Source organism: Acidimicrobiales bacterium, assembly GCA_035533095.1.
GTDB lineage: Bacteria > Actinomycetota > Acidimicrobiia > Acidimicrobiales > Palsa-688 > DATLUM01.
Genome location: DATLUM010000012.1, coordinates 1 through 56,315 on the forward strand (window position 1 = coordinate 1; position 56,315 = coordinate 56,315).

Here is a 56,315-nt window from a genome sequence, read left to right on the forward strand (position 1 = left end):
ACCCGAGTGGTGGCTCGGCATCGGGGATCAAATCGAGGAGTTGGTCACCGACTGCTCCGGTCTCGTCAACCTCGTAGCGGCACGCGGTGCAACTCGAGACGTGGGCGGACACTTGGCGGGCCACTGCAGGTTCGAGGATTCCAAGGGTGTATTCGGTGACGAGGATCCGAACTTGCGTGCAGTTCATCTCAGTCATGGGCCACCTCCGGCGAGGAGAGGCGTTCCCGAAGCCGGGTCATTGCAGTCCTGATCCTCGTCTTCGCGGTTCCGAGCGGGATCCCTTCTGCATCGGCGACTTCCTGTGCGGTCATCCGGTACATCCCGGCCATCACCAGTGCTCGGGCTTGTTCGGGCGGCAGCTGCCGGATGCACGAGCGGAGGTGAGCGTGCGCCTCGTTGCGAATGGCCACCTCTCCCGGCCCATCCTGGACCGGTCCGAGCAGGCGAATGAGGTCCGTAGGATCGACAGGGTCGGGCTTGCGCACTCGAAGCATGTCGACCGCCGCGTTCCTGGTGACAGTGGTGAGCCAGCCCCTGACGGTGCCGCGTCTCGAGTCGAACGTAGAGGACCGCTTCCAGGCTCGGATGAAGGCCTGCTGGGCCACATCCTCCGCGAGGACGGCATCGCCGACAACTGCAAGGGCCACCGCGTAGACGTGGGCTTGAAACCTCCGGACGAACGCGAGCTGAACGTCAGGTCCTCCCGCCGAGAAACCGGCGAGCAGGGCGTCATCCGTCATCCACTCCACAGGTAGCCCCACCCTCGTCACGCTCTGTATACGACTGATTGCGTACTGCGGATTGGGATGTACCTCGCCATACTTCCGGCTTGTCGTGTCCGCGCAGATTCAGTCGAGTTGCTGGCCGTCAGTAGGAGGGCAAGCCGGGGACGGTCGTGGGCGAGGTTGTTGGAGGGCTCGTCGCCGGCGGAGATGTGGCTGGGGGCTGGGTTGCCGGTGGCTGAGTCGCCGGAGTCTCCGCAGCGGGCGCTTTGGTCGTCGGGGGGCTGGTCGCGGGCGGACGGGTGCTGGAAGGCGACCCAGCCGGGCTGGCAGGGGCGGTGGTCCCCGGCGCTTCCGTCGAAGCCGCAACCGTCGCTAGTATCCACTTGCCTGCGCGGTCGACGACGTTCTGACCCGTCACCTGACCGGGCTGCTTGTCCGTCACGAACAAATAAAGGGGCAGGCCATTCCAGGTGACCTGCAACTGGTTGCCCCGTTGGAGCGTCCCGAGACCGGTGACTCCCGGGCCCGGCACCGGCGCTGTGTCCCCGGCAGGCAACAGCAGCGGCGGCCAGATCTTCAGGCACGCGGCGTCGCAGCCCGCGCCACCCGGTTCGTCGGCCGTATAGGTGTACAGGGCGAAGCCGGCTGCCGTTGTGAGAATCTGCCCATACCGCGGGTTGCTCATGATGACCACGATCGGCTTCGAGGCGCCGGTCTGGGTACCCCCACCGCTCGCAGACGCTGCGACCTTGTTGCCGCTGCTGCAAGCAGCAACAACCAGTCCTATCGACATCGCGAACGCGGCAACCGTCAGCATCCTCAGTCTTGACTGTCGAACCGCAGAATCGGCGCGACGGATCGTCGCCTGCAAAGCCATAGACCCTCCCTTACGTTGTTGCGTTCAATACGTGCGAGGGCCCGCGAGAGATTCCGCAATCGAACGAAACGCGGGTCTCATGTGTTGCTGCGATACGTGAGGAGTGCACCATCGACATGTACGAGCACCTTCCCGTCCAGTCCTCGGATTGCTGACGGGTCGGTGTCCGGATACAAGCCCAACTGGAGGCGGGATACTCTCGCTTTGACGAACTGGTCACCGAAGTACAACACCCAGGTCCGGGAGGCAACCCGGCTCTTGATTCCGCTCTCATCCAGCGTCAGGACCAGTCCCGCCGCGTACGGCCACAGTCCGCCTGATGCGATGTTCAACTCGACCGTTCGATCACTTCGCCTCACCACGCCGAGCACGGCCTCGTCGATTTTGGCGGTATCGGCGACAGTGCGGTGGCGGCCCCGAGCCGAACCGGCGTCGGCGGGCGGCCAGGGCCCTGATCCGATCGTGCGGTTCGCAGAAGGAAGCGCCAGGTCCGAAACCGTTGCTCCTGCCGACACGAACAGTGCCGCCACCAAGAGCCCCGAGGTCATCACGGAGCCGTGCGACCACCGGGCTGCTGCACCTCGGGCTGCCCGGAAAGGCCCCTCTCCGGGCAGCGCCGTACCGAAGCCGATCAATGCCACCAGGGGGACGACGGACAGCCACAGCGCGAAGTACAAGTAGACGGGCCCGTCACTGGCACTCAACGAGAGTGTCCCGAGCCCGCCGGTTACAACCGCACCGATCAGCAAGAAGATCGGTAGGTCGAGTCCACGGCGCGTGGCCAGCCGGACGGTGGCCCACGAAGCTATCGCCAACATGGCTGCCGCCGCGAGAAGCTCGACCGACCCGCGGTGGAGCGCGAGGACGTAGTCGTGGTTGCCGAAGGGCAGCACCGTCAGGGAATCTCCCGCGATGCCGACCAACTGGCGCGGGTTCACAGTCTGGTGGTTGCTCGTGAAGAAGTCCCACATCGAGGCGAGGTTGTTGGGATGATCCCGAAAGAGCTCGATCACCGGCGGGACCCACATTGCGGCAAAGGTGCTTGCGCCGATCCACGCCGCCGGCCCGAATCGTGCCGTCGGGCGGGCATGCGAGCGGCTCGACCGGATGACCCGTACGACCAAGGTCGCAGACAGCGCGACTACGACGACGGTTGTAGCGATGTGGGTCTGTATCTCGTAGGAACCGACGACTACGGCCCAGGCGGCCGACCCTATCGATCCCGACATAGCGACCGCCCACAGCAATAGGAACAGCAGCATCGGCATCACGACGAGGTAAGGATTCCACGGCTCACGCAGAGTTCCCACGCCGAGGGCCAAGGCGAACAGGTCGATCGCAACGGCACCCCAGAGCGCGGTTCGGGGTCCCGCGCGCCGCCACAACAGCCCGACCGATGCGAGCATCGCGGCCAGATTGATGGCCAACGCACCGACGTACAAGCCGGCGCCCGACGAGCCGAGCAGGTTGACGAACGGTGCGAGCAGGTAGAACATCGCCGGCCCGGGATGATGGAAACCGGTCCTGCTGTAAGGCCCGAGCAACTGGCTGAAAGCGGCCGCCCGTCGAGCTCCGAGAGCCACGAGCGCCTGGTCCCCGTAGAGCGTCACTTCCGGTCGATTGACCGCTACCCGGAGGATTTCGACGAGGGGAAATACAGCGACCGTCCCAAGCGCGGCGACACCGGTCCACCACCCGGTCGTCAATTGCTGAGCCGGGGTCGTGACGGCGGAGTCGGCGTCCTGCCGGTTACGAGGTAGCGAGTCGATCAGGGCGATTGTCGTACCCTTCGTCGCTGCCGATGGCTGACCGCTCTGATGCGACCAGGCGCCGGGAGGCGAGGCGCCTTTCCCAGGTCGCCCGCACGGCGGTGTCCAGGGAGAATTTGCCTGTGCCGAGCATCGCGACGACGAAAGCCAACGTTGCGAGCGCGAGGTTCAGCTCGTAGCCGCCGCCGGGGAGATTGGAGGCGATCCCGTTGGAGAAGGTGACGGTCAGCATCGCCATGGCCATGTCACCTGTGAGGCTCGCAGCAGCCAACCGTGCGAAGGTGCCGAGCCCGACAGCGGCGCCCCCGAAGCACTCGATGATCCCGCCGAGGACTGTGAAGAAAGTCGCCGGGTGGAGATGTGCAACTGTGCCGTAGAAGATCGATGCTCGATGGAGTCCGGGTCCTCCGAACGCACCGAAGAGGGTCGCGGTCCCGTGGTAGATGAAGATCCACGCGAGCGCTACACGGGCACCGAGCAGAGCTAGGTCTCTGGTGACGGGAGCCCCCTTAGCCTTGTCCGACCAGCCGTAGATCCTGCCGGCCCACCTGATCCATGCATCTACCACCGTCATCCCTCCAGTCCGCTTCGTAGCCGGAAAGGCTGCGACAACTGTTCGGCGACCAACGGCAGGAGCCTCCGACCCGGCGCCGCCTGCTCCACCGCTACCGGCCTGCCTTCGATCCCCGTCGGGACGGGAGTCGTGCTTCCCGGGAATGCAGCGGTTCGCGCCATGCGGTCCCAGACGGTGAGCACGAACCCGAAGTTGACTACCTGCTTACCGTCGACCGCGGAACTGGCGTGGTGGAGTCGATGGAACCCGGGACTGATCAGCACCCGACCGAGTGGCCCGTATTGCCAGGGCAGGTTGGCGTGCGAAACCGCCACCAGGCTGCCGTACACGACCAATGTGGCGGTAGGCACCGCCCCGTTCGCCTCGAGCACCACCGCGGGGATCAGCGCGGGTAGGTAGGAAGCGTGGGTCAGCGGGTGCGTCCTGAATGTCGTGAGGACGCTCATCTCCTCCTGCGAGTGATGGAGCGCATGAAACCGCCACAACGGTGACGACCGGTGGTTGCCCCAGTGCGCCACCCAGTTCATGGCGTCGATGCCGACGAGGATTATTGCGACCCCCATCGCCTTCGGCAGGAACGGCAGCCTCTCCAATACCAGAACGTGGGCGTAGCGGCCGACAGCCACCGCGAAGCCCGTGTTGAGCAAGGTCACCAGGGGTACGGCAGCCGCGTAGACGAAGAAGTATGCAGCGTCGACCATGTGGGCGCGAGCTCTCGCAGGGCGCGGGACCGCCGGCCACACCCGCTCGGCCATGAACGTCGTCACTACGACAGCTGTCAAGACGGGACCGACCATCTGGCTCTGGGCCGAGCTGAACGCCCGGAGTATCAGATGCGCCCGGGCGAGCTCTGCCAAACCCAGGAATAGGAGCCAGCCGGCAGCGGAGGTCAACAGGAGCGCCGCCAGCCATACCCCCCGGGCGCGGGTCGGTGGATCAGTCACCACCGGTGTCAGATCCGGCAGCTCGCGTTGGGGCGGCGCTGTCGCGGCTAGCACGGCTGATCGAAGATCAGTACGAGACCCCGCCGCCGCTGGGGGCGAGCGTGGGAGGCGTCGTGTTCGGAGCGTTCGCACCCGTCGAGTTGTTTGCAGCCCCCGGTGACTGGGCGGGCGCGGCCGGCGGGCTTGTCTTCGAGGACGAGCCGCAGGCGGCCAGGCCGGCCGAGACCGCCAAGCTCAAGCCTGCCGTCAACACCAGTTTGCGAACCTGCAAGCGCCGATCTGCCATGTCGTGTCCTTTCCCGTCCACCCGCGTGGGCAACGCCTGGCTCTACATACGTATGGCCGGAGCTGTGGAGATGGCGTGGAAGGCCGGCCGCGCTGCCGGCGCTGTCCGGTGGGTAGGCGGTTGCGCGCCGGCAGCTCGCGTGCCTAGAAAGCTGGATGTGCCCCCCGCTTCCGGCAAAGCAGCACCTCAGCCGACGCCCGAGACGGCCCCCTACTGGGAGGCAGCCAACAACCGCGAGCTGAAGATCCAGTACTGCAACTCCTGCTCGCGCCATTTCTTCTACCCGCGCATCGCCTGTCCGCGATGCGGCTCTGCTGACGTGACCTGGGTCAAAGCCTCGGGTCGCGCCAGGCTGCACACCTACCTGATCAACCACCGCCCGGCGTCCGGATTCGAAGAAGACGCGCCCTACGCCATCGCGGTCGTCGAGCTCGAAGAAGGACCCCGGATGATGACCAACATCGTCGGCGTCCCCAACACCCCCGAAGAGCTTCAACTCGACATGGCTCTCGAGGTGCGCTTCGAACCACGCGGCAAGGATGGCGAGCAACTCGTCCCCGTCTTCACACCGTCGACACAAGCATGACCGTCCGGGGGAAGTCGGCCATCGTCGGCGCCGCCGAATCCACCCGTATCGGCGTCGTCCCCGACATGTCCGCGCTCGAGCTGCACGCCGAATCGGCGCGGCTCGCGCTCGCCGACGCGGGCCTCTCCATCGCGGACGTCGACGGCGTCGCGTCAGCGGGGATATCTCCGATCGTCGTGGCCCATCACCTGGGGATCGAGCCGACGTGGCTGGACTTCACTTCGATCGGCGGCTGCAGCTTTCTCGTGCACGTCCGCCACGCTGCTGCCGCGATAGCGACGGGGCTCGCTGAAGTCGTGCTGATCACCCATGGAGAGTCCGGTCGCTCGCGCGTGGGCCAAGCGCGGCGCCAATCCGATCCCGCCTCACCGCAGGGCCAGTTCGAGGTCCCCTACGGGCCGGTGGGGCCACCGACCCTGTTCCCGATGGGCGTGCTTCGCTACATGAAGCAGTACGGGCTGACCCACGAGCAGCTCGCGAGCGTCGCCGTCGCCCAGCGGCGTTGGGCGGCCGACGTCCCGAGGGCGATGCACCGCGACCTCATCACCGTCGACGACGTCCTCGCGTCGCGGGTGATCGCGTACCCCATGCACCTGCTCGAGTGCTGCCTGGTCACCGACGGCGGCGGCGCGCTCGTCGTCACCTCCGCTGATCGCGCCCGCGCGACGCCCGGACCGAAACCTGCCGTCTACGTCCTGGGCACCGGCGAAGCCTCAGAGACGCCGATGGTCTCGATGATGGAGGACTTCACCTCCTCGGCCGCCTTCCGTAATTCCTCCGCGAAGGCATTCGCCGAGGCGGGGATCCGGCCCGCGGACGTAGACCACCTGATGGTCTACGACGCCTTCGCCCACCTTCCCATCTACGGGCTCGAGGACCTGGGATTCGTCGACCGGGGCGAAGCGGGCGCCTTCATCGAGGAAGGCAACACATCACCGGGTGGCAGCCTGCCGCTCAACACCAACGGCGGCGGCCTGTCCTACACCCACACCGGTATGTACGGAATGTTCCTCGTGCAGGAGTCGGTGCGCCAGCTGCGCAAGGAGGCTGCCAACCAGGTTCCCGGCGTCGAGGTCAGCGTGGCGCAAGGCGTCGGCGGGATGTTCATGTCGGCCGGAACTCTCGTGCTCGGGACCAGCATCTGATCTAGTAGTTGGGGAAGACTCAGGGGGAAAGACAATGGACGTCGATCTGGGACCGGAAATCGCAGAGTTCCGTTTGGAGATGCGCGATTGGATCGGCTCCAACTCGCCTGAAGGCCTCAACGAGCTCACCAACTGGGGTGGCCAGCAGGTCGCCGGCGGAAGGCGCGGTGTCGAGCGTCTCAAGCTTCTCGACCATCCGTTGCACAAAGAGTGGGAGTCGCGTCTTCAACTCGCCAAGTTGATCTGCCCACAGTGGCCGGAAGCCGTTGGAGGGCGAGGGTGGGACGGTGTCCGCGTCGCCGTGTGGTTCGAGGAGCTTCGCCGCCAGAACGTCCCACCGGTCAGGCGCGGGATGGGGGAGACGCTCGTCGGACCCGCGATCATCGTGCACGGCACGCCTGAGCAAAAGGCGCACTTCCTGCCGAGAATCGTCGAGGGGATCGACGTCTACTGCCAGGGCTATTCCGAACCGGACCATGGCTCGGACCTCGGCGCTGTCGAGACGCGCGGTGTCGTAGACGGCGACGAGCTCGTCATCACCGGGCAGAAGGTGTGGACCTCCGGCGCGCAGAGGGCGAACATGATCTTCGTCATCTGCCGCACTAACCCCGACGCCCCCAAGCACAAAGGGCTTTCGTACGTCCTCGTGCCGTTCTCACCGGAGAACGGGGTCACCGTCCGGCCGCTCCGGCAGATGTCGGGCGCGTCGGGGTTCTGCGAGGACTTCCTGGAAGGCGCGAGGGCACCTCTGTTCAACGTCATCGGCGGCCTCAACAACGGCTGGGCGCCGGCCATGACCACCCTCGGGTTCGAGCGCGGCGGCAATGCCACCACCGCTCACCTCGGCTTCGAGCAGGAGGTGTGGGACCTCATCGACCTGGCCCGCAAGAACGGCAGGATCTCCGATCCGCTCGTGCGCCAGCAGCTCGCCTGGTCGTATACCCAGGTGCAGATAATGCGCTACGCCGGCCTCCGGCTTCTCGCCGGCCTGGCGAAGGGCAAGGAGCCCGGCCCCGAGGCGTCGGTCAACAAGCTGTTCTGGAGCGAGTTCCACAAGCGCTTCGGCGAGATCGCCGTCGACGTAGTGGGCGCCGGCGCGATGATCCGCCCGGACGCCTCCGACGTTTCCGACCGGTCCGGGTACGTGACCGACGACTGGCAGGACATCTTCCTGTCCAGCCGCGCCGGCACCATCTACTCGGGCACCAGCCAGATCCAGAAGAACATCATCGGCGAGAGAGCGCTCGGCTTGCCCAAGGAGCCGAGCGCCGAGAGGAGGTAGACGCCATGACCGGTATCTGCGAGGGCCGCACCGTCATCGTGACCGGAGCGGGCCGGGGCCTCGGTCGCGAGCACGCGCTGGAACTGGCCCGCCAGGGTGCACGTGTCGTCGTCAACGACCTCGGCTCGGGCGTAGACGGCTCCGGCAGTTCGCACGGGCCCGCCGACGAGGTCGTGCAGGAGATCAAGGACATGGGCGGCGAAGCGTTCGTCAACTGGGACGACGTCTCCGACTGGGACGGAGCGCAACGTCTCATCCAATCAGCAATCGACACCTTCGGCGGCCTCGACGTCCTCGTCAACAACGCCGGCATCCTGCGGGACCGCATGCTCGTGAACATGACGCCCCAGGAGTGGGACGACGTCATACGAGTGCACCTGCGTGGCACCTTCGCTCCGACGCACTGGGCGGCGCAGTACTGGAGGGATCGCGCCAAGGAAGGTGAAAACAACGACGCCCGCGTCATCTGCACCAGTTCCTCCTCCGGAATCTACGGCAACGTCGGCCAGACCAACTACGGGGCCGCCAAGGCGGGGATCGCGTCGTTCACGATCATCGCCTCGATGGAGCTGGCCCGCTACGGCGTGACCGTCAACGCGATAGCTCCCGGAGCCCGCACCCGCATGACCGAGGAACTGGCTCGAGCGCGCGGAGTCCCGGAGCCCACGCCGGGGGACTGGGACCCGCGCGACCCGAGCAACGTAGCCCCGCTGATCGCTTGGCTGGCGAGCAGCGAGTCAGCGCACGTGACAGGCCGGGTGTTCAACCTCGCCGGCGGGCGCATAAGCGTCGCCGAGGGCTGGCACGCAGGCCCGGGCGCGGACAAAGGCGGTCGCTGGGACCCAGCGGAGCTGGGGCCGGTGGTCACGTCCATGGTCGACCAGGCAGCCCCGAATGCTCGCACCAACGGTCAGATCCCGGACCGTTCCGCGCCCGGTGCGAACTGCATGCCCGGCGTCGCGTAGTACCGCCCCGCATCCGTTACGAGGAACGCCTCGTAGCCCTCGGTCCGGTCGATGACGCCCAGCAGCGCCTCGCCGGCCACCGCGAGTGCGGTGGCGAGGGCGTCGGTCATCCCGAGGTCGGGGCCGGTGACGGTCGCTGAGGCTGCAACACGGGCGGTGCGGCCGGTGGACGGGTCGACGAGCTGTCCCGGTCGTTCGTAGTCGCCCGAGGTCGCGATGGCCCCGGTCACCTCCGCGACAGCCGCGTAGCGGTCGGGCTGGGCGGGATGCCTCACCGCGATCCTCCAAGGGTGACCCTCGGGTGAACCGGCCACAGCGATGTCGCCGCCGGCGTTGACCATCACGGTCCTGCATCCGGCACCCGTGAGCTCGCGCAGCGCCCGATCCGCCGCCCAGCCCTTGACCAATCCGCTCGGGTCGGGCCCGCCGGGCATCGCCCACGGATCGAATGCGCCTCCGGTGAGCTCCCGCGCGAGCCTGCACTGCTCGAGGACCTCGACGATCAGGCGGGCGTCCGCCGGTTCGAAGTCTTCGAGTTCAGCCGTACCCGCCCGCAACAACGACATCGGGCTCTCCGGGTTCCACGTCGAGAAGATCCGGTCGGCCTCATGGAGCGCGCACACGGCGGCGGCGACACCCTCCGGGGGCAGGGGATCCGGGCTCGTGATGCCGACCACCGTCCCCATCACGGGCTCGAGGTGCGTGTTCATCAGGCGATCCCGAGCTTCGTCAGGGCGTTGGCTACCGCGTCCACGAACGCCTGAGAGGTGAACGTCGCGCCGGAGACGCCGTTGATGTTCGTCGAGCCGGCACTGATGACCTGCCGTTCGAGCTGCGGGATGGCGTAATGGTCGATGCTCACCGAGCGGCCATCGGTCTCGTTGAGCGTCGCCATGGTGATGCTGTCGATCTTGTTTCCCTTGACCGTCACGGTGACGGCCATGTCGCCGTATGGGAAGGTCTGGTCGGCGCTGGTGGCCGTCCGGCTGGCCGACGCCGTGGTCGGGGTGTTTGACGAGGACGACCCGCTGGTCGCGGTGCTCGACGTACTGCTCGGGCTGGTGGTGCTCGTACCCCCGGACGCCGAAGCCGACGGTATGGTCAGATGGGTGCTCTGCGTGTGGAAGGCCAGAACCCCGGCAACGCCCGCGGCGGTTCCTCCTAGAACGAGCTGGTAACGGCGCATCGGCAGGTCTTTCTCCTCAACTAGAACTCAAACGACTCGGCGTGGATGGCCTCCGGTCCCACCCCGAGGGCGCCCGCCGCCCTCGCCACCCCTGACGAGAACCCGGCCGGACCGCACAGGAACACCTCGCGGGTGGCGATGTCCGGCACCACGTGATGCAGGTAGGCGGGGTCGTCGAGGCGGTGCTCGAAGCGCCGGCCGACGAGCTCGACCATGCGGCCCCGTCGGCCGGCCACCATCGACGCCAGCTCGCCGTTGTGCACCAAATCCTCACGTGTTGACGCCCTCTGCACCACGACCACGTCGACACCCGACGGCATGTCTTCGAGCAGCGCCCGAAGCGGCGTGACCCCGACCCCGGCGCCGATCAGTGCCACCTTGAGGCGGGTTCGGGCTTCGTCGGTGAACACGCCGTAGGGTCCCTCCACCGCGACCTTCGTTCCGGGCCTCAAACGGGTGATCGCCGCTGTCGTGTCGCCGGCCGCCTTGATGGTCACCCGCATGTACGGCGGCTGTGGCATGGCCGAAAGGCTGAACGGGTGGGCGTGCCACCACATGCCTCGCACAAGGAACCGCCATCCGAAGTACTGGCCGCCTGCGACTGCCAGCCGGTCGAGGTGCCGGCCGCGCACCACTAGCGAGTACACGCCCGGGCCTTCGACGTTGACGTGCACGATCTCGAGCCGGTGGTAGAGGCTGCGGGCGATCGGCAACATCAACCGGTAAACGACGACGACGCCCGCTGTCGCCAGCCACAACAGTGTCCACAGGCTCTGCGCAAGCGGGTGCCCGACCAGCGACTTACCGTCGATGATCTGGTGCGGTACCGAGAACGCGAGCGCGAGGTATGTGTAGAGGTGGATGACCCACCACGTGTCGTAACTGAGTCGCCGGCGCACCGCGCGGATCGACACACCGGCAATCGCCATCATCATCACGTACGACACGACGGCGGCAAAGATCCATGTCATGGTCATGATGAGCGAGCCGGCGCCGGACCAGAAACCGATATGCCCGGCCTGCGCGTAACCCAGCGTCGTCAGCACGGCGTGCGCGCTGAGGAGGAGCAGCGGAGCGCTCGAAAGCCGCCGGTGCAATCGGATCAGTCGGTCCTGCCCCATCACCCGCTCGAGAGCGGGAATCCTCGCCGCCAGGAGGACCATGATCAGAAGTAGGTAGGTTCCGGCCATCGCGGTCACGTCGCCGGCAAGAGTCGCCAGTCCGCCGGCGGCCGTAACCGCCTTGATCGATGCCTGGCTGATCGGCAGCGCCATCGAGGCGCCCAGCCCCACCGCTCCCGCCACCAACACCGCGTCAGCGACACCCCTGCGAGGCCGCCTGCGTTCCACCGCCCGACTTGGGGGCCCGACCGCGCGCGTCGGTACCACCGGTGCCTCCTCGACAACAGTCATGTAGCCAAGGTTCGGGCATCCACCTGACCGGAGGCTGTGATTCGCCTCTGAATTTCCTCAGAATGCGCCGCTCTGACCAGCCGGCAGTCGGGCCTGAAGTCGGAGGGAACTCCCAGCGTTGCCGGACCGAACTCTGCGCCTGTCCTTTCAGACTTGTCCTCGACCGGTGACAGATCCGGCCCCCCAAAGAAAGGACCATGAAATGTCCGCACTCGACAAGATCCGCAGCAAGCCGAGGCTCTGGGCGTCCGCAGCCCTGGTTACCGTCGGACTCACCTCCGGGGCGATCCTCGGGTCGACGTTCACCGCCGGCGCCTCGACCACATCGGGTACCACGAATAACAGCGCATCGAGCGGCAGCTCATCGGCCAGCGGGTCGGGCCCGGCCGGCACGTCGGGGAGCGGGGTGCCGCGGCCGCGCTCGTGCTGGTGCCTCGGGTCGAGGGCGCTGCCGTCGCCGCGCTCGTCACCGTGGCGGCCCTCGGCGGGCCGGCCGCGTACGCGCTGTCGACCGCGGCAACTCCCCACACTGGCGCCATCCCGTCGGCGGGCCCGAACGTCGCCGGTGGACGCGGTCCGGGCGGTGCCGGCGGTCAGTTCGCGCCGCCCCGCAACGCCGCCGGCCCAGGCAACAACGCGGGCGGCGTCGGCGGCCTCCTCAACGGTTCCACCTCCAACCCCGCGCTCACCGCAGCCTTGCGCGCCGACGCGTCGAAGTACACCTGGGTGGCCGCGACGGTCGGCGCGAACCAGGCCGCCGGCTACCAACTCGCCTCAGGCGACCCCGTCATGTCGATCGGCGGATTCAACGGCACGGACCCGTGGCCCACCCTCTCGCTGTTCGAGAAGTACGTCTCTGAAGGGAAGATCCACTACTTCATCGCCGGCGGTGGCAGCGGGACCCGTGGCGGGCCTCGCGGCGCGGGAGGCCCGCAGGTGAGCAGTGACTCATCGGCAATCACCGCCTGGGTGGAGTCCCATTCCAGCGCCGTGACGATCGGTGGAGTGACCGTCTACGACCTCACGCAACCGGCGACGGCCGGCTGAGTCAGCGCCGGCGGGCGGCCTGCCTTCTCGCGATCTTGCTGCCACGCACGGTCTTGTGCTGGGTGCGCGCCCGTTCGGCCGCCTGCAGCCTCCGTTCCTTGGCACGCCGGCGCAGTACCGGTCCCGAAACGGCGACCAACAACACCAGCGCGACGATCACCCAGTAGACGACCGATTCGGTGACCGGCCGCGTCGTCGTCACCAGGCTGAACCCGGGGAGCACGGCGCGCAAGTGCTCGTACTCGCTATGCGCAAACGACACAGCCTCGTTTTCGATCGCCTGCTTCGATCCGGGGACCCCGATGAACTCCGTCGCCTGCGCGTGGTCGACCTGGAACGCCACGACGACCACAGGGGGGTTCGTGAGAGTCGACGGCGTGAAGAACGCTGCCGAAGCACCCGGTATCGATGGCACGGCGACGGAGCCGGCGTAGGTGTACGACGCCGATTTCAAGCTCCCTGTGCTGAGGTAGGTGCTCTTGGCCTCGGACTGCACCTTGGCCGCGTCAGCAGCGGTTGGCAGCACCGAGACGACCAGACTGACGGCGTTGCTGCCTCCGCCGGTCGAGTCGGACCATTCGATCGAGTAGGTGCCGGTCGAGTGCGGCGAGCGCTTCCCGGCGGCCTTCACGGCAGCGAACTGGCTGGACGACGCAGGCACCGTGTTCGCTGCGGCGGGCTTGGGGTTGAACCCGGCCGGCGGTTTGGTCACCACGAGGCGCGAAAGGCGGCCTGTCTCGACCTTGTCGACGCTCACGAAAGCCAAGTACACGGCGGCGGCCGCTGCCAGGAACACGGCGATTCCCGTGCCAATCCTCACCCGAGACGATCCCACGTCGGGTCATTCCAGCATGCCGTCAGTCGCCCGTCTCGTCGCCTCTGTCGAGCGGGCTGGGACCCGCACGTCGCGACCTGTTGGTTCTCCACCTCCGTCGCTGGGGAGCCGGCGGGGCAGGGCTCCAGTGCCTATCCGCCCCGTCGTGTGTGGCCCAAGGTGTGAAACGAATCCCTTCTGTCAGGGTTTGGTGCCGAGGACCCAGCGGTGGCGGAGGTGCCTCATGATCGAGACCTCCACGCCGAGGGGCTCGAGCGTTCTGCGAATCGCGCTGTCGGGCAGGCGAGCTCCGCGCCAGGATGAACTCAGGGTGTGACGCCTGGCGACAGCGTGAGCCAGATGCCCCGACCAGTCCAGCGCGCGCCCTCGCAACGAGCAGTCGCGTACCTGGATCGCCATCCGCCCGCCCGGCTTGAGCACCCGGACGGACTCGCGCAGGTAGGTGAGTTGAGCCCGCCGGCTCGGCACGTGCTGCAAGGTTATGTAGGAGAACACCAGGTCCACCGACTCGTCGGGGATCGCCGACATGCTCCCGTCGCCGGGAACCAGTTGGTGCTCGACGTTGGATGTGCCATCGAGATTTGCCTCGCAACGACGGAGCATCTCGGCGCTCACGTCCACTGCGATGACACGCTCGGCGAGTTGCGAAAGCCTTCGCGTCATCCGCCCCACACCGCAGCCGATCTCCAGGGTCGTCTCGTGGCGCTGCAATCCGATGCCGCATAGGGCGAGTAGAGCGTCGGTCTCCTCCGCTCCTTGCCGGAAGAAGTCGTCGGTCTCGGACGTGTGCCCGGTCGCGATGTACCACGCCGGGTTCGACAGGGCCGCCCTGTCCCAAAACCTGCGGGACGCGTCCCGAGTAGTTCTCATGCGGCTCCCTCAGGCGCCTATCTCGAGCTCAACCTTACGTCCGTCCCGCCGGCCCTTCTACGTTGATCGTGGGGGTGCCCTGCCCCGCACGAACCACGATGAGGTGGCTCTCCTGATCCCCCGGGTTTCCTTCGCGGTGGATCGCATGCTTGGGGACGTGCAGGAAGTCGCCGGCGACCGCCTCGACGACTTCGGAACCGCCGGGACCGGACTCCATGCGCAGAGTTCCCTGTGCGATATATATGGAGGTCTCGTACTCGCCGTGGTGATGCCACCCCGACGTCATGCCAGGGGCGGTCCGCACCAGGCCGGCCCACAGGCCATCGACCTCGATCGCCTTTTCGCGGATCATGCCGGGGGAGGGATCTGCCTCGGTACGTTCTTCCGGTTTCACACGCCGAACTGGATCCGATGTCGCCATGGGCCCCAGTCTGCCCCTCGAACGGCGACCGCTCTTCTACTTTGACCACCACCCCCTAGAACCGGAGGGAGGCTCCACCCATCCGCTACCCAGACACTCGCAAGAGCGACACCGTCGACGACTACCAGGGCGAGGCAGTCCCGGACCCGTATCGTTGGCTCGAGAACCCCGACGATCCCGAGACCGTGGCCTGGCTCGATCAGCAGCGCCGGTTCACCGACTCGTTCCTCGCCCGGGCTTCCGGACGGCAGGCCCTGAGAGCCAGGATCACCGAGCTCACCGACTACCCGCGCGCGAGTGCGCCGTTCGAGCGGGGCGGGAGGTGGTTCCAGACCCGCAACACCGGCCTTCAGGATCAGTCGGTCCTCTACGTGAGCGACCTGCCCGCCGGCGAGGGCCGCGTGCTCATCGATCCCAACCGGCTCTCCGAGGACGGGACCGTAGCCCTCACCCACCTGTCGGTCAGCCCCGACGGGTCGCTCGCTGCCTACGCCGTGAGCGAGGCAGGATCCGACTGGCTGAATTGGCGCGTCCGGGACACCGCTACCGGCGAAGACCTGCCCGGCGTGGTCCGCTGGTCGAAGTTCTGCGTCGCGGCGTGGCGCCACGACCTGTCCGGCTTCTACTACTCAGGCCTGCAACCGCCGTCCGGCCATTCATGGCCACGCGCACGGGGCTCACCGAGAGGGGTCACTCCCGGGGGCACACAGGTGCGGAACGTGGCGCTGCCCGTGATCCGCCGCTCGTATCAGGCGTTCTGCCTGGACCACCGACCCGGTCGACGGTACGCCGGCGAGGACCGCGAACGGCTCGCTCTTTTTCCGACTGATCGAGTTGCTGCCCGGCATCAGGCGAAACGGCGGCCCGGCGGCTCAGGTCCAGCACGACCAGATGGTCGTCGTCGCTAAGGCGGACCCGGGGAATCTCCCGCTTGTCGTAGAGCTCCACTTCCACCTGGGATCCCAGCTCCGCCCACCGACCCAGGGTCAGGGCAGCGGCGAAGCCCCAGGTGGACACGGGCACGTGCGCGTCCAGCGACAGCGCCTCTCCGTTGGAGGTAAGGGCGTCGACGACGAGCCCGCCCGGCTTGCTCTCCATGAAGACGATTCGGCAGTGCATGCTCGACAGCATGAGCCTCGGCTGGCGGCAGGTCATCGCCCTGCAGGAGGTTTGTCCCCTTGGTCCGGGGGTGGACCCGGAAGACAGGCCCTCGTCCTCGAGATGTAGAGGGACCTACAACCGCAGCACCGTCCCCACCGGCGCGACACGGCCGATTCGGGGCAGGGAATCCTGCACCACGCCGGCGAGCACGCGCGGCGCCTCGGCAATGCGGGCTGTCAGGGCCTCCACCGGCTCGGGTTCTGGGATGACGCCGTTGGCGTAATCCGTCAGGTAGCCGACGGCGGCGAGGGGAAGTTGGGCCTCGCCGGCCAGCACCGCCTCAGCGTGCGAGACCGGTGCCGGCCGACCCGATCATGTCGAGGAAGTTGTCACAGTAAAAACGCCGGCGGACGTCTTCGGACGCGTCGCCGAGCGATGCCTCGAACCGCTCGATCGGCCTGCGCCCCCCTTCCACATGGGGGTAGTCCGAGGAGAACATGCAGACCTCCGGTCCCGATTCGCTGATTATCCAGCCGACATCCTCGGTCGGGTAGGGCGTCACCCGGACCTGCCGGCGCACGTACTCCGACGGTCTGAGCGACAACGTCCTCAGCCGCTGCTCGTGCTTGGCGAACGCCTCCACTGCGGATTCCATCTGGTGCATCCAGGACGGCAGCCATATCGCGCCTTGCTCGATTACGCCCAGGCGCAGATCGGGAAAGCGCTCCAGCACCCCATCGAAGATCATCGTCGCGAGCGTCTGCATCGGCGGGTGGGGGATCGCCATGTAGTCGACGGAGCGGAAGTTCTCCTCGCCACCGTGGAAGTCGGGGGGCACCGGTAGGCCGTTGCGAAAGTAGTTGGCGTCGACGAGGTTGCCGGTGCCGCCCACGTGGAAGACGATGGGGATTCCTGCGTCCTGCGCGATCGCCCACAGCGGGTCGAGATCGATGTGGCTCGGCGAGTGGCCTGCCGGGCATCCGGAAGCGATGAGAAGGGCGGCCGCCCCGTCATGGACAGCACCATGCGCGATCTCGACTGCCTCCCCGAAATCCGCCAATGGAACGTAAGCCGTCGCCAGCAACCTCGGGTCCGCGGCGCAGAACTCGAGCATGGCCCGGTTGTGGGCTCGGGCCGTCCCGTAGGCGAGCCCGGTGTCGCCCGAGTGCTCCCAGTCGTAGAGGCGCCTGTTGTGGAAAGTGTTGAACACCAGCTGGCTCGAGAACCCGAGAAGGTCGAGTGCCCTGCCGCGGTCCTCGGCGAGAAACGACCCTGTCGCCGCGAAATTCTTCCTCAACATGATCTGCTCGGCTTCGTCCGCCCGGTACTCAGACGAACGGTGGCTGGCCGCGAGACGCTCGAACGCGGCGACGAGATCCCGCTGCTGCTCGGTGGGGTCACCGGTCTGGCGGAGCTCATTGCCGCCGGGGTAGCGCAACGGGGGGATCCGATCCCGTATGGCTGGGTCGGCGTGGTCGCGCAGCCAGTTAGGCGTCTCCATCACGTGAGCATCGGCATCGTGGACTATCCGGCCTTCCACCGCGTTGTAGGCCGGGGTTCCCGGGTGGGGTCGAACTGCTGTCACGGGCGCGATTCTCGCGCGCTCCGCGACCGCCGTTCTCAGCCGATCGGCTGCCGCCACTGCACAACCGTAATGCCTGGGACCCGGTCTAGGTTTGGGGTATGAGGATCGAGACCCGGTCGCTTGCTGCATCGAACCCGGCTGTGTACTCGGAGCTCTGGTGGGGCAATCTGCTCAGCGGTCTGCGCATCGACCTCCGCCATGCCGATCGTGACGAGGTGCGCGAGCTCCTGGAGCAGGCATGGCGGCGCAAGGCCCCCAAGAAGCTGCTGGTGTGAGCAACCGCTCTACCTGGGAGTACTACGACCTTCGCTCCCTCCAACGACCACCCGGCATCGACAACGCGGTCGCCTACTGGCAGGGCCTAGGCGTTCCCTGCACCAGTGGCGACGTCGCAGCCGAGGCTGCGGAAGTCGAGAAGTTGCTCCGGTCCCTGCCGCCAGCGACCTTCCTGGACGTCGGGTGCGGGCCGGGGACCTTCACCGGGATGCTGGCCGGGAGGGGAGTCGCCCTGGACCAGAGCGCCAACGCGGTCGCGCGCGTCGCCAGGGATCATGAGCACGCTGTCCCGATTCGGGGGGACGCGATGGCGCTGCCGTTCGCGGCCGGGTCGTTTGACCGCGCCCTGGTTTCGCACCTGTACGGCCTCCTGCTTCCCGATGAGGCCGGCGTCCTGATGGACGAGACGCTCAGGATTGCACCCGAGGTGCTGATCCTCGACGCCGGCCGCCCCGACGGGGTTGCATCCGAGGAGTGGCAGGACCGCACGCTTCCCGACGGGAGCGCGCACCGGGTCTTCCGCCGCCATTTCAAAGCGAGCGAGCTCACTTCGGAGGTGGGCGGGCAGGCCGTCTTCGCCGGGTCGTTCTACGTGATGGTCCTTGCCGGGGTCGAGGTGGCCGGGGCAGTCAGCCGGTGCTCGGGGCGGTGGCGCTCTCCACGGTGACCTCGTAGGGGGTCGCCGTCGGCGGCAGCGGGATTGCCGTCCCGTCGACCACGACGTTCAACCCCGCGGGGTTGCCGATCCGCAGCCAGAGTCCCGGGAGGGCGCCGAACGACTTCCTGTCGCCGGGCGCAAGGAGCCCCTCGAACACGATCGGGCCCGTGGTCGATCCTGTGCGCAGCTCGACCCAGCATCGCTGGACCGCGACGAGGCCCAGGTCGACCGGGCCCGAGCCGACCTCGTACGCGGCCGAGTAGGCGGTCGATCCCGATGCGAGCGGCACGGGTTGGGCCGGCACTTGCACTGGATGCCGCGCGGTTGCCGCCTTCGGCGCGTGCACGGCGGCGGGGATCTTCGGAGAAGCCGCCTGATGCACCGGCGCGCCGCCCCCGGATCGGAACGCCATCGTGGCGATCACCGCGACGAGGGCGGAGGCGGCGGCCACCGCTACCATGCGAAGCGCGGGCGACCTGAGTGAAGGGACCGCGGGCAGACGCCGCCGTCGTGCACCAGGCAGAGCGCCGACCGCCGGCGCGGGAGCCGTCTCGGGGGCCGCAGCCGGCCCCAGATTCTTCCTCGCAGCTGCCGACCGGGTCTCAGCCGCCCCGGGCACCGCCGCCCCGGCCACAGACTCGTCGACGAACATCAGCTTCCGCCCCCCCGCCGGCGGTGACACCATGGGCAGCGTCGCCCCCGGCTTTCGCTTCCCGCCCCCCGCCGGCGACAACTGCTGGAAGCGAAGCTGAGCCCCGGGGAGAACCTTCACATGGGTCTCGGCCGCGGCCGCCGAACCGCCGGCCATGTGCTGGAGGTGCTCGAGAGTCGTGTGATAGGTCTGGACCGAGCGTGCATCCCGGTAGGCGGACTTCCAGTGGGCGGCGACGACCAATGCAGCAGCAGCTGCGAGGAGAAGGACGATCAGTGCCGGCACGGCGGAGCCGCCTCCTGGGCAGCCACCTGTTGTACAACGCGCGCTGGTTTGATCAGCAGTGCGGCTGGTTCCGCTCTCGATGCAACCCCTCGGCTCATCCACTATTGGCAATACCTCGCCGGCGGATTTTTTAACCACAGCCCAGCCGGACCAGCGCTATGTCCACTTCCTCCCCCCCCACGGTGTAGACATTCCGGGTGTGACAACGGTGCCGGAGGGTGCCGAGGCGGAGACCGGTCCGGCCGCTACGACCGGTCCGGCAGCTGGTGAGCGAAGCCGAGGCGCTGCGCTTCCTGCCGCAGAAGGCGATGCTGCGGTTCTCCAACTTGATGCTCTGCGAGGAGGAGAACCGCTCGATCGAGCGGTTCTGCACGGCGGTGGTTGCGGTGGTCCGTCGGGGCGGCATGGCGCAGGTCGCCTTCGCCTCGGCGGGGCACCCCCCCCGGCGATGGTGCGCCGCGCCAGCGGTATCGTCGAGGAGTTGCCGGCGACGGGTATCACGCTCGGTGTCGTCGACGACCTAGGCGGAAAGGCGCAGAGGTTGACGCTGGAGAAAGGCGACTTGATGGTGATGCACACCGATGGTCTGACGGAGGTGCGCGACTCAGCCGGGACGTTCTACGGCGAGGAACGGCCGGCAGGCGTCATCGAGCGGGACAAATGACGGACGCGACGCCTGCCACCCGCTCCGTCCCGGCGGCTACCGCCGGTTGCCCGGAGTGCGCGCGACGCGCGGCGGTTCCTCGAGGAGTCTCTGCCGGGCGTCGACGGGGACACGGTCTACATCGCCCAGCTGCTGACGAGTGAGTTGGTGACCAACGCGGTCCTCCACGCCGGAACGGAGATCGAGCTCAGAGTGTGGGCGATGGGTGGCCGGGTGCACGTCCGTGTCCTCGACGAGGTTGCCACCCGTTTGCCGATCCCTCACGAGCAGGCCGCTGAGGCTGGCACCGGGCGCGGGCTGCACATGGTCGAGCATCTCTCAGCAGCTTGCGGTGTCGAGGTCTCTCCTGGGGGAAAGACGGTGTGGTTCGAGTTGTGGCCCAGCGAGACCGACTTGAAGCCTGGCGCGACCTGGACGGTTCCCGGCCCCGCTGCGGGCCAGGGAGTAACCGTGACTCTGGTAGATGTGCCGGTCGGTCTTTCTCTCGCGGCGCAGCGTCATCGTGCGGCTCTGCTGCGCGAGGCACGCCTGATTGTCATGTCGGGACGCAGCACCGTAGGTGTGCGAACCTCCGATATTCGCGACGTCGCCGGGCTCAACGACATGCTCGATTCCGCCCTGAGCCGGGCGATGTCACGGGATCCGACCGCGTCGACGCTGTCGCTCAAGGTCGACATGCCTCGTGGCTGCGGCCCCGTGGCACTCCGTCTTTCGGAAGTGATCGACGTGTTGAACGGCGCAGCCCGGTCCGGCCAGCTGTTGACTCGTCCGTCCCTGCCCGAGGTGCGCAGTTTCCGCATGTGGATGTTGAGCGAGGTCGCCAACCAGCTGGACGGGCGACCCCCGTCGCGGTGGGTCGGCCAGCACAGCCTCACGCACCGTGCTGCCCCGGAGGATCGCACGGAATACGACCCCGCCGACGTCCACGCCCGCGCAGTCCCGGCGGTGGCAGCCGATGACGACAACTCCATACTGGCGGTCAACGAAGCAGCCGTGGCGTTGCTGGGATGGAAACCCGAGGATCTCATCGGCGAGAGGGTCACGGTCATCATCCCGCCGGAGTGGAGGGAACGCCACGTCGCCGGGTTCACGAACTTCCTGCTGACGGGAGAGGCCACCATCATCGGAAAGTCGACCCTCGTGCCCGCCTTGCACCGGGATGGCACGACGGTCGACGTGTTCCTCAAGATCGACGTCGAGCAGTCCCGCAACGGGCGAACGGTGCTCGTGGCGGAGTTGGAACCCGCGGCGTCGGATACCGGCCTGGCCGAGCTGGCGGAGCGGGCGTCTTAAAGGGGTACCTCTTTAGGAGCCGGCAGGCCTCGCGAACCGGAACAGGACCTTCTCCTGGTGGTAGTAGTCGAGCCACTGCAGGAGGTCCTTCTTATGCTCGTGGCCGCCGCGGTGCGCAGACACGGGAACGAACCGCAGTCTCAGTCTCGCGACCGAGACATCGAACCCTGCGCCTTCGAACGTCGAGGCGACGGCGTCGAGGTCGTACATCGGAGGAAGGTCGAGTGCCGACGAGTTCTCGTCGTGCCAAGCCCGCATGAGCGCGCTTCCGGCGTGCATGCCCATCACTGCGTAATAGGGAGCCCCCGGCTTCAACGCTTGGAACACGGTCGCGGCGTGCTCGTGCATGTCTCTTATGAGGTAGAGCACCTCGTGGCTGAACGCCGTGTCGAAACCGTTCCAACCTTTGGGGATGCTTGACGCGGCCTCGAAGTTGAGCGGCCTGGCGCCGGTGAGCCGGCGAGCGTCTTCGACGGCGGTCTGCGCCGGGTCGTAACCGAACCCCTCGGCGATGCCGGCCCGGTCGACCAGCATCCTCAGGAACCCTCCCCGATTGCACCCGGCGTCGAGCACTCGTGCTCCGGTGAGGTCGATGTCGATCGTGTCGAGCATCGCCTGCCATATGAAGCCGTGCTCGTCTTGCATCGCCTCGTCCTCGGACGCCGATCTCCAGTAGCCCATGGCTGCAAGCTAGAGGCCCCGGCGGTCAGGTGGCCGGCACCGGTAGCGCGTCACGCCGGCGGAGGAGGTACCTCCTCAGCTCGTCAGCACCCCAGACGACAAGAGAAATCATCCTGACGGGGCGACGGCAGCTTTTAGGGGCCTTGTTCATTTTCGGGCAAGGGAATCTGGCTACCGTGGCCGGATGCCAACAGGTGACGCTCCGAGCGAGGGCCGCCCGGAAGACGTTCTTCGTCACGTCGTACCAGGCGCCGACATCGTCGTCCCACTCGCCAACGGTGAGCCCCCGACACTGCTCGACGCCCTAGAGGCGCAGCAGGCGTCTCTTGAAGGCGTTCGGATACACCAAATGCACGCCTTGGTCGAACGGGCCTACATCAGGGGCGAGTTCGGTGACCGCCTGCGTCACGTCAGCTACTTCCTCTCTCCAGCGACGAGGAAGGCCTACTGGGAGGGCGGGTGCGACCTCGTGCCGAGCCACTTCTCGGAAGTCCCCGCCCTCCTCAGGGCCGCCACGCGCCTCTCGCTGGTGATCGCACGGGCGTCACTCCCGGACCGGCACGGTTTCTTCAGCCTGGGGACCAACGCCGACTACACCGCGAGCTTTATCGGTCAGGCCCCGTTCTTCCTGGAAGTCGACCCGGCCATGCCGCGCACCTACGGTGACAACCAGCTGCACGGCAGCCAGGTCGTCGGGTGGTGTCGCGGCGCCCACGGATTAGCCGACGTTGCCCCAGCGGAGCCTTCCCCCGAGGACAGGAAGATCGGCGAGTTCGTGGCGGAGCGCATCGCCGACGAGTCGACGCTGCAGGTGGGGATCGGGTCGATCTCGGCGGGCGTGCTGGCGTCACTCGCTGGTCACAAGCATCTTGGGATCCACACGGAACTGCTGTCCGACGGCGTCATGGACCTCATCGAGTCGGGGGTGGTGACCGGGGCTGCGAAGCGGCTGCGGCGCAACAAGATCGTCGCCACGTTCTGTCTCGGGAGCACCAGGCTCTATGAATGGTTGAACGAGAACGCGGCCGTCGAGTTGCTCCCAGTCGACTGGGTCAACAACCCCCGCGTGATCGGCCAGGAGCCTCGATTCGTGTCGGTCAACTCGACCACCGAGGTGGACCTGTTCGGCCAGTGCGCGTCGGAGACGATCGGCGGTCGCTACTGGTCGGGAAGCGGGGGTCAGGCAGACTTCGCGAGGGGCGCCATGTACAGCGACGGTGGTCAGGCCTTCATCGTGCTTCGTTCGCTCACCCATGACGGGCGCAGCCGCATCCGGTCCCGACTGAGTGAGGGCTCGGTCGTGACCACCTTGAAGAACACGGTGGACCACGTCGTAACCGAGTGGGGAGTCGCGGAACTGCGAGGCCGCTCCCTGGCACAGAGAGCCAGGGCGCTGATCGGCATCGCGCACCCTTCCGTCAGGGACGTGCTGGAGTCCGAGGCTCGTCAGATCGGGTTGCTGCGGTAGGCGTCATGTCACCGGTACTACTACTACCGGCACGTTGGAGCGGTGGGTGCAGGAGTGGCTGACCGAGCCGAGCACCAGCTCCAACGTCGGTCCGAGGCCCCGCCGGCCCACCACGAGCATGTCGGCTTGCTCGGACCGCTCGACCAGGACATCGGCTGCGGCTCCTTCGACCGCCGTCAACTTCACGGTGAGACCGTGGAGGTCCAGACGATCGACCGTCTGGGCGAGGACATCGTCAGCGGCCTTCTTGAGCACCTGATCGATCGGGGTGCTCAAGTCGGTGCCCGTCGGGAAGAACGGCGCGGTCCACGTCCAAGCGGTCACGACCTCCAGGAGTGAGTCGCTCCTCTTGGCTTCTTCTGCAGCCCAGCGAACCGCTGCGTCTGCACCGCTCGAGCCGTCGGTGCCCGTGACGATGTGCCCAACCCGCGGGCGGACAGGGGCACGGTGTTTCCCAGTCGGGACGATGACGACGGGTTTGGGGCAGTGATGTGACAGAGCATGGCTCGTCGACCCCAGGAACAGGTCGCCGGCAGTGCTGCGGCCCCGGGATCCGACCACCACCAGGTCGACCCCCGGCTCCCGGGCGAGGTCACGCAATACGTTGTACGGCATCCCCTCGGCCACCCTGAGGTCCGCCGTGTCGGGATCTCCTCCCGTCTCGGCGAGGGTCTCTCTCAGCATCTTCTGCCCGTCCTCGACCATCTCGTCCGTCGGGAGCGGCACGAAGTAAGGCGCGCTGTAGGCGAACACCGGGATGTGCCACGCGTACACCGCGATGAGCCCTGCACCTCTGATCCGGCTCTCCGTGAGAGCCCACTCGAGAGCGTGACGGTTCCCCTCGGATCCGTCGACCCCTACCAGGACTTGGCTGCTCCCGTCCGAGCGTTCCATAGCCTCCTGTACCTCCTCCATACCGATTCCTAATCCGACCTGACCAGAGTCACCGAAGACTGCACTGCTCGGACTATACGGTCAGGAAGCTGTTCGAGATCACCTGGCAGCACGAGGTAGTCGGCGGCGCCTTCGGCGAGGCAGGCGTGCCGCAGGTAGATCGCATCGGTCCGTGAGACCACCACGAGCACAGGATGCCTCGGGGATGAGCGCAGGTGCGACATCACACCCAGGATCCCGCGGCCTGCGATCGATACATCCACGACCGCTGCGTCGAAGACGGCTGGGCAGGCGACGACGGCCTCACCGTCGGTGGCCTGGGCGACCATCTCGAATCGCCGGTCATGGCCGACTGAGGAGCAGAGAAGCTTTCGCAGATGCGTGTCCGTGGATCCCACCAGCACCCTGATCCTCTGGGTCGGATGGTGAGCATCTTCCATGAGGCCACTCTGCAGCGTCGGGGTGGATGAGTCTCGATACCGAGAGTCACTCTCCGGTGGGCCGAAGGTCACATTGTCCTTCGATTCTCGTTTCCCTGCGGCTAGTCGGATTCGAGGGCCGGGTCGACCGCGGCGTAGGCACCCAACAGGTCCCTGACGGAGACCACGCCCGTCAAGCGGCCGGAATCCTCCACCAGGACGTGCCTCACGTATTGGTCCATCATCTCTTCGGCGACCTCCGCGACGGTCGCGGTCGCGTCGGCCCATGCGATCTCCGTGTGCGCGACTTCGGAGGCGGTGGTATCCCTCGGGTCGCGGCCGGAGCCGATCGCTCTGACCAGGTCACGTTCCGACACGATGCCGGACGGCTCGGCGCTTGCCTCGTTGCGGACGATGGCTGCGCCCACTTCTGCGTCGGCCAAGGTGCGCGCGACCTCCACCAGCGACGCGTCAGGGGCTACCCACACGACGCTCTCCGAGACGAGCGTGGAAATGGGCATCGACCCGACACTGATCTCCGTCATGTTCCTAGCATGGGTTGCCTCACCGGATCTCCATAGGGCCGAAGGTCCCCTTTGCCGGCTCTCCACTCGGAGGGAGAATCGGTCATCCACCTTGTGAGGTCGGACGAAGGAGTGGACAATGTCGAGGGTTGCACTGATGAGGGAACCCAGCCCGAAGCTGGCAGATGGCATCGTCACATGATCGAGCGCGAGCCTCTTGACGTGGCGCTGGCGGCGGCCCTGGTTGCCCGCCCCGGCGCCCCCTCGAGGCGGGCGGAGGTGCCCTCGACTGAATCCGGGGCCCATGTGGTCGACCTCGGTGGCGGGAGGATTCTCATGGCGGTGGACTGCCCGAAGAGCGCGGAGATACTCGCCGATCTGGGTTACGAACCTGTGACGGTCGACATCTCGGAATTCGAGAAGCTCGAGGGATGCGAGGTGATTCGATGTCGACCGGCCGGCCTTCCTCTCTGATTCTGGGGTCCGCACTGGCCTTACTGGCTGCCGGTGCCATCGCGCATGCCGCCGGAGCACCCGGCCCGGGCGACGACATCTGGATGGCTGCCGGAGCCGTCGGCGCCGCCGACGCTCTGTGGGCGATGGTGAGTGGTCTGCGAGCCGGCCGTTTGGGCGTCGATGTGATCGCGCTGTTGGCCGTCACCGGCGCCTTGGCTGTCGGCGAATACCTGGCGTCCGGCGTGATCGGTGTGATGGTCACCAGCGGCCGCTTCCTCGAGGACTGGGCAGAGGGTCGTGCTCGTCGTGATCTGCGCGCCCTCGCCGACCGGGCACCCCGGAGCGCTCACCGTTACGAAAACGGGGGGTTACGGACCGTCGAAGCGGGCCTCGTGCGTCCGGGAGATCGGCTGATGGTCCGCTCAGGAGAACTGGTCCCGGCTGACGGCAATCTCCTGTCCAGTGCGGTCCTGGACGAGTCGAACTTGACGGGAGAGTCGAGGCCGGTGGAGCGAGCATCCGGCGAACCCGTACGCAGCGGGGTGGTCAACGTCTCCTCTCCTTTCGACCTTGCGGTGACAGCAAGGGCGTCCGAGAGCGCTTATGCCTCCATAGTCAGACTTGTATCCGCAGCCGAGTCTTCTCGCGCTCCTTTCGTCCGCCTTGCGGACCGCTATGCGAATTGGTTCCTCGGGCTCAGCCTGCTCGCCGGGGGCGCTGCGTGGATGGTCGCCGGGGCGGAGCGAGCTGTGGCGGTCCTGGTAGTCGCAACGCCGTGCCCGCTGATTCTCGCTGCACCCATAGCTCTGGTTGCCGGGCTGTCACGCGCGGCGCGGCGTGGCGTCGTGATCAAAGGCGGAGGGGTACTCGAGCGGCTGGCGCGCTGCACCACCCTCCTCATCGACAAGACCGGGACCTTGACGAGTGGGCATCCGGTGCTGGTGGACGTCGTCACGGCGGGGTCCATGGATCGCGACCAGGTGTTGGGCATGGCGGGATCCCTGGATCAGGTATCGGCACACGTGCTCGCCCACGCTGTCGTCCAAGCGGCCAGGGAGCGAGGTATGGACCTGGTGATCCCGAGCCGGGTCGAGGAAGTGCCGGGCAGGGGCATTAGAGGCGACGTCGGCGGGAAGCAGGTTTCCTTGGGAAAGGCCAATTGGGTCGGTCTGACGGGCAATCCGTCGTGGGTGAGGTCGGCCCGCCGGCGGGCAAGGCTGGATGGGTCGATAACGGTATTCGTATCGGTCGACGACCAACCTGCTGGAGTCCTGCTCCTCGAGGACCCCGTACGCGTCGATGCCACCAGAACCATCCGGTCGTTGCGGCACAGCGGCATCAGCCGGATAGTCATGGTGACCGGCGATCGGGCCGAGGTGGCTGAAAGCGTTGGGGCCGCAATCGGAGTCGACGAGGTTCTCGCCGACCGAGCTCCGGAGGACAAGCTTGACGCTGTTCGCTTGGAGAGGCGGAATGCACCGACGATGATGGTTGGTGACGGGATCAATGACGCGCCTGCCCTGGCGCTGGCCGATGTCGGGGTAGCGATGGGATCGCGTGGTGCGACCGCTTCGTCGGAGGCAGCCGACGTGGTGCTGACCGTGGACCGGATCGACCGTTTGGGTGAAGCCCGGCACATCGCCCACAGGTCGCGAGTTCTCGCTATCCAGAGCGTCGTCGCCGGGATGGTGATGTCCCTGGTCGCCATGGGAGTCGCCGCCATGGGGTTTCTGCCGGCGGTGTGGGGTGCCTTTCTCCAAGAAGGCATCGATGTCGCCGTCATTCTCAACGCTCTCAGGTCAATGGCTCCGGCCAAGTCGGAAATCGTTCTGAACTCCGAAGACAGCCTCTTGACCCGGCGCTTCCGCGATGAACACGTACAGATTCGGGAGTCGATAGATCGGGTCCGGTCGATAGCTGACTCTCTCGGCGACATCGGAGCCGATGAGATTCGCGACAGGGTCCGCGAGGCATACCGCCTGCTCAGCGAGACGGTTTGGCCCCACGAGGCGGCAGAACAGGAGATCCTGTATCCAGCTCTCGAGCGCATCCTCGGAGGGAGCGATCCGACCGGTCCCATGAGCCGAGCACACATTGAAATCGCCCACCAGATCCGCCGGCTCGGACGGCTGATCGATGAGATCGGCGCTGACGCGCCCGATGGACAGGAGGTAGAAGAGATCAGAATCCTCCTTTACGGGTTGTACGCGATCCTGCGGCTGCACACCAGCCAGGAAGACGAGAGCTACCTGTCGCTCGCGGATGACACCGAGCTGCTGAGCGCGGGAAGTCGCGAATAGGCCGTTCGACTCTGCGGACGGCCGCCTCCGGCGCCCCACAGTGAGGTAGAAGACCGACAGTTGAGAGGAGGATGAGTTGCCAGACCGTGCAACCATCGAGGAGTTCCTGACACAGCGCCATGTCGCGTTCGTGGGAGTGTCAAGGGATACAAAGCAGTTCTCGAACGCCGTTTACCGCAAACTGAGAGAAAGCGGGATCACGCTCTATCCGGTCAACCCCTCCGCGGGCGGGGTACCGCTGGAGGGCGACGTCTCTTACTCCACGCTCGCGGATGTGCCCGATCCAGTCGACGGCGCCTTCGTCATGGTCCCGTCTTCAGCCGCTGCGGCGGTGGTACGCGACGCGATCGACCGCGGCATCCGGAGAGTCTGGCTGCATCGCGGCGCCGGCCAGGGTTCCGTGTCCGATGAGGCGGTGGAGATCTGCCGGGCGAACGGTGCCCGGGTTGTCGACGGAGCCTGCCCACTCATGTTCCTGGAACCCGTGCGGGGGATCCATCGCGTCCACCGTTTGATATCGGGCCGGCGCATAGCTGCGTGACGGCGGACGGACCGCTGTCACGGCTCTGGGCGGGTGAGCTTCCGCATTTGCGGGGTACGGCTCAAGAGGTCGATGAGCAGGGCGGCGGCCGCTCCGAACGCCAGGGCCTGAAGCGTGACCTCCGAGCCGGGGCGGTGGTCCAGCGAGAAGAATGCGTTGACCCCGGGCGTGAGATACGCGCCTACGAACAATGCAGCCATCCCGGTTACGAGCGCGACGCGGGCCAACGTCCAGGGCCTCGCGACGATTGCCAGAATCCAGAGGGTCACCACAACGGTGACGATGATCGCTGACGTTCTGGCGGCGTCGCCGGGCAGGCCCTCCGCTCGGGCTCCTGCGTATGTCAGCAGTACCGCCACCGCGGTGAGGCTCCCGGCGAGCAGCGCGAACGCCAGGACGCGGCGAAGGAATCCTTCGGTGAACCGGCGAGTGTTCGGGGCGAGGGCCAGGAAGAACCCCGGTATACCGATACCCACGGCGCTGATCAGGGTGAGGTGCCTCGGCAGGAACGGATAGGGCCACCCGGTTATCGAAACGGCTACCGACAGGACCAGCGAGTAGACGTTCTTCACCAGGAACAGTGCAGCCACCAGCTCGATGTTCGCCAGCACGCGCCGTCCCTCGCCCACGACGGCCGGCAACACGTCGAAATTGTCGTCAAGGATCACCAACTGGGCGACGCCCCGTGTGATCGCCGAACCGGACCCCATCGCGACGCCGAGGTCCGCTTCTTTGAGAGCGAGGACGTCGTTGACACCGTCGCCGGTCATGGCGACGGTGTGACCATGGGCCTGCAGCGCCAGGACCATGTCGCGCTTCTGATCGGGGGTGACCCGCCCGAACGCCCGGTTCTGCTCCACTGCCTCGCCGAACAGTTCGTCGTCACCGGGGAGCCCGCGCGCGTCCACGGCCCGGTCGGCCCCGGGGAGCCCGGCTCGATCCGCCACACTGCGTACCGTCGCCGCACTGTCACCTGATATGACCCGGACCGTCACGTCGTGTTCGGCGAAATAGGCCAGCGTGGCGGCCACCTCAGGACGGACCCGCTCGCGCAGTTCGACGAGCGCCACGATGCTCAGGTCACGAGGTAGTTCGGTCCCCTGCAGAGGAGCATCACCTCTCGCGAGGACCAGGACCCTCGCGCCACGCTCGGCTATGACTACTGCCTTGGCGAGGAGTTGGGACGGATCAGCCGCAGGGATGACCTCGGGTGCTCCGATGACCCAGGTGCCGTGACCCGCGAAGGTCGCTCCGCTCCACTTGCGGGCCGAGCTGAAGGGAACCTGCGCGATCGGGACCCACTCTTGTTCCGAGGTGACGGCCGCCCGAATGGCCAGCATGGTGGCGTTGGCCTCCCTGGACGACGACAGGGATGCCAGGGCGGCTTGGATGTCGGGCCGCCATTGGCTGCCGGTCTCCTCATCCCACTCCATCCGGGCGAAGGAGATCCCGCCTTCGGTCAAGGTTCCAGTCTTGTCCACGCACAGCGCGTCGACCCGGGCAAGGGTCTCCACGGCCGGCATCTCCTGCACGAGCACGTTCTGGCGCCCGAGTCGGAGCGCGGCGGCGAGAAAGGCCAGGGTCGTCAGGAGTACCAGCCCTTCGGGGATCATCCCCACGAGACCGGCGACAGCCAGGCGGATGGCGACCCTCCACGGTTCGGACTGCAGCTCTCTCACGATCAGAATCGGAGCGATCACGACCATCAACCAGGTCAGCCATCTGAGCACCTGGTTGATCCCCCGCATCAGCTCCGATCGAGCGAGGCTGAAGCGCCGAGCTTCGGCCGCCAGCCGGTTCGCATAGGCGTCGTCGCCCGCCCTCGTCACCCTCGCCCTGAGCGTGCCCGACACCAGCCAGGACCCTGACAGCAGCTGGTCTCCGGGCTGCTTGACCACGGGCTCGGACTCCCCGGTAGCCAAGGACTCATCCACCTCCCCGCCATAAGCAACCACGGTGGCGTCGGCCAACAGCTGGTCACCCGGCCGGAGCTCCAGGAGATCGTCGACCACCACCTCCTGGGGAGCGACGGTTACCACCTTGCTGTCGCGTAGCACCCTGGCCGTCGGAGCGCTGAGGACGGCCAAAGCGTCAAGAGCACGCTTGGCTCGCGTTTCTTGCACCACCCCGACCAACGTGTTGATCAGTGCGATTGCCAGGAAGGTCGCATCCGGAGCGGATCCGGTGACGAGGGTTGCGCCACCCAGTATCAACAGAAGGAAGTTGAGGCGGGTGAGCGCGTTGCGGCGCAGAATCTCGACCCACGACTGCGATGTCTGATTCGCGAATCTGTCGGGTTTCCGCTGGATCCTGGCTTCAACGTCAGAAGCGGACAGACCACTTTCCAGCCAGCCTGCCGGCAGAGCGGCGGCGAACGTGTCCGCCGATGTCAGTCGGGATCACCAGCCCCTGGACGGTGCCCACCCGCCGCGACCGGTCCGTCGGTGTCCGCGTCCGCAGGTCCCGCCAGCCGCGTGATTGAGGGCACGATGACCACGGGGCACTTCGCACGGAGCGCGCACTCGGCGCTGACGGAGCCGAGAGCCAGATGCTTGAACCCGCCGGCCCCGCTCGACCCGACGACCAGCAACTCCGCGTCCTCGCTCGCGTCGACGAGAGCATCACCGGCGGGAGGCTCGCACAACCTAGCGTCCACGACCACGGATGGCTCCAACGATCTTGCCCGCGCTGCCGCTTCGTCGAGGATCGCTCGCTCGCTTCGGAGCACTCCCGGCCCGAAGAGTTCCATGACCTCGTGCCGGAAGACGTCGACGTGCACTATTTGCAGCACGGCGGCCCTGACCCGTGCCTCGGCGGCAGCCCATGCCAGGGCGCGCATCGACTCGGGGGAACCGTCCACTCCGACGACGACCCGGGGCGCCGGCAGGTCCTCCGCCTCGAGTTCCTCCACCACCGCTTCGTCGAGGCGCGCCCCACGCGGTGCGCCGGGCGTCCTACGGTTCGGTCGATCATGGCGTCGCATGTGCACAGTCAATACTCGGAGGCTCGGGATCGATCAGGGTCTAAGGTCACCTCTGAACAGGTTCGCAGAATTACCTGCCCGCCAATGGCGCGAACCTGTTCAGGTGCAAGCTTGGATCGTCGAGCGACCATCACCCGTCGATGAGGGTCCCCTCAGGCTCGTGGAACGAGCGGTGCCTGTGCCCGGCCCCGGACAGATGCGGGTGCGGGTCCGAGCCTGTGGAGTCTGCCGGACGGACCTCCATCTGGCCGAAGGAGACCTGCCTCCGCGTCATCGGGGCGTGGTGCCGGGCCACGAGATCGTAGGTGTCGTCGATCGTCTGGGCGAGGGGGCCGGCAGATTCGCGGAAGGGGATCGGGTCGGGATCGCGTGGCTGCGCGGGACGTGCGGTCGGTGCCGGTTCTGCCGGGCGGGCAGCGAGAACCTGTGCATCCAGCCGAGTTTCACCGGTTGGGACGCCGATGGAGGGTTCGCCGAGTACGCCGTCGTCGATGAGCGGTATGCCTACCGCCTGCCCGATGACTTCTCCGATACCGATGTGGCGCCGCTCCTGTGCGCCGGCATCATCGGCTACCGCGCGTTGAGGCGTACGAACCTCCCACGCTTCGGGCGCCTCGGGATCTACGGCTTCGGTGCGTCGGCGCATCTGGCAGCGCAGATCGCCATTCGGGAAGGTGCGACCGTGCACGTCCTGACCCGGTCGCAAGACGCACGGCAGCTCGCTCTCGAACTCGGCGCTGCATCCGTCGGCGACGCCACGGACAGCCCTCCCGAGCCCCTTGACGCCGCCATCCTGTTCGCCCCGGTGGGCACCCTGGTGCCCGTGGGGCTCAGCGCGCTCGATCGTGGGGGGACTCTCGTGGTGGCCGGGATTCACCTGACCGACATCCCCAGCCTCTCCTACGAACGCCATCTCTTCGAGGAGCGGACTCTCACGAGTGTCACGGCCAACACCAGGTCCGACGGAGAGGAGCTGCTCCTCGCCGCTGGACGCCTGCACATCGACGTCACCACGACCCCCTACCCGTTTGCGGAGGCCGACCGGGCACTGTCCGACCTCGCGCACGACCGGGTTCGCGGTGCCGCGGTGATTGTCGTGGAAGGCGCAGCATGAGGCTCCGCACCGATGGGAACGCAGGGACGGTCGTTGCGCAGGCGCTCAGTAGACCCACACCGCTGTCCCCAGCGGCGCCAGGTTCTGCGCCCAGATCCAGTCGATCGCTTCGTTGCCCACCCGCACGCACCCGTGAGACACCGGGACGGGCGGCACGTACGAGTCGCCGTGGATGGCGAACCCGGAGTTGAAGAACTTCGGTCTCCACAGTTCGCCCAAGGCAGACACGACCAGCCCGTGAAGCTCTCCTGGTGGACTGACGGTGGTGTTCGTCGCAACGTGGGACCTTCGGCCCTTATCTCAGGCGTTGCGGTTTGGGATCCTGGGATGTAGTGATCGCACGAGGGAGGTTTGCCGTGCAGGCAAGCGTCGGAGATCGGATTGTCATCAAGGGCCACCACATCGGGGAGCCAGATCGGGACTGCGAGGTACTCGAGGCGCGGGGAGCGGATGGAGGACCCCCCTATCTGGTGCGCTGGGGCGACTCAGGCCACGAGGGGTTGTACTTCCCCGGATCGGACGCTTCGGTTCAGCATTTCGAGCACCACGGCGCCTGATCCCGAAAGGAAGGCCCTGCGGGTGACGAGGTGAGACCGTTGATCAGCCGGATACGTGCCGGATTCGCCGGCCCGTCGCCGCCCGCTCGGTCCAATCGCACAGATCGTTGATCTCGTCGGCACCGACGAGGTCGCGGCTGACCAGGCTCGTCAGCAGTGCTTCAGCAGGGCCGACGAGTTGAGGATCGATCTCCCGGGCGATGGACCAGACATCGAGCAGGCAGTTCCTCACGTGGGTCGCCCCGGCTATGTGCTCGTCGCGTACGAACGATCGCAGTTCGTCGAGAGCCTGGATGAGCGCATGAAGACGATAATCGGGCTCAGGTGACCGACGGGTGGCCCCGTCCCCCTCGACGAGCAACTCGTTTATCTGCGCCCAGTCCCTGTCATCCAGGGCGGGGTGGCGCCCCAGCCCCCGGGCTTCGACGGCGGACATGTTGTCCACATGAGTGCTGGGGTGTTGCTCCCGTGCGAGCCGCCGCAGGGCATCTCGAGCGGCTTCGGACGAGCCCTTTCTCCTGAAGAGTGCCATGCGACAAGCATCCGCGATCGCGGAACCCGGCGGCAGGGTCTAAAGGCCCCTCGAGCTCAGTCGTATGTCCCGATCGCTGCGGTTGCTGCGACGCTCTCTTCCGGCGATCGGTCCTGGCCAAAGGGACCTCTGGCCCTGCATGCCGAGCCGGCAAGCGATGCACGATTGACCTGGAGAAGCCCTACACGTGAGACAAGGAGAGGCACATGAGCCAGTGTCACGACACATACGAGGATCTTCGTGGCGTGACGGCAAGCCTGCCTGTCCGAGCCACCGATCTCATGACACCGAATCCTGTCGTGGTCGAACCCACCGCCACGGTGAAAGACATCGCCCAAGCGATGCTCCACCACGATGTCCGCACGGTTCCGGTGATCGACGTCGGCGACCGGCTGGTCGGCGTGGTCAGCGAAGCCGACCTGATCTGCCGGGAGGGATACCCGACGGTCCGTCACCACAACCTGGCGGCATTCGTCGCAGGTCTGCCTCCAGACGATGCCGGGCGCTGGACCGTTCGTTCCGAGGGTCTGACCGCCGAGGAGGTCATGACCACCGGCGTGGTCACCTGCCAGGCGGACGAGCCCGTCGGTGCGGTAGCCAGGCGGATGCTCGAGCGGGACGTCCGGACGGTGCCGGTGATCGACCAGAGTCGGCTCGTGGGCGTGCTGTCCCGCCACGACATCCTTCGAATGTTCGTACGCCCGGACGGCGAGGTCCGGCAGCACATCTCCCGGATTCTGGACACTCCGGCGTGGGGTCCCGGCCACGATGTCAGCGCCGAGGTGCGTGACGGCGTGGTCGTCCTGTCGGGGACGGTGGAACATCCAGTGGACGCATCGGTGATCTGCAGTGTTGTCGGACAGGTCCCCGGCGTGATCGAGGTCGTGGACCGCATCATCGCCGAAGCCGAACTCGATCGACTTGCGCTGGGCCGTTCGAGTGACTGATCGAATCGAGTGACTGATCAGGTGACTCCGCAGATATCCCGCCGGCGGCGCGGGCGGGTCACTTCCGGCCTGGGTGATCCGACGACTGCAGACTCGGCACTGCTTGCCACCAGGGCCGATGTTCACGAGGACGCGTGGAGGGCACTGCGGATAACGGCGGAGTTCGTGGAAGGATTCGACGCCCTCGCCCATATCCCGCCGGCGATAAGTGTGTTCGGGTCCGCCCGCATCGCCCCGGGATGCCCGGCTTACGAGGCAGCTCGAACATTCGGCCGGTTGGCAGCCCAAGTGGGCTTCGCCATCATCACCGGCGGCGGCCCGGGGATCATGGAGGGAGCCAATCGCGGCTGCAGCGACGCCGGAGGAGTGTCCGTCGGATGCAACATCGAGCTGCCCTTCGAACAGAAGCTGAACCCGTACGTCAACCTGGGGATCGACTTCCGGTACTTCTTCGCGCGCAAGACGATGTTCGTCCGCTACGCCGAAGCCTTCGTGGTCTTCCCCGGAGGCTTCGGGACACTTGACGAGCTGTTCGAGGCCCTGACCTTGGCTCAGACCGGCAAGATCCTGCATTTTCCCGTGGTCCTCATGGACCGCTCCTACTGGTCAGGACTCGAGGAGTGGATCACGAAAAGGGTCCTCGGAGACGGTCACGTGTCCCCTGAGGACACCAACCTCTTCCATACCTGCGACAGCCCCGAGGAAGCGCTCCGACACATCGTCTCGGTCCTCCAGCAGCGGGTGCCCGGGCTTCAGAGCCACGTCGATCCATCCAAAGGGGACGCACAGTAGTTTCGGATCCCGGCGCGAACAGAAAGGCCCGCCAAAACCCTCATTGGTCTGGCGGACCCTCTTGCCCAGTTTTATTCAGGAGATGAGAGCATCCGGTCGAATAAGGTCTTACGGGACCTGATGACCGCTGGCTGGCTTTGGTTCGAAAACCCCAAAGCCTCACGCCCTTGCATTCGAGAACCGTCAGCCCTCGCTCCCGACGGAGGCAGGATCTCTGATCACATCCCTAAACCTCCTTCCGGACCCCTCATTCTGGGGATCCAACTAATTCAACGTCAGCGTCGGTTCCTTCATTCCCGAGTGGCGCACTCTCATGCCCCACCGCGATGCAGCCAGGGCCGGTCATGAGGAGGTTCAAGGTCCGGGGTGCCTGGCCTCGTGCGGCGCCTTGCCCATGGTCTGGTGATCTCGACGTCCCCGGACGTCTCCCGTCGGCACCGGCTGCAGAGTCCGTCGTGGAGAGCTGCCGTCTCCCGGCAACGTTCGCACGGCCGTGCCTGCCGCTTGTGACTGCTCCACCATGGCGACATCTGATTCCTCCTCTGTATGCCCTTCATGCCCTTCCACTAAGGACAGCGGCTCTACTTCTGTCAGGATCCGCTCGATATCCGGCCGATCCAGAGATTCCTGCTCGATGAGCGCAGATGCGATGGCGTCCAGTGCCGGTCGATGCATGGCTAGAACGTTCTTCGCCCGTTGCGCCTGTTCGGAAAGGATCCGTTCGATCTCGATGTCGATTACCCTCGCTGTCTCGTCCGAGTAATCGCGGGAGTGGACGAGGTCCTCGCCGAGGAACACGGGTCCCATCGGTCCCCACGCCATGTTGCCGATCCGCTTCGACATTCCCCACTCCCGAACCATGCGGCTGGCGAGCTCAGTGGCGGATACGAGGTCGTCCTGGGCTCCCGTCGAGGGAATGCCGAATACCACCTCTTCCGCTGCGCGCCCGCCGAGGCGGACTGCCAGAGCATCCTGGAGGTATGGCAACTGCTCGATTTGCCTCTCTTCAACCGGCAGCTGCTGTGTGGCACCGAGAGCCATGCCTGTCGGAAGGATGCTCACCTTGTGCAACGGGTCGGCGTGGGGCAGCAGGTGAGCCAGCAGGGCGTGGCCGGCCTCGTGGTAGGCGACGATTCGCTTCTCCTCCCGGCTGAGCACCACAGAGGTGCGGCGCAGTCCGACCAGTACCCGCTCACGGGCGGAATCCAGATCGACCGTCTCTATCCGGTCGCTCCCGCGTCTGACGGCGATCAGGGCGGCCTCGTTGACAAGGTTCTCGAGATCCGCTCCGCTCATCCCGGGGGTCCCCCGCGCCAAGGCGTCGAGCCGGACGTCGGATCCCATCTGCTTCCCGCGGCAGTGCACCCCCAGGATGGCGGTCCTCTCATCGAGGGTTGGCAGCGGTATGACCACCTGGCGATCGAACCGTCCCGCCCGCATGAGGGCTGGATCGAGTATGTCTGGCCGGTTGGTTGCAGCGAGCAGGATGATTCCCTCCTGGCCTTCGAAGCCGTCCATCTCCGACAGCAACTGGTTCAGGGTCTGCTCGCGTTCGTCGTGGCCACCTCCGAGACCCGCCCCGCGCTTGCGCCCGATGGCGTCGATCTCATCCACGAAGATGATCGCCGGCTTGTTCTGGCGTGCGGTCTCGAACAGGTCGCGGACGCGAGCGGCGCCGACTCCCACGAACATCTCCATGAACTCAGAGCCCGTGATCGTGATGAAGGGAACACCGGCTTCTCCGGCGATCGCCCGGGCGAACAGTGTCTTGCCGGTTCCGGGTGGGCCGACAAGCAGTACACCTTTGGGGATTCGCGCGCCGATCGCTCTGAACTGGTTGGGCTCCTTCAAGAAGCGGACGATCTCACCGAGTTCTTGCTTCACCGCCTCGTAGCCGGCTACGTCATCGAAGGTCGTCGAGGGCCGATCCGTCACGTGCACTTTTGCCTTCGAACGCGACCAGCCCGACAAGCCGCCCAGAGATTTCTGGGCGCGGCGTGACATCCACACGAAGAAGAGCGCGATCAGCCCGAGTGGGAAAACCCACATCAGGATGCTCGACCACAGACTGCCGGAGCTGCTGGACGTGGCATAGCTGCGTTGCACGTGGTGACTGTCCAGCAGAGTCAGGTCGGATTCGGGCAGGCCGCCCGGCGGCCCCTGCGCGGTGAACTTCTTGCCGTCGAGGAAGGTCCCGTCGATCTTGCCGCTGGACTGGTTGATCTCGACGGATTTCACCTGGCCGTTCGCAACGTCGGAGAGTAGGGCCGAGTAGATGAGTTTCGTCGGCTGGGGCGCCGGCGTCGAAGTCGCGCCCACATAGGCGGTGAGCCCGATGAGCAGCAGGGTGAACGCCACGAGGGCTGCTCTTCCAACCCCGGAGCGTTTCTTCTGGGGTGGCTCCGGCCCTTCGGAGATCGGAGCGTTCCACCTGGACTGGTCGGGCGGCAGGAGCGTCATCGGTCGTGCCCGGCGGGATGCGCGGGCCCGTCGAGGGCCGCGCGCAGCAGCGGGAGCGCCCGCTGCAGACCGGCTTCGACCGGCTGGGATGAACCGAATCGCGGGACCAAGGCCTCGCACTCAGCGAGGATCTGCTCGTCGGTCAGCCCTGACTTGACGAACACGGCCGCGAGATGGACGAGCTCTCTCGCCGTGCCCGAGGCCCGGGCGACCGATTCGAAAATCTCGGCATTCGCCTCGACCCAATCCTCGAGGTCTGTCACCGCAGCGGACTTCGGCTCTGTCACGACCCCAGCCTGCGGCCGAGACGCTCCAGGCGACTAGGGCCGAACGCCCCGAAATCCCACTTTCACCTCGATCGTCGTCAGCGCGAGCCGCCGCCGGACAAAGGGACGTTGGGCCCTATCGGAGCGGGGCTCCGAGAGCGAACCTTGAGATCAGGACCACAGTTGTCACGGAGGCGAGAATGGCCACGCCCGGGTTGGAAATTGTCGTACGGAGTGCCATCAGGGCGTTGAGAGAGGAGGCCCGCACTCGGGCAGCCTCGGTGGAGTCCGAGAGCGAGGATCACGCCTTCTACGGCGGAGTCATGGCAGCGACAGACGACCATCTGCATCTCGAGAATCTTCCGGTTCACGGTGACAGCTGGCTGTCGCGCCAGCCGGCTGCGTTCGCGGACGGTTACACGAAGACCGCCATCTTGATTGCGAGCGCCGGATCGGACCCGCCCCACCGGTTCCGGCTGCCGGCCCGTGACTAGCCGAGAGGTTCTCGGTTCGTGTCGGATGACAGCTCGAAGATCGTGTTGCGGATATCCCGGATCGCGGTATCGATGGCTTGTACCGCTGCCGACACCATCTCGTTAGCCTCGCTGTAGGAGATGAGACGCATGGATCCCTGCAGTTGAAGGCCCGCGGCGAACAAGTTGTGTATGACCTGGCTGTAAAGGTTTCGCGCGATGCGGTCCCTGTCGGTCAGCAGGAGCATCTCCTGCTTCCGCCGCTGGGCTCCGTCCAGTTCGAAGGCCAGGGCTGCCTGAGCTGCCAAGGCTTCCGCCAGCAACCGTACGGCCGGTTCGAACTCTCGGGCGCCGGCAGGCCGGACGAATGTCAGGGCTGCGGAGGGGGAGCGGCCTTCCGCAGACACGATCGGGACACCGAACGTCGGTCCGCCCGGCATGTCGTCGGGGACTTCCGCGTTCGAGATCTCGCTGCGTGTGTCCGCTTCGAGAGGATGGCCGGACTCGATCACTTTCTCTGCGAAAGACCGACCTTGGGGGAGCACCGAGCCAACGAGCGTGGAGGCCGGTCCTGACCCGGCGACCACCCGGGTTGTATCGTCGCGTCTGATGCAGATGGCCGCCACGGGCGCATCTACCAACTCGGACGCCCGCTCGCAGATGAGCGTCAGGCACCCCTCCAGCGTGGTCTCGGAAAGCAAGGCGAGCCTGATTTCCGCCGAGGCAGCGTAGCCCCGCTGCAGGCGTTCCTCTTCCTGAAGGAGCCTGTTCAACTCTCGCTCTACACGCTTGCGCTCCGAGACGTCGCGAAGGATCGCCGAGAAGCCGCGCAGCCTGCCGGTCTGGTCCTCGAGCGGCGACACGGTGATCTCGACATTGATCGCCTTCCCAGCGCGATCGCGCCACCTGGTGTCCCTGGCAGCGACCTGGACTCCTCGGGACGCGGCATCTAGGAGCTCCTCGAGGGCAAGGGACTCCTCCGCGGGAACCAGGACCGAGATGTGCTGGCCGATGATGTGGTCGACGGAGTAACCCAGCAGAGTCTGCGCCGCGGGGTTCCAACTGGAAATGTGCCCGTCGAGGGTGGTCGACACGATCGCGTCAAACGACGAGCGCACCAGCGTGGCGAGCTCCGCCTGCACCGCCTGGGCGCGCATCTGCTCGCTCATGTCCCGAATCCCCGCTATCACCAGCTGCCCAACGGCAGTGTCGATTGGCGCGAGGCTGATGTCCACAGGAATCTCGGTTCCGTCGAAGCGGCGCCCGCTGAGCTCGAGCCCTGCTCCCATGGCACGCGGCTCGGCGGCGGCGGTGAAGGACACCCGGTGCCCTCTGTGGCGGCTCCGTCGCCGCTCGGGCACCAGCGCCTCCATGGGATTGCCGGTGAGCGACCCTGGCGGGTAGCCGAAGAGGCGCTCCGCCTGCTCGTTGGCCAAGACGATCACACCGTCTCCGCCCACAGCCACCGCGGCATCGGGGATGAGGGACATGACCGCGCCGAGCAACTCCGGCTCGGCTCGTCGCGAGCCCCTGTCGAACCCGGCGAACGCGCCCGTTTTATCCCCTTGGAGGTGTTCGGGCTCGTTCATGAACCCACCCTCTCGGCCGTGAACATCGACCGCCCGGTGGCGGTGCCCCAATGGTATCTGCGGCCTTGCTGTAGCGGGCACCTGTTTCTGACAGTCAGATCAGGACCGGGAGGAGACTCTTACGCGGCTCTCCGCAGCCAGGAGCCGACATCGTCGACGACGAGAACGCCCACGACTCTGCCCTCCTCGACGACCGGCAGGACCCGGTAACCACTGCTGAGCAGAAGGTCGAGCGCCGAGCGCCCGAGATCGTCGTTCGGGCCGAGGACGGGAACGCTCCGGTCAGCCAGATCCCCCACCACCTCCTGCGAACCGGCAGGGTCGATTTCCGACGTGTCAATCATGCCGTAGTACAGCCCGTCGCGGGTCACGACCTGAGGTCCCCGCCACCATCGCGCCAGGCTTTCGACCGGCTGCCCGGCATCGACGGTCGTCACTGGCGAGCGCATGAATTGGCGCACGGCGTGACCGCGGAGGCGGCTGTGAACGGCGGCCAAGTTCTCCTCCTGGGTGGCAGCCAGGTAGACGACCACACCGATCACGATCAACCAGAGGTTCCAGAAGATTCCGACAATCACCATCGCGACGCCCAGTCCCCGCCCGAACCGCGCCGCCGTACGGGTTGCCTGACCGACATCGCCGCGCCTCTCCAGCAGGGCTCGCAGGACGCGCCCCCCGTCGAGCGGGAACGCCGGGAGCAAGTTGAACAACCCCAGGACCAGGTTCAGCCAGGCCAGCCGCGGTAAGAGCGCGCCACCGTAGATGTTCACCGGCAACAGGCTCCTTCCGCTCGCAAGGGCAGCGACCGCTGCCACGACGGCAAGCAAGAGGCTGACGAGCGGACCTGCCCCAGCGATCTCGAGCTCGTCCTGCCAGGCGTCGGGCATCTTCTCGATCTGCGACACGCCACCGATGGGCAGCAGGATGATCGAGTTGACTACGAGACCTTTCGAGCGGGCAACGACGCTGTGAGCGAGCTCGTGCAGGAGGACGCACCCGAATATCACGGCCAACCACAGGAGCCCGTCGCGGACACCGAGCCCGCCCGGCTGAGACTCGGCGACGGCGAACAGAGCCACCAGCACGAAGAAACTGACATGCACGGCTATCCGGATCCCGGCGATCCTCCCGAGAGGGATCGACCAGCGAAACGGCTTCCGGTTCCGCGATGCGGACATGGTAAGAGTGTGGCCCTCAGGGGCCACGTTTGGATAGAGCCGGATGACCCTAGCGCTCTCGTGGCGGTCGAACGAAGGCTTGAATCGTGCACCGTGACACGCGGGATCCGTTCGCGGGAGTGATCGAAACCCACTCCGGGGTCGTCTTCTTCTTGGGGGACAGGGCCTACAAGCTCAAGAAGCCCGTCGCCTTCGGGTTCCTGGACTTCACGCAACCCGAGGTTCGGCGAGTCGTTTGTGAACGCGAGGTCGAGTTGAACTCGCGACTGGCCCCCGACGTCTACCTGGGTGTCGCGAACGTTCTCGGCCCGGACGGTTCGCCGTGCGAGCACCTCGTCGTCATGAAGCGGCTCCCCGATGAGCGGCGCCTGTCTGTCCTCGTCGGCAGCAACGCACCAGTCGAAGCTCTTCTCCGACAAATTGCCGGTGTATTGGCAACGTTCCACAACAAGGCCCGGCGCTCTCCTGAGATCGACGCCTGCGCGACCGCTCCCGCCATGCTCGAGCGGTGGCGGGCCAACAAGCGCGAGATGGAGCCGCTGAGCGGCCAGATCTTCGACTCCGAGATCATGGAGCGGGTCGACTCCTTGGCACGGCGCTATCTCGCCGGTCGAGAAGCACTCTTCGCCTCACGGGCGGCCACCGGACGGGTCTGCGACGGGCACGGCGATCTCCTGTGTGACGACATCTTCTGCCTCGACGACGGCCCGCGCGTCCTGGACTGCGTCGAGTTCGACGATCGCCTTCGCTATATCGACGTACTCGGAGACATCGCCTCGCTCGCGATGGATCTCCAACGTCTCGGCCGCCCCGACCTCGGCCGGCTCTTCCTACAGCAATACGGCGACGCTTCGGGCGACGGATGGCCTGACTCTCTCGCTCACCACTACGTCGCGTACAGGGCGCAGGTGCGTTCCATGGTGGCCGGCCTGCGATATGGGCAAGGTGATACCGAGTCCGCCGCGGAAGCGCGCGGTCTGCTTGCGATATCTGCGCAACATCTCGAGGAAGGCCGGGTTCGCCTCGTCGTGATCGGTGGACTTCCCGGCACCGGCAAGTCCACCTTGGCGCTCGAAGTCGCCAACGCCATACGAGGGACCAGGATCCGGTCGGACGAGATCCGCAAGAGGCTCGCAGGAATGACGCCCACCACGCCCGCTCCGGCGTCGATCGGCGAGGGCATCTACTCGCCTGCGATGACCCGCTCCACCTACGACGCGCTGATCGAAGGAGCCAGATCGCACCTGCGGTTCGGCCGCAGTGTGGTGCTCGACGCCACCTTCGCGGAGCCCAGCTGGCGGACTGCCGCGCAGACCCTTGCAGACGAAACATCGGCCGACCTGCACGAGTTTCGATGCGTGGCACCGATGCAACTCATCGAGGAACGCCTATCGGGGCGGGCCAGTGTTCGCACCGCATCCGACGCGACCGCCGATGTGGCCCACCACATGGCCCGCTCCCAGCGGGCTTGGCCCACGGCGGCCGAGGTGGACACCACCCGGGGTATCGCCGAGACCTCTGCCGCTGTCCTGGACTTGATGGGGGTGGGCATTCGACGAGGCCCTTTGCCGGTCGGCTCGGGACGAAGGGCCCTACCACCGGAAACGTCTGAATGAGAGATTGACATCCAACGAGCCGGAAAGGAGGCGTCGAAGTGTCACCGAGCAAGCGTTGTGATGAGATCCTCCGGATCCTCGACGATGCCCTGTCGGACCTGTCCGACCTTCCGGCCCGAGGTTTCGAGAATCGCCTCCCTGGCGAGGCAGCCCCCCAGCTCAGGGCCATCGGCTCCCGCTACCGGTGGGGCCAGTCGACCCAAACGGGATCCAGCGGGGCGAACGAAGCGCTGCTCGGATAGTTGCCGATCTCCCGCCCCGTGACTGACTCCGGGATGATCTCGACGACGGCATCGGTCTCGTCGCGCAGAGCAGACGGGATAGCGGCCGTCTTCACAGTCTCGGCGTTGCCCCCCAACGCCTCGGTGACCTCGTAGGCCCGGCCCCGCACTACGACGCTCCATCCGGTCTGGCCGTCGGGATGGACGCCGTCGATCTCGAAGGCCACCCTCGCGTAATCGGCCCCCGCGAGCTTCGTTCCCCTGTTTGTTCGGAAGACGATCACCCCGTCTCGGTAGAGGTAGTTCACCGGGAAGATCAGCGGCTGGCCGTCTGCGATGACCGCCAAGCGCCCGAACCGCCCCGCGGCCAGGAGCCCAGCGCACTCCGAGGCGGTCAATTCCTTCAACGTCGTTTTCTCTCCCATTTGTACCCTCCGGATTCGACCGCGCGAAGGGACCGACCATCAGCGGGCATTTTCGCCCGCCGCGGCCGGCCCCGGAACGCGACTGTCAACTAGCTGCCACCGGGATCTTCTTGGGCGGCTCTTCCGGAGCGGGTTCCGTTACGTGGACCCGTACCTCGAGGACCCCGTCCTTGTAGACGGCCTTGACGTCGTCCTCGGACGCTCCCTCCGGCATTTGCAGTTCCCGCGTAAAGCTGCCGTAGCGCAACTCGTGGCGGTAGAAGTCCTTCTTCTCAGTGGTCTCTTCCTGCTTGCGCTCCGCTGAGATGCGCAGGGTGCCGTTGCTGAGCGTCACTTCGACGTCCTTCTCCGGGTCGATCCCGGGAAGATCGGCTCGGATGACGAGGTTCCCGTTCTCGCGGTACTCCTCGACCCTGAGGGTGTCTTCCAGGGTGTCCGGCCAGAGCATTATCGGCCGGCGAAACATGTCGGGATAGCGCCCGAAGAAGCGGTCGAACACGTCGAAAGCCTTCGGCGACTCGCGCCGCACCAGTGCCATAGCTCCTCCTTTTCTATTTGATGGGTCTTGTGTCATCAACCAGATTGACCCGGACCGGCAGCCTCCGTGTAGGGGCGAACGCCCTTTCTTCTGGCGGAGGGACCTTCGACTCTGTCCTCGACCACTCACTCGCCCTTACGGTCGCACCAGTCAAACGAACGAGGAGGGACGCCATGCGTGCATTGGTGTACCACGGTCCCGGCAGCAAGGCATGGGAGGAAGTCCCCGACCCGACGCTGCAGGCCGACACAGACGCCATCGTGCGGGTTGACGCCGTGACCATCTGCGGCACCGACCTTCACATTCTCAAGGGTGATGTCCCGGCGGTCACGGACGGACGCATTCTCGGTCACGAAGCGGTCGGCACGATCGAAGCCGTGGGCTCCTCGGTCAAGAATGTCCGGGTCGGTGACCGGGTGCTGGTCTCCTGCATCACCGCCTGCGGGGCGTGCAGGTTCTGCCGCGAGGGTCGCTACGGCCAGTGCCTGGGCGGGGGCGGCTGGATCCTGGGTCACAAGATCGACGGCACCCAGGCCGAGTTCGTGAGGGTCCCCTTCGCGGACACGTCCACTTACTTGGCCCCGGCCGGCGTCTCCGACGAGGAGCTCCTGATGCTGGCCGACATCCTGCCCACGGGTTACGAGGTCGGCGTTCTGAACGGTCGGGTGTCGCCCGGCGACGTCGTCGCAGTGGTCGGGGCCGGCCCGATCGGACTATCGGCGATCATGGGCGCGAGGCTCTACAGCCCGGCGCACGTCATCGCGATCGACAAGGCCGACACGCGCCTCGACGCGGCGAAGCTGTTCGGTGCCGACATCACGGTCAACAACGACTGGGAGGACGCGATAGAGGTCGTCAAGAGCCTCACCGACGGCCTTGGTGCCGACGTGGCCATCGAAGCCGTCGGGGTGCCGGCGACGTTCGAGCTCGCTGCGGGGCTCATCCGCCCCTGCGGCCGGGTTGCCAACATCGGAGTTCACGGCGAGCCGGTGACGCTGCACCTCGAGGATCTCTGGATCAAAGACGTGACCGTGACGACTGGCCTCGTCGACACGTTCTCCACGCCCACTCTGCTCAAGCTCACGGCCGGGCGCCAAGTCGACGCGCACCGGTTCGTCACGCATCACTTTCCGATGGACGACTTCCTCGAGGCGTACGACGTGTTCTCCCGTGCGGGCGACACCGGTGCCCTGAAGGTGGTCCTCACCCGTAGCTGAAATGCACGAATACCCATGAACTACGAACACACCGGGTCCCCGACAGTAATCGAGGTCTTCGCCGACATCTGGTGCCCGTTCACACACGTCGGCCTCCACGCCCTGAGCGAACAGCTCGGGGCGGAGGATCGCCGCGACGTCCGGATCTGGGTACGCTCCTGGCCACTCGAGTGGGTCAATGGCAAACCAATGGACGCAGACCACGCGGTCCGGCACAGCGTGGAGCTGCGCGAGCAGGCGACGCCCTACCTTTTCGAAGAATTCGACGGTTCACATTTCCCGAAGTCGACGATTCCCGTGCTCGCCCTCGTCGCCAAGGGATACAAGGTCGGGTACCGGGTGGGGGAGTCCTTGAGCTTCGAGGTGAGGGAGTTCCTGTTCGAGCACGGGCAAGACGTGTCCGATCCGGTGATCCTCAGCCGGATCGGCCGGTACTACGACCTCGGCCCGCCGGGCCCCGACGACTATGCAACGGTCGTAGCCGATTGGAAGGAGGGCATAGACCGCGGCGTGCGCGGCTCCCCTCATTTCTTCTGCGGAGAGGCGGACATCTACTGCCCGTCCCTGGACATCGCCACGCAGCCCGAAGGCAAGAGCAAGACGATTCGTGGGAACCTCGAACGTCTCGGGCTATTCGTGGACGGTTGCCGTTAAAGAGGGTCCCGTAATCACAGCGCCGAAGCGCCGGCGACGACATCGATCAACACCGCCTGGCCGTCGACGATGACACCTCGGGTAGAAGTCGAGTAGCCGAATGCGGTGCCGGCGGTGCCACTGTCCGGTGTCGCCAGGTAGGTTGCCCACCTGCTGGCATCGCCCGGAGCGGTTCCCACGTCGATTATGGACTTGGATCCTCCGGATTCGACCACCTCGACGCCGACTGCACCCGTGAACCCTGAGCACCCGGTAACCCAGGATCCCGCCGCAGTAGGGAACGGGCTGTCGCAGGTGTGCCCGCCCGAGTCGACGAACATCCCCGGAAGCACCGCCGTTTCCTTGCCGTCCGCCGCCAGCGCTTGCCTGGCCACAGTTGAGCCACGAGCGCCTCCGACGACCCGCACGCCGGCACGAACTCGGACGCGTCGAACGCCTGGCCTGCTGAGGTCGCCAGTGCGGGTGGGGTGATGTCGGTCTGCGCGGCGCCGACCTCGAATGCCGGGTCGGTCGCGACCGTCGCCATCGCCGGGTAGGTGAGCAGGCAGATCAGGCCGGTGCAGGCCGCCAGGACAGCTAGTCGCCCACGTCTCACTGGCACGACGGCTCCAGAGCAGCGGTCCACTGGAGGTTGTTGGTGTTCGACAGGTCGTGGTGCTCACGCGGCCACGGTCCGCTCGAGGCGCACCGAGGCGTGGATGTAGACCACACGAACAGGTCTCCGTCGCGTGTCCCGGCCACCACTACCTGGTCGTCCAATGATCCCAAGGGGCCAAACGACGGGCTGTTCACCACCCACCCCCCGGTGAACTTGGGGAATCCCGGTGCTTCCTGGCCCGCGGAGTTCACGGCGCGGATGTCCGCGTTGGCGCTGCCCTCCACCACGAACGGTCCTCCGGACGCACCGGCGACGTCGGCGACGATGGGCTGGTCGAAGAACTGGAGGTCGTTGACCACCTGAGGGAACGCCGCCTGCATGGTCGCCGTCGAGGTGTTCCAGGCGTCGACCTGGTTGTCGTTGGCGTACTGCTCCGCCGGCAGGGCGGCGTCGAGAGCCTTGCCTAGCGAGGCCGCAGGAGCCACGAAGCTCGTCCCCGGCGCCCCGCCACCCAATGGTGCGAAGACCGGCATTCCGAGACCCGGGATGCTCGGCACGTCCTGGGAGTTGGCGAGCGGGCCGACCGCCGACATGGAGAGTCCTATCGGCTCGCCGTCCGGGCCGTTGCCGTAGATCGACTGGCCGGACGAGTTGAAGATGTACGCAGGCCCTACAGAGGTCATGTCGCCGACGTCGAGTTTCCCGTTCCCGCTGAGGTCGGCCAGCGCCGGCGAAGCGGTGGTCCCATCTGCCACGTCCGGGAGCAGCCCCGCGTCGAGGTCGACCATCTGAGCCGGCCAGCCGGGGCGGATCGCGCACGCGTCCGGTTGGGCGGTCCCGTGCGAGCAGTTCGCCGACGTGGCGCTGCCTGAGGCGTTGAGCGCGTAGACCCGGCTGTTGGCCGGGTTCAACAGCGACGCGCCCGCCGCGTCGAGCCCCCAGTTGACCGCGTTGACCTCGCTGATCGCGCAGTTCGGGTCACCCGGTTTCTCGGCGAGGTTGGCGCCGGGAACCGTCGCCGGGTTGCACCCGTACTCCTCGTCGGTTCCGATCACGAGATCGGGTGGCCCGTCCCCGCCGGCCAGGCTCCCGATCGCGGGTGTGTCGAGGATCATCGAGCCCATCTGGACGTCCACCCCGGGCTTGAAGGTCACGTGGTTGGTGACCGGGTCGACGGCGGCGACCTCAGCGGGGTCGGCGACCAGCACCGGGTAACCCGGCAGAAGTTCGCCCGAGGGAGACCAGGCGTACACATGACGGTCCAGCGAGGACACGACGACGTCGAGGTGTCCGTCGCCTGTCAGGTCCGCGAGGGCCGGAGCGCCCACGATCCCCGGGAGCAGGCGGTTGTTCGGGTCCCGCGGGTCCACCGAGGGGTCGGTACCGGAAGTCGTTCCGGCATAGGGCGCGGGATCTCGCGAATAGGCCGGTGTGGTGTTGACGGGGAAACCCGGCAACAAGGCTCCGCCGGCGTCCCACGCGTAGACGTTCCCGCACATGTCGGACAGGACCACGTCGGGGCTGGTCTTTTCCCCCGTTAGGTTCCCGACCGCGACACCCCCGACGATGCTGCAGTGCGGCTCTGCCGTCACGGAGCCGCTGGTGTACGCCGCCTCGTGCGCCGTGAGCTCCGCCTGCCCCGGGAGAAGCTCCGTTCGCACGGGCCATCCAGGCAGCTCCGACATCTTCCCGCTCGGGTCGGGTGAGTACGCGTGGATCGTGCCGTCGGCCGTGGGAACGATCAAAGCGTTCTTGCCGCCGGGACCAATGGGTGCAAGCGTCGGTGCGGCGTCGACCGAGCCGCCGAAGCCGGTTGCCGGTACCTCGTTGCTCACGACCCCGGCTCCCTCGGCCGGCTGCACGGCGGTTCCTGTGAGCAGCGTCGGATCGTGCTGCAGGTACTCGGTGCGACGGTCCATACCGATGAGCCCGCCGGCGTCGCTGACCACCAGCCGCAACGTGAATGCGTCCGCATCCGGCTGGGGTCGCCCTCCCGCCGCGGTCCCGTTGTCGGATGGAGGCAACTGCGACGCGATCTTCGACAAGATCGAAGAACTCAGCTTGAAGGTCTCGCTCACCGCCGCCCCGCCCGGTCCGCCCGACCCGGTCCCCCCGGCGATGTCGTACCACGACCCGGGCCCGGGTTGGGTTCCGATGCCGTACTGCAGCTGCCAGTGGTAGGTGCCGGACGTGCGCACCGCCGCAGCGAGCAACGGCACCGGCAGCGATTGCGACGGGTCGTAGGTCTGGAACCACTGCATCTCCCCGAACGACGCTTCCGGTGGGATCTTGCCGGCGGACAGCCAGTCGAGGATGTTCGCAGCGTCGAGCCGTCCGTAGCCGGTGTACATGTCGAACCCCGGCTGCGTGGGGTACCGGGTGGTCGGGACGGGCGACGCAACCGCGTAGTTGTCCGGCGGTGCGGCGAACGGCGAGCTCGCACTCGGAAGGACCGCTGTCTGGAAGTCGATGTCGTCCGCCGACATCTCGATCAGCTCGCGGATTTCCGTCGATGAAAGAGCGACCGGCGCGCCTGCCACGTTCTTCAATCCCGGGTAGGGCGAGAGCTTGCCGGCACCGAGGAGGTTTCGCGCCTCGGATTCGATCAATCCGGTGACGCCGCCCGTCTTGCCGGTCGCTTCCGACGAGCAGCTCGCGCTCTCGACGCTCACTCCGATGTTCGCCCCGTAGTTGGTGCAACCGTTCAGGTACAGGTAGCTCGGGGGCTGGTACAGGCCGAGGCTCTGCCCGCCGCCGGATTCCGAGGGTGACTGGGTGACGCTGTTGACGACGATCGTTCCCGGGAGGTCGCCGGGCTCGTTCTTGTGCTCGGCCTCCTCGTCTGCGGCGCTCGAGATGACCGGGACTCCGTGAGCGTTGGCGTAGGCGATCGCCTGGGCGGCTGTTGTGGTCACGTCGAGGGTACCGAGCGCCTCCTGCAACACCGAGGCTCCGCTGTCGACCGCGAAGAGGACGCCGCGGGCGAAGTCGCTGGAGGATGCGATGAAGCTTTCGCCGACCCGGATGGGCAGCACGGTGCAGCTCGGACACGCTCCGACCTCTTGGCCGATCGCGTCGGCAGCCCCGGTCGAGTCCTCGGCTTCACCGCTGCCGTGGCCGTAGAGCACGTCGTCGTAGGGGTCGTTGGTGTTGTCAACGAAGTTCCAGCCCGCGATCGCTTCGGTGAACCCGGCGGGTACCTGACCCGGGTAGGGCGGGTCCTCGGGACCGGCGCTGGGGCTCGGGTAGTAGTACGGCGACGACGGAGATCCGAACGTGCGGATCAGGTCCTCAGGCGAGATGTACTTGCCGCAGAAGAGGCCCTTGGACGGGCTCGCCGCTGTCGCTGCCGCCACCCGGGCGTCCGAGGCGTACTGCGCGACGTTGAAGATGCCGGTGTTGTCGAGGTCGTAGGGATCGCCGTCCGCGAACGTGACGCCTTGCGCCTCGAGTTGTGGTTTGGTGAGGCCTGCTTCGTTCTCCGGGTAGGGCAGGGCGCCGCGGTTGAGCGCGATCTTGTCCACCACCGACGTGTCGCACCACTCGATGCCGGAGTCGGTGATCGCGATGACCGTGTCGGGTCTCCCGGTGGTGACCTGCCAGGCCCTGTCGACGGAGTTGCCCTCCACGCCGCACAGCTCCTGGGGGTTCTGCGAGACGAGGGAGTTGGTGCTGCGCGCGCTGGTGAGCTTCCAGTCGCCGCCTCCGTTGGCCCAGTTCGCCGGCCGAACGGGTGGCGTGGCCGTTGCCGTGTGGAGATACGCGGCGTAGTCCTCGGGGTTCGTGCCGGTGGGCGGTTGTGGCCAGAGGGGGGTGCCGGTCGTGGTCTGTGTGTCGTTGCCCGGGCCGCCCTGGTTGGACGGGATGGCGGGACACGATCCCGGCCGGGGGTTGTCGGGCGCCACCGGTGCTGCCGGGGTCGCCGCCGGCGCGACGATCGCCGGCTTCGGCATGGATGTGGCGATGGCGGGCCCGCCGGCCAGCGCGGCGGCCGTCAGGGCGCCCGCCGCCACCAGCAACCTCCGCCGCCGCGACCTGCCCGTAACTTCGGAAGTTTTGCTCATTCCGGACATCTGATTCGACGCTGACGCCTGCGTCACCTTTCGTGGGCCGCCAGTTCTTCGTGCGCGTTGCGAGCCGGAATTCGGGACGTTCGACCCTACGCAGGGGGTGCCCTGCGCGCTTACCGTTCCGAACTGGAGGTGGTGCAGGTGACCGGCGAACTGGTGCTCGCTGAGATGGTGAGAGGGTGGGCCGAGACCCGGTTCCCGGACGACCCGGGCGCGGTGGACCTTGCTGTGATGGTTGCTGAGCGCGCCTACAAGGCCGGCGCTTCGGTCAGCGAGGCCTGCCAGCGCGCCATGGACGCGGTCACCAGCCGGTCACTGCACCCTTCCCAGAGGCGTACCGTTACTGCCCGCCCGGAGCGCTTGGCGTCGTAAAGAGGTTCTCGCCATGGTGGAGGAACACGGCAGCCTCCGGAGACGTTGGAACCCTCGTGCTCGTAGAGATCTGGTCCGATGTCGTCTGTCCTTGGTGCTACATCGGAAAGCGGCGCTTCGAAGCCGCCATGGAGCGTTTCGAGCACAAGGACGAGGTCGAGGTTCGCTGGCGGAGTTTCGAGTTGGACCCGAGGGCCCCGTTCCGCCGGTCCGGCACGATGGCCGACCACATCGCCACCAAGTACGGCATGTCACGTGAGGAGGCCGCGGGCCGGCTCGACAGCATGAACCGCCTGGCGGCCAGGGAAGGTCTCGACTACGACCTTGCGCGTACGCAGGGCGGCAATTCGCTGGATGCCCACCGCCTGATCCACCTCGGCTACGCCGCCGGCGACGCCACCGGCGGCGAGGTCAACGAAGCTCTCCTCAAGGCCTATTTTGTCGACCTGCTCCCGATCAGCGAACCGGACGTTCTCTTGGAGACCGGCTCGCGCGTCGGTCTCGAACCGGGGGAGATCCGGGCGATTCTCGAGGGAGACCGGTTCGTCGCGGAGGTGCGGGCGGACGAGCTCGAAGCGGCGCGGCTCGGATGCACCGGGGTGCCGTTCTTCGTCATCGACCGAGCGTTCGCGATCCCAGGCGCTCAGGACGTCGAGACGTTCGCCCTGACCCTCGAACGCGCCTGGGGCCGCTCGCACCCCGCCGAGCCCGAGACCGTGGTCGCAGACGGCGCCGTCTGCACCGACGGTGACTGCCCGATCTGACAGCCGGATTTCTATGACAGGGCGCACGTCCCTTGCCAACCGCCGGAGAAGTACGGCGGGGGCGCCAAGCCCGAAGGCGGCTGAGCCACCAGCGTGACGAGACCGTCGGCCGCCATGAAATCCGACTTCTGCTCCTGAGCGGCGCACGCCCGTCTCGGCGCCTCGTGCGGGTCGCCCCCGGTGAAGTTGGGTACGTCGGACGGCGGCGGGGGATCGGTGCCGTACTGATCGGCGCCGACCGGGCCCGCGTCGAAGAACACCATCGCCGAACCGGGATACGTGTCCGATGTGATCGCCGGCAGCCCCCACGAGGGATCTGAGGAGGAGTAGCAGTACGCGCCCGACGGGTCGTTGCCGCCGCACAACCTCGACGGGTCGAGCGCCGGCGCAAACGTCGCGGCTCCGATGCTCCGGGCCTCGTCCTCGGCGGTCACGTCAGCCACCTGATGGTCACCCCATGCGACCTGCATCAGGACCTGGTGGTCCGGGGTGTCGGGAAGCAGGCCGCCGGAAGCCGTTGACGTCATGTGGGTCGCGTAGCCGTTCGGGTCGGCGCGGTCCCACAGCGTCTGGATCAGGTCGAGGGTCAGCTGCCGCTCCGACTGGTCCGGGTAGAAGAGGTCGAACAGGTTCGAGTACCCCAACCCGCCGGTCGGGTTGGAGGGGGTGATCGACAGCAGCGACGACGGTCCCAGCGGCGAGGTGGCGACGTAGTCGCTGGAGCGCGGCAGGAGGACCGCGTAGTCCATGCCGGGCACACCCAGGCTGCAGTGCTTCACGTCGACGGAGATCGCGCAGACCGTTCCGCCGTAGATTCCGCCCTGGCTGTTGCCGTCGTAGTACACATCGCTCGTGTCTATGAACGACGCCGAACTGCCGGGATAGCGGAAGGCACCGTTCGAGGCGAACCCGTCCGGGTGGATCATCAGTCGCTGCAGGTACAGGAAGTTCAGCTCTCCCTGCAGGGTCCGGTCGATGAGCAGCGAGAAGTTCGACAGGTCCGACAGTGCGAGCACGGCGTTGGGTATGTCAGCGTCGGCGAAACCGAACCAGTCAGTGGCGCAGTACATCATCCCGAAACGACCGGCCATCTCCTCCTGCGGGCTCGCTGTCACCTCGCTGTCACTGCCGAACAGGCCGTGGCCGTATTCGACCGGTCTCATCAATGCCGTGCCCCAGCCCTTCTGCCCGACGATGCAGATGAAGCCCGCCTGGTACGTCTGTCCCGGCACCTGGCTGGGAGTTGCATAAAGGTTGGTCGGGTCGAGAGCGAACTCGCCCGGTGACGGGCAGTCGTCGAAGGGCGTGCCGGCCGGAGTCGGTGCAGTCAATGTCTCGCACTTGACCGGGGGCGAGCAGGTGGGCGCCACGTAGCAAGGGACGGTGAATGTCCCGGTGATCTCACGGGCCACGTAGGGGTTCTGGGACGTCGTGTAGTCCGCCACCGACGAGACGGTGAAGGCCGGTGCCTTGCTGGACGGCGTCACGACGCCGGCCTTCATGTCGGCGGTCGTCTGGCCGAGCTGGCCCAACGCGTCGTTGCGCATCGAGACCAGCCTGCTCGTCACGCTCTCGGTGCTGGCTGTGGTGAAATCCCATGCCAGGTACAGGTCGGAGCGAGCCCAGCCGGCCTCGGACAGGTCGGCGAAAATCCCGTTCATGTGGGCCGTGCGGGGATCGAGCGAACCGGCTGTCCCGTCCCTGTAGGCCTTGAAAGCTGGTGAAGGTGCCACGACGGTCCCGTCGTCGGCGTGGACGTGGCGCAAGGCCACGATGTAACGATGACCGTCAAGCAGGTTCTCGGCGGGGTGGATCATCAGATCCTGCTGCACCGAGCCGACTGCACCCGCCGGCAGAAGCCCGGCTTCCGAGGTGTACTGGTCGACCTCTGCCCAGACCGGCCATGTCTGACCGGTGTCAGCGTCGAGAAGGATCACGCCCGTGTCAGGCGCTGCGTTGGCCGACATACTCGTGTCGGTCGGGATGCCGGACGCCACGAGGTCGGCGTTCTTGGTCACGCCGGGGAGGACGGTCAGTATCTGCGCGCCGGCGCTGAAACCGTCGCTCCAGTCGTTCCAGGATGACGGGTCGATCGGCTTGCCCTCGGCGTTGCGCGGCATGGCCAGCGGGTTGAGGTTCAGCTTCCGCCCGGTGAGGCTGGTCGGGTCGTAGCTGGTGAGCCAGTCGTCGGGATAGGGGAGCATGCACTGCTGCGGCACGAGCGGGTCGCAGCCCTGCGGGTTGGTGGCGTACCCGGGACTGGAAGGGTCGGCCCAACCGCTCCAGTTGTCGTGGTCGTGGTTGACCCACGAGCCCTGAACCGCACCCGATGCCGGCACGAAGTAGACGCCCAACCATGCGAGCGCCAGCGCGCCGACGGCGAGACGAACGGATCTTTCCCCCAGCTTCCCCAGCATGCCTACTCTCCTTCGAAAAAAGAGAAAACCGTGTAGCGGCCAGAGCCTATCTGTACAGTCACTGGACGATGGCTAGACGGCTCCTGGTGGTGGCCTTCGTGGTGGCGGCCGCTCTAGCGGGATGCACGCCGGGCGCCGTGAAGCACCTGTCCCATCAGCAGACCCGGCCTGAGGAACAGCCAGCTTCGGTGCACCTGTCGTCCTACGGCGGCGGGTCGGTAGTGACGGCCGCGGCGAGCACCGCAACGGGCCGCGGCTACTGGGTGGCGACCACCGACGGCACTGTGACGCCCGAAGGGGACGCGGTCGCGCACGGCGATGCCGCGTCGCTCCAGCTCGGTGCACCGATCGTGAGCATCACGGCGACGAGGAGCGGCAACGGCTACTGGCTCCTCGGCGGCGACGGCGGCGTGTTCAACTTCGGCGACGCGCGCTTCTACGGATCGATGGGAGGGGCGCACCTCAACGGCCAGGCACTGCAGATAGTCGGCACCCCGTCGGGCGACGGATACTGGTTCGTGGCGCGTGACGGCGGGGTGTTCAACTTCGGCGACGCCCGGTTCTACGGCTCGACCGGATCGATCCGGCTGAACCGGCCCGTCGACGGCATGGCGGCGACGCCTTCAGGGCAGGGTTACTGGCTCGTGGCGCGTGACGGCGGCGTGTTCAACTTCGGCGACGCCGGGTTCTACGGTTCGACGGGCTCTATCCGCCTCAACCAGCCCGTGGTGGGCATGGCAGCCACGCCTTCAGGGCAGGGCTACTGGCTCGTGGCACGCGACGGCGGGATCTTCAACTTCGGGGATGCACCCTTCCTCGGGTCGGACGGTGCCAGCAAGCTGCCCGCCCCCGCCATCGGCATGATCGCCAGTCCTGACGGCGGTGGCTACTGGATCTTGCTCGGCAACGGGCAGGTTCACGCTTTCGGTGACGCTGCGGCGTTGCAGGTCCCGCCGTTCCAGACGACCGGCTACTCGCTCGCCGGCCAGGTCGTCGCCATCGACCCGGGCCACAACGGCGGCAACGGATCCGACCCCGCGTACATCAACCAACTGGTATGGAACGGGCGTGCGTACGAATCCTGTGACACCACCGGGACGGAGACGGATGCGGGGTACACCGAGGCGGCGTTCAACTTCGACGTGGCCACCCGCCTCGCCGGCGCGCTCCGCTCCGAGGGTGCGACCGTGGTCATGACCCGCGACAGCAACGGTGGGGTCGGGCCGTGCATAACCCAGCGGGCCGCCATCGGCAACTCGTCAGGGGCGGACGCGATGTTCGATATACACGCCGATGGCGGGCCGGCCGGCGGGTATGGCTTCGCCGTCCTCGAACCGGTCGCCGATGGGCCCAACGACGGAGTCATCTCCTCGTCCGACACCCTCGCCTCCATCACCCGCGACACGTTCGAAGCGGTCACAGGTGAGTCGGTCAGCACGTACGACGGTGTCAACGGTCTCCAACCGCGTGGCGACCTAGCCGGCCTCAACCTCACCACCGTGCCGAAGGTGCTGATCGAATGCGCCAACATGCGCAACGCCGGGGACGCCGCGAAGGTCTCCGACCCGGGCTGGCGGCAGACCGCCGCGACCGCCTTGGCCGAGAGCGCGTCCCGCTTCCTCATCGGCTATCCCTAAAGAACCTCTTCAGGACGGGCACCCCCCGGCGGGGCGGTCGTAGAGTGCGGCATGGACTGGCCCCTTCGCTTCGGCATCTTCCTCGCACCGTTCCATCCCGCCGGGCAAAACCCGACGCTCGCCCTGGAGCGCGACATGGAGCTGATCGTCCGCCTGGACCAACTCGGCTACGAC

The 56,315-nt window shown here is 66.8% G+C and carries 59 protein-coding genes and 1 pseudogene (1 of these 60 running past the window's edge); 27 read left to right on the forward strand and 33 right to left on the reverse strand.

The window, feature by feature from the left end; all coding sequences use genetic code 11:
• From VNF71_01650 to VNF71_01675, 6 genes are all read right to left on the reverse strand, one after another.
• Positions 1-196, reverse strand: a 196-nt coding sequence (locus VNF71_01650) for a zf-HC2 domain-containing protein (GenBank protein HVA73255.1), incomplete at its 3' end; no start/stop codon positions are given.
• Complete coding sequence (locus tag VNF71_01655; protein ID HVA73256.1) at positions 189-770, reverse strand: sigma-70 family RNA polymerase sigma factor; 582 nt, start codon at positions 768-770, stop codon at positions 189-191. The genes VNF71_01655 and VNF71_01650, both read right to left, overlap by 8 nt.
• Before the next feature lie 97 nt (positions 771-867).
• The gene (locus VNF71_01660) at positions 868-1,542 is read right to left on the reverse strand and encodes a hypothetical protein (protein HVA73257.1); all 675 of its coding nucleotides are present in this window, start codon (positions 1,540-1,542) and stop codon (positions 868-870) included.
• Positions 1,543-1,679: 137 nt separating this feature from the next.
• Positions 1,680-3,308 carry a hypothetical protein gene (locus VNF71_01665; GenBank protein HVA73258.1) on the reverse strand — a complete coding sequence of 543 codons (1,629 nt, stop codon included), beginning with the start codon at positions 3,306-3,308 and terminating at the stop codon, positions 1,680-1,682.
• A gap of 43 nt (positions 3,309-3,351) precedes the next feature.
• Positions 3,352-3,945 carry a DoxX family protein gene (locus VNF71_01670; protein HVA73259.1) on the reverse strand — a complete coding sequence of 198 codons (594 nt, stop codon included), beginning with the start codon at positions 3,943-3,945 and terminating at the stop codon, positions 3,352-3,354.
• A complete protein-coding gene (locus VNF71_01675) occupies positions 3,942-4,889 on the reverse strand; it encodes a sterol desaturase family protein (GenBank protein HVA73260.1) in 948 nt (315 codons plus the stop codon). Before VNF71_01675 ends, VNF71_01670 begins: the two co-directional genes overlap by 4 nt.
• 5 nt (positions 4,890-4,894) lie before the next feature.
• On the opposite strand from VNF71_01675, the gene VNF71_01680 reads away from it, so the two are divergent.
• From VNF71_01680 to VNF71_01695, 4 genes are read left to right on the forward strand one after another with little or no spacing between them, the layout of a single operon-like run.
• Entirely contained in the window at positions 4,895-5,761 is an 867-nt protein-coding gene (locus tag VNF71_01680; GenBank protein ID HVA73261.1) for a Zn-ribbon domain-containing OB-fold protein, read from the forward strand.
• Entirely contained in the window at positions 5,758-6,906 is a 1,149-nt protein-coding gene (locus VNF71_01685; GenBank protein ID HVA73262.1) for a hypothetical protein, read from the forward strand. The genes VNF71_01680 and VNF71_01685 overlap by 4 nt, the downstream gene beginning before the upstream one ends.
• 34 nt (positions 6,907-6,940) lie before the next feature.
• Positions 6,941-8,188 carry an acyl-CoA dehydrogenase family protein gene (locus VNF71_01690; GenBank protein HVA73263.1) on the forward strand — a complete coding sequence of 416 codons (1,248 nt, stop codon included), beginning with the start codon at positions 6,941-6,943 and terminating at the stop codon, positions 8,186-8,188.
• 5 nt (positions 8,189-8,193) lie between these two features.
• Complete coding sequence (locus tag VNF71_01695) at positions 8,194-9,153, forward strand: SDR family oxidoreductase (GenBank protein ID HVA73264.1); 960 nt, start codon at positions 8,194-8,196, stop codon at positions 9,151-9,153.
• On the opposite strand, the gene VNF71_01700 is transcribed toward VNF71_01695, so the two are convergent.
• Both VNF71_01700 and VNF71_01705 read right to left on the reverse strand, forming a co-directional pair.
• Positions 9,099-9,863, reverse strand: a complete 765-nt coding sequence (locus tag VNF71_01700; GenBank protein ID HVA73265.1) for an FAD:protein FMN transferase — start codon at positions 9,861-9,863, stop codon at positions 9,099-9,101. The genes VNF71_01695 and VNF71_01700 overlap by 55 nt on opposite strands.
• Positions 9,863-10,096: an FMN-binding protein gene (locus tag VNF71_01705; GenBank protein ID HVA73266.1), complete on the reverse strand. Its 234-nt coding sequence runs from the start codon at positions 10,094-10,096 to the stop codon at positions 9,863-9,865. Before VNF71_01705 ends, VNF71_01700 begins: the two co-directional genes overlap by 1 nt.
• Between VNF71_01705 and VNF71_01710 the strand changes: the two genes are divergently transcribed.
• On the forward strand, positions 10,095-10,331 hold the full coding sequence (locus VNF71_01710) for a hypothetical protein (GenBank protein ID HVA73267.1): 237 nt from the start codon (positions 10,095-10,097) through the stop codon (positions 10,329-10,331). The genes VNF71_01705 and VNF71_01710 overlap by 2 nt on opposite strands.
• Positions 10,332-10,359: 28 nt before the next feature.
• Here the strand turns inward: VNF71_01710 and VNF71_01715 are convergent, their stop codons facing one another.
• Positions 10,360-11,751: a ferredoxin reductase family protein gene (locus VNF71_01715; protein ID HVA73268.1), complete on the reverse strand. Its 1,392-nt coding sequence runs from the start codon at positions 11,749-11,751 to the stop codon at positions 10,360-10,362.
• A gap of 429 nt (positions 11,752-12,180) precedes the next feature.
• On the opposite strand from VNF71_01715, the gene VNF71_01720 reads away from it, so the two are divergent.
• Entirely contained in the window at positions 12,181-12,798 is a 618-nt protein-coding gene (locus tag VNF71_01720; protein ID HVA73269.1) for a hypothetical protein, read from the forward strand.
• Between the two features lies 1 nt (position 12,799).
• On the opposite strand, the gene VNF71_01725 is transcribed toward VNF71_01720, so the two are convergent.
• The 3 genes from VNF71_01725 to VNF71_01735 all read right to left on the reverse strand — a co-directional run bounded on the left by VNF71_01725 (position 12,800) and on the right by VNF71_01735 (position 14,855).
• On the reverse strand, positions 12,800-13,618 hold the full coding sequence (locus VNF71_01725; protein ID HVA73270.1) for a hypothetical protein: 819 nt from the start codon (positions 13,616-13,618) through the stop codon (positions 12,800-12,802).
• Between the two features lie 195 nt (positions 13,619-13,813).
• Entirely contained in the window at positions 13,814-14,503 is a 690-nt protein-coding gene (locus tag VNF71_01730; GenBank protein ID HVA73271.1) for a class I SAM-dependent methyltransferase, read from the reverse strand.
• A gap of 34 nt (positions 14,504-14,537) precedes the next feature.
• On the reverse strand, positions 14,538-14,855 hold the full coding sequence (locus VNF71_01735; GenBank protein ID HVA73272.1) for a cupin domain-containing protein: 318 nt from the start codon (positions 14,853-14,855) through the stop codon (positions 14,538-14,540).
• A gap of 149 nt (positions 14,856-15,004) precedes the next feature.
• On the opposite strand from VNF71_01735, the gene VNF71_01740 reads away from it, so the two are divergent.
• Entirely contained in the window at positions 15,005-15,832 is an 828-nt protein-coding gene (locus tag VNF71_01740) for a hypothetical protein (GenBank protein HVA73273.1), read from the forward strand.
• A 325-nt stretch (positions 15,833-16,157) separates the two neighbouring features.
• Here the strand turns inward: VNF71_01740 and VNF71_01745 are convergent, their stop codons facing one another.
• Together VNF71_01745 and VNF71_01750 are read right to left on the reverse strand one after the other, a co-directional pair.
• The gene (locus tag VNF71_01745; GenBank protein HVA73274.1) at positions 16,158-16,361 is read right to left on the reverse strand and encodes a hypothetical protein; all 204 of its coding nucleotides are present in this window, start codon (positions 16,359-16,361) and stop codon (positions 16,158-16,160) included.
• Positions 16,362-16,365: 4 nt separating this feature from the next.
• Entirely contained in the window at positions 16,366-17,610 is a 1,245-nt protein-coding gene (locus VNF71_01750; protein ID HVA73275.1) for an amidohydrolase family protein, read from the reverse strand.
• A gap of 98 nt (positions 17,611-17,708) precedes the next feature.
• Here VNF71_01750 and VNF71_01755 point away from each other — a divergent pair, with 98 nt between their 5' ends.
• The gene (locus VNF71_01755) at positions 17,709-17,885 is read left to right on the forward strand and encodes a hypothetical protein (protein HVA73276.1); all 177 of its coding nucleotides are present in this window, start codon (positions 17,709-17,711) and stop codon (positions 17,883-17,885) included.
• Positions 17,882-18,553 carry a class I SAM-dependent methyltransferase gene (locus VNF71_01760; GenBank protein HVA73277.1) on the forward strand — a complete coding sequence of 224 codons (672 nt, stop codon included), beginning with the start codon at positions 17,882-17,884 and terminating at the stop codon, positions 18,551-18,553. The genes VNF71_01755 and VNF71_01760 overlap by 4 nt, the downstream gene beginning before the upstream one ends.
• Here VNF71_01760 and VNF71_01765 read toward each other — a convergent pair.
• Both VNF71_01765 and VNF71_01770 read right to left on the reverse strand, forming a co-directional pair.
• Positions 18,516-19,481 carry a DUF4115 domain-containing protein gene (locus VNF71_01765; GenBank protein HVA73278.1) on the reverse strand — a complete coding sequence of 322 codons (966 nt, stop codon included), beginning with the start codon at positions 19,479-19,481 and terminating at the stop codon, positions 18,516-18,518. The genes VNF71_01760 and VNF71_01765 overlap by 38 nt on opposite strands.
• 130 nt (positions 19,482-19,611) lie before the next feature.
• The gene (locus VNF71_01770; GenBank protein ID HVA73279.1) at positions 19,612-19,887 is read right to left on the reverse strand and encodes a hypothetical protein; all 276 of its coding nucleotides are present in this window, start codon (positions 19,885-19,887) and stop codon (positions 19,612-19,614) included.
• Here VNF71_01770 and VNF71_01775 point away from each other — a divergent pair.
• Together VNF71_01775 and VNF71_01780 are read left to right on the forward strand one after the other, a co-directional pair.
• Positions 19,849-20,145: a SpoIIE family protein phosphatase gene (locus VNF71_01775; GenBank protein ID HVA73280.1), complete on the forward strand. Its 297-nt coding sequence runs from the start codon at positions 19,849-19,851 to the stop codon at positions 20,143-20,145. The two genes, VNF71_01770 and VNF71_01775, sit on opposite strands and share 39 nt — an antisense overlap.
• A 12-nt stretch (positions 20,146-20,157) precedes the next feature.
• Entirely contained in the window at positions 20,158-21,438 is a 1,281-nt protein-coding gene (locus tag VNF71_01780; protein ID HVA73281.1) for an ATP-binding protein, read from the forward strand.
• Positions 21,439-21,450: 12 nt separating this feature from the next.
• On the opposite strand, the gene VNF71_01785 is transcribed toward VNF71_01780, so the two are convergent.
• Positions 21,451-22,119 (reverse strand): class I SAM-dependent methyltransferase, encoded by a 669-nt coding sequence (locus VNF71_01785; protein ID HVA73282.1) that lies wholly within the window; start codon positions 22,117-22,119, stop codon positions 21,451-21,453.
• A gap of 184 nt (positions 22,120-22,303) precedes the next feature.
• Between VNF71_01785 and VNF71_01790 the strand changes: the two genes are divergently transcribed.
• On the forward strand, positions 22,304-23,587 hold the full coding sequence (locus tag VNF71_01790; protein ID HVA73283.1) for an acetyl-CoA hydrolase/transferase C-terminal domain-containing protein: 1,284 nt from the start codon (positions 22,304-22,306) through the stop codon (positions 23,585-23,587).
• A 3-nt stretch (positions 23,588-23,590) separates the two neighbouring features.
• On the opposite strand, the gene VNF71_01795 is transcribed toward VNF71_01790, so the two are convergent.
• From VNF71_01795 to VNF71_01805, 3 genes are all read right to left on the reverse strand, one after another.
• A complete protein-coding gene (locus VNF71_01795; GenBank protein HVA73284.1) occupies positions 23,591-24,502 on the reverse strand; it encodes a universal stress protein in 912 nt (303 codons plus the stop codon).
• Positions 24,503-24,510: 8 nt separating this feature from the next.
• Complete coding sequence (locus VNF71_01800) at positions 24,511-24,921, reverse strand: hypothetical protein (protein HVA73285.1); 411 nt, start codon at positions 24,919-24,921, stop codon at positions 24,511-24,513.
• A gap of 101 nt (positions 24,922-25,022) precedes the next feature.
• Positions 25,023-25,445: a CBS domain-containing protein gene (locus VNF71_01805; GenBank protein HVA73286.1), complete on the reverse strand. Its 423-nt coding sequence runs from the start codon at positions 25,443-25,445 to the stop codon at positions 25,023-25,025.
• A gap of 258 nt (positions 25,446-25,703) precedes the next feature.
• Here VNF71_01805 and VNF71_01810 point away from each other — a divergent pair.
• The 3 genes and pseudogenes from VNF71_01810 to VNF71_01820 all read left to right on the forward strand — a co-directional run bounded on the left by VNF71_01810 (position 25,704) and on the right by VNF71_01820 (position 28,721).
• Positions 25,704-25,898: pseudogene (locus VNF71_01810) on the forward strand (hypothetical protein).
• Positions 25,856-28,180, forward strand: a complete 2,325-nt coding sequence (locus VNF71_01815) for a heavy metal translocating P-type ATPase (GenBank protein ID HVA73287.1) — start codon at positions 25,856-25,858, stop codon at positions 28,178-28,180. Before VNF71_01810 ends, VNF71_01815 begins: the two are co-directional and overlap by 43 nt.
• 76 nt (positions 28,181-28,256) lie before the next feature.
• Complete coding sequence (locus VNF71_01820) at positions 28,257-28,721, forward strand: CoA-binding protein (protein ID HVA73288.1); 465 nt, start codon at positions 28,257-28,259, stop codon at positions 28,719-28,721.
• Positions 28,722-28,738: 17 nt separating this feature from the next.
• Here the strand turns inward: VNF71_01820 and VNF71_01825 are convergent, their stop codons facing one another.
• Both VNF71_01825 and VNF71_01830 read right to left on the reverse strand, forming a co-directional pair.
• Positions 28,739-30,934: an HAD-IC family P-type ATPase gene (locus tag VNF71_01825; GenBank protein ID HVA73289.1), complete on the reverse strand. Its 2,196-nt coding sequence runs from the start codon at positions 30,932-30,934 to the stop codon at positions 28,739-28,741.
• Between the two features lie 176 nt (positions 30,935-31,110).
• Positions 31,111-31,704, reverse strand: a complete 594-nt coding sequence (locus VNF71_01830) for a universal stress protein (GenBank protein HVA73290.1) — start codon at positions 31,702-31,704, stop codon at positions 31,111-31,113.
• Between VNF71_01830 and VNF71_01835 the strand changes: the two genes are divergently transcribed.
• Complete coding sequence (locus tag VNF71_01835; GenBank protein ID HVA73291.1) at positions 31,703-32,818, forward strand: zinc-dependent alcohol dehydrogenase family protein; 1,116 nt, start codon at positions 31,703-31,705, stop codon at positions 32,816-32,818. The two genes, VNF71_01830 and VNF71_01835, sit on opposite strands and share 2 nt — an antisense overlap.
• 45 nt (positions 32,819-32,863) lie before the next feature.
• Here the strand turns inward: VNF71_01835 and VNF71_01840 are convergent, their stop codons facing one another.
• Entirely contained in the window at positions 32,864-33,052 is a 189-nt protein-coding gene (locus tag VNF71_01840; GenBank protein ID HVA73292.1) for a L,D-transpeptidase, read from the reverse strand.
• A 122-nt stretch (positions 33,053-33,174) separates the two neighbouring features.
• Here VNF71_01840 and VNF71_01845 point away from each other — a divergent pair, with 122 nt between their 5' ends.
• On the forward strand, positions 33,175-33,375 hold the full coding sequence (locus tag VNF71_01845; GenBank protein HVA73293.1) for a DUF1918 domain-containing protein: 201 nt from the start codon (positions 33,175-33,177) through the stop codon (positions 33,373-33,375).
• A gap of 43 nt (positions 33,376-33,418) precedes the next feature.
• Here the strand turns inward: VNF71_01845 and VNF71_01850 are convergent, their stop codons facing one another.
• Positions 33,419-33,907, reverse strand: a complete 489-nt coding sequence (locus tag VNF71_01850) for a hypothetical protein (protein HVA73294.1) — start codon at positions 33,905-33,907, stop codon at positions 33,419-33,421.
• Positions 33,908-34,113: 206 nt separating this feature from the next.
• Between VNF71_01850 and VNF71_01855 the strand changes: the two genes are divergently transcribed.
• Entirely contained in the window at positions 34,114-34,854 is a 741-nt protein-coding gene (locus VNF71_01855) for a CBS domain-containing protein (protein HVA73295.1), read from the forward strand.
• A 9-nt stretch (positions 34,855-34,863) separates the two neighbouring features.
• Positions 34,864-35,646, forward strand: a complete 783-nt coding sequence (locus VNF71_01860; GenBank protein HVA73296.1) for a TIGR00730 family Rossman fold protein — start codon at positions 34,864-34,866, stop codon at positions 35,644-35,646.
• Positions 35,647-36,000: 354 nt separating this feature from the next.
• Here VNF71_01860 and ftsH read toward each other — a convergent pair whose 3' ends face one another.
• Positions 36,001-38,004: an ATP-dependent zinc metalloprotease FtsH gene (gene ftsH, locus VNF71_01865; protein HVA73297.1), complete on the reverse strand. Its 2,004-nt coding sequence runs from the start codon at positions 38,002-38,004 to the stop codon at positions 36,001-36,003.
• Between the two features lie 98 nt (positions 38,005-38,102).
• Positions 38,103-38,393, reverse strand: coding sequence for a hypothetical protein (locus VNF71_01870; GenBank protein HVA73298.1), 291 nt, complete (start codon positions 38,391-38,393; stop codon positions 38,103-38,105).
• A 179-nt stretch (positions 38,394-38,572) separates the two neighbouring features.
• Between VNF71_01870 and VNF71_01875 the strand changes: the two genes are divergently transcribed.
• A complete protein-coding gene (locus VNF71_01875) occupies positions 38,573-38,866 on the forward strand; it encodes a hypothetical protein (GenBank protein ID HVA73299.1) in 294 nt (97 codons plus the stop codon).
• Here VNF71_01875 and VNF71_01880 read toward each other — a convergent pair.
• Both VNF71_01880 and VNF71_01885 read right to left on the reverse strand, forming a co-directional pair.
• Complete coding sequence (locus VNF71_01880; GenBank protein HVA73300.1) at positions 38,863-40,434, reverse strand: PAS domain S-box protein; 1,572 nt, start codon at positions 40,432-40,434, stop codon at positions 38,863-38,865. The genes VNF71_01875 and VNF71_01880 overlap by 4 nt on opposite strands.
• Positions 40,435-40,553: 119 nt before the next feature.
• On the reverse strand, positions 40,554-41,612 hold the full coding sequence (locus tag VNF71_01885) for a site-2 protease family protein (GenBank protein ID HVA73301.1): 1,059 nt from the start codon (positions 41,610-41,612) through the stop codon (positions 40,554-40,556).
• Positions 41,613-41,698: 86 nt separating this feature from the next.
• Between VNF71_01885 and VNF71_01890 the strand changes: the two genes are divergently transcribed.
• A complete protein-coding gene (locus VNF71_01890) occupies positions 41,699-43,228 on the forward strand; it encodes an AAA family ATPase (protein HVA73302.1) in 1,530 nt (509 codons plus the stop codon).
• Between the two features lie 178 nt (positions 43,229-43,406).
• Here VNF71_01890 and VNF71_01895 read toward each other — a convergent pair whose 3' ends face one another.
• Positions 43,407-43,874: a pyridoxamine 5'-phosphate oxidase family protein gene (locus tag VNF71_01895; protein ID HVA73303.1), complete on the reverse strand. Its 468-nt coding sequence runs from the start codon at positions 43,872-43,874 to the stop codon at positions 43,407-43,409.
• Between the two features lie 85 nt (positions 43,875-43,959).
• Positions 43,960-44,412, reverse strand: coding sequence for an Hsp20/alpha crystallin family protein (locus tag VNF71_01900; GenBank protein ID HVA73304.1), 453 nt, complete (start codon positions 44,410-44,412; stop codon positions 43,960-43,962).
• A gap of 173 nt (positions 44,413-44,585) precedes the next feature.
• On the opposite strand from VNF71_01900, the gene VNF71_01905 reads away from it, so the two are divergent.
• Positions 44,586-45,629 (forward strand): zinc-dependent alcohol dehydrogenase family protein, encoded by a 1,044-nt coding sequence (locus VNF71_01905; GenBank protein HVA73305.1) that lies wholly within the window; start codon positions 44,586-44,588, stop codon positions 45,627-45,629.
• Between the two features lie 15 nt (positions 45,630-45,644).
• Positions 45,645-46,283, forward strand: coding sequence for a hypothetical protein (locus VNF71_01910; GenBank protein HVA73306.1), 639 nt, complete (start codon positions 45,645-45,647; stop codon positions 46,281-46,283).
• 14 nt (positions 46,284-46,297) lie between these two features.
• On the opposite strand, the gene VNF71_01915 is transcribed toward VNF71_01910, so the two are convergent.
• Together VNF71_01915 and VNF71_01920 are read right to left on the reverse strand one after the other, a co-directional pair.
• Entirely contained in the window at positions 46,298-46,657 is a 360-nt protein-coding gene (locus tag VNF71_01915) for a hypothetical protein (GenBank protein ID HVA73307.1), read from the reverse strand.
• 217 nt (positions 46,658-46,874) lie between these two features.
• Positions 46,875-50,945 carry a S8 family serine peptidase gene (locus VNF71_01920; GenBank protein ID HVA73308.1) on the reverse strand — a complete coding sequence of 1,357 codons (4,071 nt, stop codon included), beginning with the start codon at positions 50,943-50,945 and terminating at the stop codon, positions 46,875-46,877.
• A gap of 147 nt (positions 50,946-51,092) precedes the next feature.
• Here VNF71_01920 and VNF71_01925 point away from each other — a divergent pair, with 147 nt between their 5' ends.
• Together VNF71_01925 and VNF71_01930 are read left to right on the forward strand one after the other, a co-directional pair.
• Entirely contained in the window at positions 51,093-51,323 is a 231-nt protein-coding gene (locus VNF71_01925) for a hypothetical protein (GenBank protein HVA73309.1), read from the forward strand.
• Between the two features lie 56 nt (positions 51,324-51,379).
• Positions 51,380-52,087, forward strand: coding sequence for a DsbA family oxidoreductase (locus VNF71_01930; GenBank protein ID HVA73310.1), 708 nt, complete (start codon positions 51,380-51,382; stop codon positions 52,085-52,087).
• 11 nt (positions 52,088-52,098) lie between these two features.
• Here VNF71_01930 and VNF71_01935 read toward each other — a convergent pair whose 3' ends face one another.
• Positions 52,099-54,504, reverse strand: coding sequence for a hypothetical protein (locus VNF71_01935; GenBank protein ID HVA73311.1), 2,406 nt, complete (start codon positions 54,502-54,504; stop codon positions 52,099-52,101).
• Between the two features lie 68 nt (positions 54,505-54,572).
• Here VNF71_01935 and VNF71_01940 point away from each other — a divergent pair, with 68 nt between their 5' ends.
• Entirely contained in the window at positions 54,573-56,141 is a 1,569-nt protein-coding gene (locus VNF71_01940) for an N-acetylmuramoyl-L-alanine amidase (protein ID HVA73312.1), read from the forward strand.
• Between the two features lie 51 nt (positions 56,142-56,192).
• Positions 56,193-56,315, forward strand: partial view of an LLM class flavin-dependent oxidoreductase gene (locus tag VNF71_01945; protein HVA73313.1) — the 5' end (the start) only. 1,047 nt of this gene lie beyond the right edge of the window; the window shows 123 of its 1,170 coding nt (coding positions 1-123); its start codon is at positions 56,193-56,195; its stop codon lies off the right edge, out of view.

Excerpts from the sequence above, each read along its gene's own strand:
- VNF71_01805 (HVA73286.1), bottom strand. The coding sequence starts at position 25,445 with ATGACGGAGATCAGTGTCGGGTCGATGCCCATTTCCACGCTCGTCTCG.
- VNF71_01935 (HVA73311.1), bottom strand. The coding sequence starts at position 54,504 with ATGCTGGGGAAGCTGGGGGAAAGATCCGTTCGTCTCGCCGTCGGCGCG.
- VNF71_01880 (HVA73300.1), bottom strand. The coding sequence starts at position 40,434 with ATGAACGAGCCCGAACACCTCCAAGGGGATAAAACGGGCGCGTTCGCC.
- VNF71_01735 (HVA73272.1), bottom strand. The coding sequence starts at position 14,855 with ATGATCCGCGAAAAGGCGATCGAGGTCGATGGCCTGTGGGCCGGCCTG.
- VNF71_01835 (HVA73291.1), top strand. The coding sequence starts at position 31,703 with ATGTGCACAGTCAATACTCGGAGGCTCGGGATCGATCAGGGTCTAAGG.
- VNF71_01885 (HVA73301.1), bottom strand. The coding sequence starts at position 41,612 with ATGTCCGCATCGCGGAACCGGAAGCCGTTTCGCTGGTCGATCCCTCTC.
- VNF71_01900 (HVA73304.1), bottom strand. The coding sequence starts at position 44,412 with ATGGCACTGGTGCGGCGCGAGTCGCCGAAGGCTTTCGACGTGTTCGAC.
- VNF71_01730 (HVA73271.1), bottom strand. The coding sequence starts at position 14,503 with ATGAGAACTACTCGGGACGCGTCCCGCAGGTTTTGGGACAGGGCGGCC.
- VNF71_01690 (HVA73263.1), top strand. The coding sequence starts at position 6,941 with ATGGACGTCGATCTGGGACCGGAAATCGCAGAGTTCCGTTTGGAGATG.
- VNF71_01895 (HVA73303.1), bottom strand. The coding sequence starts at position 43,874 with ATGGGAGAGAAAACGACGTTGAAGGAATTGACCGCCTCGGAGTGCGCT.
- VNF71_01815 (HVA73287.1), top strand. The coding sequence starts at position 25,856 with ATGCGAGGTGATTCGATGTCGACCGGCCGGCCTTCCTCTCTGATTCTG.
- VNF71_01705 (HVA73266.1), bottom strand. The coding sequence starts at position 10,096 with ATGGCCGTCACCGTGACGGTCAAGGGAAACAAGATCGACAGCATCACC.
- VNF71_01800 (HVA73285.1), bottom strand. The coding sequence starts at position 24,921 with ATGGAAGATGCTCACCATCCGACCCAGAGGATCAGGGTGCTGGTGGGA.
- VNF71_01695 (HVA73264.1), top strand. The coding sequence starts at position 8,194 with ATGACCGGTATCTGCGAGGGCCGCACCGTCATCGTGACCGGAGCGGGC.
- VNF71_01875 (HVA73299.1), top strand. The coding sequence starts at position 38,573 with ATGGCCACGCCCGGGTTGGAAATTGTCGTACGGAGTGCCATCAGGGCG.
- VNF71_01710 (HVA73267.1), top strand. The coding sequence starts at position 10,095 with ATGTCGCCGTATGGGAAGGTCTGGTCGGCGCTGGTGGCCGTCCGGCTG.
- VNF71_01910 (HVA73306.1), top strand. The coding sequence starts at position 45,645 with ATGAACTACGAACACACCGGGTCCCCGACAGTAATCGAGGTCTTCGCC.
- VNF71_01770 (HVA73279.1), bottom strand. The coding sequence starts at position 19,887 with ATGCCGCCCCGACGGACCACCGCAACCACCGCCGTGCAGAACCGCTCG.
- VNF71_01905 (HVA73305.1), top strand. The coding sequence starts at position 44,586 with ATGCGTGCATTGGTGTACCACGGTCCCGGCAGCAAGGCATGGGAGGAA.
- VNF71_01755 (HVA73276.1), top strand. The coding sequence starts at position 17,709 with ATGAGGATCGAGACCCGGTCGCTTGCTGCATCGAACCCGGCTGTGTAC.
- VNF71_01830 (HVA73290.1), bottom strand. The coding sequence starts at position 31,704 with ATGCGACGCCATGATCGACCGAACCGTAGGACGCCCGGCGCACCGCGT.
- VNF71_01670 (HVA73259.1), bottom strand. The coding sequence starts at position 3,945 with ATGACGGTGGTAGATGCATGGATCAGGTGGGCCGGCAGGATCTACGGC.
- VNF71_01795 (HVA73284.1), bottom strand. The coding sequence starts at position 24,502 with ATGGAGGAGGTACAGGAGGCTATGGAACGCTCGGACGGGAGCAGCCAA.
- VNF71_01785 (HVA73282.1), bottom strand. The coding sequence starts at position 22,119 with ATGGGCTACTGGAGATCGGCGTCCGAGGACGAGGCGATGCAAGACGAG.
- VNF71_01790 (HVA73283.1), top strand. The coding sequence starts at position 22,304 with ATGCCAACAGGTGACGCTCCGAGCGAGGGCCGCCCGGAAGACGTTCTT.
- VNF71_01660 (HVA73257.1), bottom strand. The coding sequence starts at position 1,542 with ATGCTGACGGTTGCCGCGTTCGCGATGTCGATAGGACTGGTTGTTGCT.
- VNF71_01715 (HVA73268.1), bottom strand. The coding sequence starts at position 11,751 with ATGACTGTTGTCGAGGAGGCACCGGTGGTACCGACGCGCGCGGTCGGG.
- VNF71_01940 (HVA73312.1), top strand. The coding sequence starts at position 54,573 with ATGGCTAGACGGCTCCTGGTGGTGGCCTTCGTGGTGGCGGCCGCTCTA.
- VNF71_01685 (HVA73262.1), top strand. The coding sequence starts at position 5,758 with ATGACCGTCCGGGGGAAGTCGGCCATCGTCGGCGCCGCCGAATCCACC.
- VNF71_01700 (HVA73265.1), bottom strand. The coding sequence starts at position 9,863 with ATGAACACGCACCTCGAGCCCGTGATGGGGACGGTGGTCGGCATCACG.
- VNF71_01855 (HVA73295.1), top strand. The coding sequence starts at position 34,114 with ATGAGCCAGTGTCACGACACATACGAGGATCTTCGTGGCGTGACGGCA.
- VNF71_01920 (HVA73308.1), bottom strand. The coding sequence starts at position 50,945 with ATGAGCAAAACTTCCGAAGTTACGGGCAGGTCGCGGCGGCGGAGGTTG.
- VNF71_01850 (HVA73294.1), bottom strand. The coding sequence starts at position 33,907 with ATGGCACTCTTCAGGAGAAAGGGCTCGTCCGAAGCCGCTCGAGATGCC.